Source organism: Veillonella caviae (assembly GCF_003992125.1).
In the GTDB taxonomy this organism is placed as follows: Bacteria; Bacillota; Negativicutes; order Veillonellales; family Veillonellaceae; genus Veillonella; species Veillonella caviae.
Genome location: NZ_RQUY01000001.1, coordinates 1 through 56663 on the forward strand (window position 1 = coordinate 1; position 56663 = coordinate 56663).

A 56663-nucleotide genomic window follows, 5' to 3' on the forward strand; every position below is an offset into this window, starting at 1 on the left:
GATAGAACCATATACATTTATAAAGTTAATTCCGCTATCATATTTACTCGTTGATTTCATGACAGCTTCTAATTTGCTTTCACTAACTTTAGATTCATATTCTTCACGCCAATTTTTATAATCTGAATTTCCAATAAGGTAATCTGTACTTACATTGAAATGTTTGGATAATTGTATTTTAATATCATCATTTGGCGTACTATTACCGTTTTCATACATTGAGATTGTTGTTTTACCAACTCCCAAAAGTTTTGCTAAAGTTTCTTGAGTCATATTTCTTTCTGCCCGTAGTTTCTTTATCCGTTGTCCTATTTTACTCATAAGTTCACCTTGTTCAAAAAAATTGTACTTTATAACTATATAATATAGTGAAAGTTCAAAAAAAACAAACTTATTATTGACAAGTTCAAAAATCTTGTATAAACTATGAAATATAAAGTTCAAGAAACTTGCACTTTAAAGGAGGTGATTTATTGAAGTCTTTGAAAGAGCTTCGAGAGGAGCGCGGTATTACTCAACAGCATATGGCTGATATATTGGGGTATTCTAGCAAGAGCGGTTATTTCATGTTGGAAAATGGAAATCCTCAAAACATTTCTTTAGGAAAACTTACAATTATCGCTAAAGAGTTTAATTTGACTGTTGAAGAGTTAAAAAATTTTTTAATTAATTAGTTCAAGAAACTTGAATAAAATAGAGTTAACGAGGAGGTTATGAGATGTGTCGAAGAATAAAAATCGTAAATCTAGATGAGTGGGAAGACTCTATATACATTAGAGCAAAGTGAGGATGGGAATAATTTAGGAGGAGATACCCCATGACAAATTACAGAAGTTTTATGCCAATGCAAAGTGTGGATGAAGTTTTAGACATATACCAAACATACGGAGATATCGTTATAAACCGTTTGGCGTATAGCGTCGAAGAATTCATGGAAACTATCCAAAGGCAGGAGCTAATTGTTTTAAAAGCTGAAGAAAAAAGAGGAGCATCTTCTATGGAAGTACGGGCTAGACGTGAGTACTTGCATTATTTATACAGTGTGCAGTTTGCATTAGGTGTTTAAGGAGGTATATATGGACAATATGATGCCGCTTGTAGTTGATAGATTTGAAGCGGCGAAGTTATTAAATTGCAGCGTACAGTCTATAGATAATCTGAAAAAAGAAGGTAAATTGAAGCCTTTACCAGATGTCCCTGGTATAAGATTTGCACTCAAGGACATTGAGGCATTGGCAGGTATTGAAAGTGAGTACAGTCCCTTTCAGTATCGTTGCTTAAAAGAAGAAAACGAGCAGTTAAAAGCTCGTATAAAGCAATATAAAAAAGCACTATCCAAAGTACGGATAGCGCTAGAGGTAAATGCAATTAGAGAGGTGGACGATGAACAGCAATTTATTTAGACCCATCGATGAAGTCGTGGCGATTTTCAATCGATATGGTTGGGTCGCATATGAATATGGCGGACATGTTACGCCCTCTGAGTTTTTAGCATCTATAAAAAAATATGAGGAAATGCTAAAGAATCCAATAGAAAGTGTGCCCCAATTTTTACCAAAGACACCTGAGAATATACAGGATTGGGAAATGCGGATTCGTAAAACATTACGTCAAATGTATTTGGTCCGTGGCGCTATAGGAGCATCAAAGGAGGTGTAATCATGAAATGGATAGCGGGCATAGCACTGTTTGCTGTATTTGGGTTGTTAGAAGGTAGTGATGTACAAGGTTTTGAAATTACATCCGCCATGTGGTTATTGATGTTACTAACAACCATTATGGCAGGGGCTATTCTTTTGAAGGGGGATGAATAATGAAAAATGCTTTTGAGTGGATTTGCATGGTATTCCTAGGCTCAGTAACATTTTATATCTTGTTTTTAACTGTATTTTGTTTGTTGGTGGAGTGATGCATATAAAACATAGAATTAGAACGCATCATTGTAGTAGATGCAATAAAAAATTAAAAGGTAGCTATCACTATTATGTGGTAGATCCGATTTTAAATCGGTGTATCAAGGTATGCAAATCATGCCATGAGATACACATTAGGGCAAAAAGAAAAGGACGTCCTGCACTAACAGAAACGTCCACAAACAATATGACAAATTAATTATACCATAAGGAGCAAGTAATATGACAGAAAACGAAATAAAAAAGGCTAAAAAAATTACCAAATCGCTACTACTAATTAATATAGCGTTTGGTTACAGTGTTTTTGACGATGAACGAATTCGATTGGTTGTTAGGATGTTACTACAAAAAAATATGACACTCCGTAGTGTGGATATAGAGAATTGGCTTTGGTCGCGTAAAAGTCCACCAACATTTCACGATATTTTAGATATGGCTGTAGAGTGTCATATTGAGTAAATTATTCGTTATCTAACTTTGATAGTTCGAGAATCTTTAATAAAAAATATCGTTTTTGCAATGTTGGCTGAGTACAAACGTCAGATGGAAAGGGTGAGAATATGAAAAAATACCACGTGGGCAACTGTCATAAGTGTGGGCATAAAGAAATAATCCCACACGATGAGCAATATATCAAAAATCCTAAATACTGCACACAGTGTGGGGTGAGAATTAACTATTCTATTGAATACTATGAAAATTTAAAAACAAGATGGGATGTCGTTATTCTTCGTTACAAGAGGAGAAATAACCTAGTTGGTTAAATATGGTAATACCTCCACAATCTGGGCAAGCCTTGCAATACGGCTCTAGGTCGATTTTTCTTCCGTTATTGTTTTCACAATATGGATTAGTGCAATAGTTTTTTGCTTCTGCACCGCAGTTTACACAGTACGCTGCATTTGTATAAATGTACTCTACATGTCCACAAACAATACATTCTTTTGATTCTAGTTCGTCCATTATAATCACCTCCTTTCAAGGTGATTATATCAAAAGGAGTAAACAATATGACAAATAAAAACATTCCATCTGATATGGATTTCAAATTTTTTAAAGAGGGCGCTAATAATGTACCTGCACTATTAGTACACGTAAAAGCCGTAATGTTAAACGCATCAGCATATAGGCTTATTGGGAAACCGCCAGGCCTGAAGATTGGCATTAGTGATGCTGAAAGAGTTATTTATGTTTGGCCTGTAAACGATAAAGGGGACGATGATGCAATCTATCTGTCTGATTATTGCATGAGTGTTGAAAAGGCCATGATTAGTACCAAATGCAACGTAAGGGATACGCTTGTACGGATGGGGTTAGAAAAGAATAACCCTGGTACCTATGATGGCGAGAAATTGATTTTTAAATTCTAGGAGGTACGACATGCTATATGGTCCAACTATTGGTATTTATAATGGCAGGCATTATCAAATACGGTTCAATGCGTTTAAGCACCCCTGCGGATATGTTCGTATTGAAGATGAAGATATCGATATATTGCGAAACTTAGCCGAGTATGACTGGGATACCGTAAATGAATATATCGCCATGCACGGAGGATGTACTTTCGTAGGCCAACTATCAGATGAAAAAGGCATGTGGATTGGTTTTGATACGAAGCATTGCTTTGATAATAAAGCAACACGAACAATCGAGTTTGTAAAAAACGAATGTATGTATATTATTGACCAATTAAAGGAGAAATAACTATGAACCAATTTACAATCGAATTTAAAGATGCAAAAGATTTATCTAAGAAAATTGCGGAATATAACGCATTGATGAACTCTGTTAATGAAGCGGTAGAAGTATCTACTGTAAAAGAAAAGGTAAAAAAAGCATTTAAAGAGCAAACGGCAAGTGTTGAATCGCCAAAAGAGAAACCTCAAATGGTTGTAGAATCCCCAGTAAAAGAAGTGCAGGAATCGGAAATAGTAAAAACTGAAACAGAACCAACACCAGTTGGAGTAGTAGATACTGAAAAAGTAGAAGAACCTACTGCAGAACCTGCGCCACCTGCGGAAGAGACAACCGAACCTCCTGTTACAGATTTTGACGGCAATCCCGTAGAGCCTAAACCTGTAGAAGAACCTACACCAGCGGTCGAAGAAGCGAATGAGCCAATCGACAAAAAAGCATACTGGGCTAAATTCAAAGCCTGGATGGGAGAAGATAAAGAACGTGGAGTTAAAGCGTTCAAAGTATTTGTCGGTCATGGTTTGACTAAAGCAACAAGCGACTCGTTAACCGATGAAATCATGGCAGAACTTGATGAGTTGATGGCGTAGTAATAGACAGGAGCAAAAATAATGGCAAATATTAATCAATACAAATCAATTATAGAGGAATTAGAAGGTCGTATAGACCTTCTAAAGAGTGCGCTTGAGTTAGACCCTGATGAAACGGAAGGATATCTAAGCGCTATCAAGTACTGCGAAGAACAAATTGATGCGGCGAGGTGGATTATACACGCCGACAAAATCGTATCTAAACACCTCAAGAAAGAAGAGCCTACAAAAGAGAATAAGCCGAAAAAATCTACTAAGAAAAAGGCAGAACCAAAAGCCGAAACTAAACCTGTAGAAGAACCTACACCAGCGGTCGAAGAACAAACAGACATCTTTGATATGTTCGGTGATTAAGGCGGTGCTACATGGAGATATTGGCAAGCGTTCATATTCCTAAGATGTTTGAAAGCATCATCCTTGAAAGTCGTTATAGTGCTGATTATACAACTATTTACCACGATTCATGTGGTATGGTTTTTGGCGGTAAATGGGAACGTAAATATAATGGGTGGAATGGCTATTTTACAGCCGCTAAACATTATGTATGTCCCAAATGTGGTCGATATTCAGACACTTACGTAGACGCTATTTATCGATACGACGATGAAGAAGCGATTGTTCCTACATCATTAGTTATGGACGTTGTAAGTTTTAAAAATTACCTGGATTTGCGAGTTAGGTATACAGGCATAGAGCTGTATTACGATGGTACAGCCAAAAAGATTAAAAATGTAAAGCAAGTTCTTCGGTTTGATTTTAAAAGAAAGCGATGTTTATTAATCGATAGCATCGAAGGTAAGAAGGTATTAACACATCACGATATTGATGATGGTGCGCCGTTACCAATCCTTACAGTATTTGGTGATTCAATAGCGATGATGCGATGCAATAAAAAAGCAATTAACCATCTTTATAAGGTATTTCGATTGGAATTTGTGAAGCGGTGTTCGGAATTGTATGGATTTGATGTTAAGGATACATACATTTCACATTCTAGTGTTGGCCGACAAGGGTATGGTGGCACAATGCTATGTAATTTAATTTGTAAGTTAATAGCGCCTGATATGCCCAATATAGTTACGTTAGCAAAGAGTGCTAATCGATGGATAAGTTATCTTGCCAGCATTGATTGTGTACCTGATGATGTATTTAATTTAACAAAAACTGGTGTATCTTTCATTGATGCTTTGTGCGCTGTATATTTGGCACCTAATAATCGGAAATTACGACGGGTTATGATTAGTGATCCGATGATAGTAACTACATCTTCATTTATCCGTAAATTCAAAGATGTGAATGCAGTAAACACTCTATTAGATGACTTCGTTAAACGACCAGATAGAGCTTTTATGTTAAAAGATTATCGATATATTAATGAAGTGCTTGATATTCTTTTTAGCAAATTTCAAGAAATGCAAATTGCTAAGTTTTTAATTAAAGAGGATATAACCTCTATTAGAGACATCATCGTTATGGTTCATGAGCTAAAACCTGAAAACGTTAAAAAACTACAAGAAATGCGTTTTAAGCTGAAAAATTTCCATGATGTAGTTATGGAGATTCATGATAAACAGGAATTTGGACACATTCAATTGCCTGTTGTTCAAACGTTAAATGCAGATGTAAAAGGTATGCACTTTATAACACCGACTACTGCATTTGATTTAAAGCATATCGGACGAAAACTAAACAATTGCGTTGGAAGCTACACAAAACGTGTATTGGATAATGAATCCGCCATTGTAGTAGTAACAGACGATTCCATGAATCCGGTGGCATGTTTAGAGTTACGGAATACATCGATTGGTGCCAATCCTAAATTCAATAAGTTAGTCCAAGCAAGAATGTTTGGTAATACACCAACATGGAAAAATGAAAACGTAAATTCCGCTGTGCTGACATGGGCAAAGCAATTAAAAATAAAGCCTACCACAATTGACGTCGAGGCACAAGTGAGTTAGAAAGGAGCAAAATATGATAGCAAGGGATGTAATAAGTGAAATATATATTGTGTTAGATACGGAGGCATATTATGAGGCTGATTAAATTAGAGCTTTTAAATTTCAAAGGATTAGAACAATTTGAATTTGAGTTTGACGGACTATCCGCAACCATTCGTGGCGATAATGCTACTGGCAAAACTACACTATTTGATGCCATGTGTTGGTTGCTCTTTGGCAAAGATAGTTTAGATAGGGCAGACTTTCAACTCAAGACATTACGCAATGGCGAACCAATTCACAAGGTCAACCATGAAGTGACAGGTACATTTAAATTGGATGACGGACGGACGGTTGAGCTAAAGCGTGTGTTCCGTGAAAAGTATTCAAGTCCTCGTGGTGGTGATGTGCAACTCACAGGCCATACAACGGATTATTTTATTGATGGTGTGCCATCGAAAGAAAAGGAATATAAGGCATTCATCAATTCCTTGATTAGCGAAGATGTATTCAAGTTAATTACGAACCCGTTATATTTCAATGAGCAATACAGCTGGCAAAATCGCCGTAAATTGCTGTTAGAGATGTGCGGTGATATAGATGACCAAGACGTCATTAAAAGTCGTTCAGACCTAAATAAATTAACTCAAATATTGAATGGTCGAAACGTAGAAGACCATCGTAAAGTGGTTGCAGCGAAAAAAACGGCAATCAATAAAGAATTGGACATGATCCCTATTCGTATTGATGAAGCTATTCGTAATAAGCCTGAAATTTTGTGTGATAAAGCTAAATTGGAAATTGATATAAAAAATATCGAAAATGGAATTAAAGACCTGGAAGAACAAAAGGCATTAATTGAACATAATCTTGCGAATGTGGAACGTGAAAGTCAAATAAAAGCACTTAAACGAACCATTAAAGCGCGAGAAGGTGAGTTGAGGGGTGAACATATTAGAGTGCATCAATACCTCCATACAGAGCGAAATAATCTATTTAATGAACTTCAAATGTTACGTCATGATTGTGATAGGCATGCAAAACGAATCGATGAGCTTATTAAGGATATTGCACAATGCGATGCTAGAATTGAGCGTTTGAAAACTCAGTTTGATACGGTTAATAGTCGAGAATTCAATTCTGAATTATGTCCTACATGTTATCAGCCGTTACCTGAAGATAAGCAAAAAGAGTTAGAAGTGCAGTTCAATATGAATAAATCACGAGAGCTAGACGAGATTCAAATGTTGCTGAAATCTCAACAAAACTTGAAATCGGATTATTTACAACAACAAGATTTGATATCCACTCAATATGACAATGCGAATACTGAACTTATGCAATGGGAAGTGAAGTATAACGATGCTATGAAAGCATATGCTGAGCATCAAGAGCCTAACATAGATGAAGATGCTGTATATATTGATTTACAAGCTCAATTATTCATGCTCGAATCCGCTATGGATGATAATAACGGCGATGAGTTGGTACTGGCTAAAATTGATGGCGATATTGTTGAAATGAAGGACAAGCGTAACCTGCTTGAGCGTGAACTTAATAAATATAAAATGCATGCCGATATTGACGCTCGTGTAGCTGAATTAGAAGCGGAACAGCAACGGCTTGTAAACGAAAAGAACGAGCTAGATGAAGCATCATTCTTGATGGATGAATTCGTCAAAGCAAAAGTAGAAATGTTGGAGCAATCCATCAATAGCCGATTTAAATTAGCTCGATTTAAAATGTTTAATACGCTTGTAAATGGCGGTATTGAGGAATGTTGCGAAACGACATATAACGGCGTGCCGTACAGAAGCATGAACAATGCAGCACGTATCAATGTTGGGTTAGATATTATCAATGCATTAACTGATTTTTACAAAGTATCCGCCCCTGTATTTGTAGACAATGCGGAAGCGGTTACCGAATTTACAGATGTTAACAGCCAAGTGATCTATTTAGTCGTAGATGGCAATTTTGAAGAATTAACTATTATTTAGGAGGTATAACATGGCTAATGAAGTAGCAGTAAAACAATCAGAAGTTGTAGTTGGGTTTAATTCCGCACAAGGTTTTGAATTATTACAACGGCAGGCAAAGATGTTTAATTCATCTACATTGGTTCCGCCTCAATATCAAGGTGAACAGAATTTTGGGAATGCTGTAATTGCATTAGAAATGGCGAGCCGTATGAATGCATCTCCTTTAATGGTCATGCAAAATTTGTACATCGTGTATGGTAATCCTGGTTGGTCATCTAAATTTCTAATCTCTATGTTTAATCAATGCGGTAGGTTTTCGGCAATTAAATACAAAGAAACTGGGGTGCGTGGTACTGACAGTCAAGGTATTGTAGCTTACACAACAGAATTGGCTACTGGCGAAATTATACTGGGTCCAGAAGTTACTATTTCGATTGCTAAGCAAGAAGGTTGGTATGACAAAAAAGGTTCAAAATGGAAGACAATGCCTGACCAAATGTTACGCTATAGAGCTGCAGCTTGGTTGATTAGAACTACAGCTCCTGAATTATCAATGGGGCTACAAACTGCCGATGAAGTCATCGATGTACAAGGAAAGGTGCACGACGAACTTATAACTAATGTTGCTCAAACTATCGAGAATAATGCTAATACAGAAGTGTTAGATATTCCGCAGGAAAAACATACTTTTGTAGATGTAGAAACAGGTGAGGTTATTGATGATGCTGCATTATTTGGTGATTAGATGATTAGCATAGAGACATTCGGTAGTAGCTCGGCAGGGAACTGCTACCGAATTAAATCAAGCGTGAATGGCGATGAATTACTACTTGATGTAGGATTACCATTCAAAAAAATTCAACAGTGCTGTAGATTTAATCTCTCGCATCTTGTGGGCGTATTAGTAACTCATGAACATGGGGACCATTCCGCTGGTGCAGGTGATATGGTACGGCTAGGACATCATGTATATATGCTAAAAGAATGCGCTCAGGCGCTTAATATGGATGGTAAACATACTTGCCATATAGTAACACCTAAGACGTCATTTAAAGTTGGTATATTCGTTATTATGCCGTTTGAATTGGAGCATGATGTGCCTAATGTGGGCTTTCTAATTTCCGATGGTGAGGAAAAGCTACTGTATATTACCGATACGTATTACTGTAAATACACATTTAAAGGGGTGCACCATATCCTTGTTGAGTGCAATCATTCGTACAGTATTTTAAATGCTAAAGTACAAGCAAATGAGCTTTCACAAAAGCGTATGGAGCGATTAATACAGTCGCATTTTTCCCTGGAAAACGTCATCAAATTTCTAAAGGCTATGGATTTATCCGAATGTAAAAGTATTCATTTAATCCATCTATCCGATGGCAATTCAAATGAAGAAGAGTTCAAAAGTGCTATTCAAGCAGTAACTGGTAAATATGTAGTTGTGGCTAGGAGGTGAGGCGATGGCCAGAGAAAAGGAGAAAGATGTTCCTAGGTATTTTAGTCACGATACCAATGCTAGTAGTGACCCTAAAATCATAGCTATGGAGTTACAATTCGGCGTCATTTCTTATGCCTGGTGGTGGAAAATAATCGAAAAATTGGCTGTTCAGAGTGAATATAAATTACCGTTAAAGAAGTATACTTTTATCGCTTTGGCCGATGATTTTAAAATCGAAAAAGATGATATTTTAACAAAATTGAACACGTGTTCAACAGGTGCTCAAACAAATTTAACACCCAATGAATTTGTTCGTTTGTTCATTTTTTGTTTAATTGACGATTTTGACCTGCTAGAAACAGATGGCGAATACTTTTGGTCTCCCAGTTTAACAAATCGAATGGAGCTAAGAAAATCAAAAGAGTTACAAACCTCGGAAAAACGTAGGCTTGCGGGCATCGCTAGTGGTGAAGCAAGGCGTAAAAAGAAACAAAATTTAACACTTGTTGAACAAAATCCAACACATGTTCAACAAAACGAACTAAGTAAAGTAAAGGAAAGGAAAGTAAATATAGAAGAAGAAGAAGAAGAGAGAACGCGCGCGACTGTAATTTCAAATTCAGAGGATAGACCAAAATTACAAACTGAATGGCCAAACAAAAAAGCGTACGATTTATACATAAAAAGAATCGGTGCAATGTCCCCTGTAATTAAGGAACGTTTGGATGATTTGGTTGAACTATACCAAATGGATGCCGTGATAGTTGCCATTAACACATCGGCTGACAATGGTGGCAATAGCATTGGGTATGTGGAACGGGTAGTCGTTGACAATTTAAAAAAGGAGGTGCAAAAAGCAAATGGAAGCAATCGACGTAGTGGGAGCAATCGAACAGATAAGGAAAAAACAGACGGAACGGATATCAACTGGGCGGAAGAACCCGACCACTTGTAAAGAAGCGTTCAAATTCATTACGCCAGTATATGATGATCCGATTGTAGTTGAACGCAAACCTGACTTATCGCATTACGGCATCAAAGATGGGTATGCACATATGACGTTTGATAAATTGAAAGCATGGGGGGCGCCACCTATTGATAGGGATGCTTACAACAATGCTTTCAAATACGGTGTACATATTCGAGAACATGTCGCTGCAGGTAGAGGGCTTATACTGCTCGGACCTGTAGGGACAGGCAAGACATCTCTGGCTATTAGCATATTACGTAAGGCGATTGACCAAGGATATAAGGGATGCTTCATTTCAATGGTGAGTTTGTTCGACACCATGCTCACCTTGATTGATGGATCCGCTGAACACCGATTGCGATTTGAAAATCGTATCAAAAATTCGCCGTTATTAGTCCTCGATGACTTTGGTGCAGAATACGACAATAAATTAGTCGTCCAAAAGGTGAACGCCATTATATCTGACCGCGTTGAAAGCAGGAGACCTACGATATTAACAACAAACTTATCTGTAAGCCAATTGCAAGCAAGGTATGATGCTAGAATTTATGACCGGTTAAAAGCGACATCCTTTGTATTGAAGTTTGAAGGACAATCAAAACGTGAAGCGCCAAATATTAGTGAAATTTAATTATTTGCGTTATACGGCGATTTTATATCTCTGACAATAAAATATACTTAAAGAGATTTAGACGTGCGTTTTTGGCGATAATAGACGCCTTAAATCGAAAAATAAAAACGAACATATATGTGAGGTGATACAAAAATTGAAACAACTTGTAATTTATGGCCGACCAACTACGAAAAAAAATTCCTCTAGGATTATCAAAATCGGACGTTATCCTAAAGTGTTACCATCAAAAGCATTTTGTCAGTATGAAGCTGACGCATTGAAACAGTTGCAATTCTTCAGAAAGCGTAGTTATACATCGGGCCCTGTACAGATTAGGTGCCGCTATTACATGCCTGATTTTCGCTGGTGGCCTGATTTGGTCGGCCTATTACAAGCGACATCAGACATTTTAACTACGGCAAACATAATTGATGATGACAAGTGGATTGTTAATTATGATGGTTCGGAGATTGTGGGAATTGATAAGCAAAACCCGAGGGTAGAAATTGATATTATCCCTTGTGTAGGTGAGCATATATTGCATGAATTGCACAAACGGAAGGAGCAGAAAAATAATTGAAAGTAGACATGATTTGGATATTCATATTAGGTGTTATGCTTGGCTCTTCGATAGGTGTAATGATAACTTGCTTATGCGTGCTTGCAAAGCGGGCAGATGAAAGGTCTGCACGAATGTTAAATAGGAGCAATGGAGATGACAGTACAGGAAGGTAAATATTGGCGCAAAGTACGAACTGGACATTCTATTTTCAAATTTCAAGATGGTTCATATGCAAGAATTGTATTAGAGGATGCAAAAGTCGAGCCAAAATTACATGAATTAGGGCAACAATGGCGAAGAATAGCTAATCACTTAAAAAATAGCTATGGATTGAAAGTATTCAAGTGTGATAGTACTGAATACTATGACAATATCGAGGATGATGTATAAAAGGTGTTAAATAATGAGTTTAGAATCGCAAATGTTTCTAGTCGGTATTGTACTTGGAGCTATAATGTGGAATCACATTAGGGATTTACGGCATACTTACGTATATGTAAAAACGATAGAAGGCGAATATCTAAAAGCCCAATTACACAGACAAAAATATGGTTATGTCGATGGTGAGATTAAAAAGGTGGCCGATGTGACAATAATGATCCGCGCGGATGTTGATATGGATACTATAGTTAGTATGGAAAGGGGAAAATAATGCTTTGGTTTTTATTTTTTTGCTTATTATTAGGTATAGGATGTGCAGAAGATACACATTCACCAATAGCTGTATCGCTGATATTTATAGCGTGGTGCGTATTGGTGTATTACCTAGCGGTAAACGGATACATCGATTAACTGAATATGCGTCAAAACTAATTAAAGATTTAAGAATTAGAGGGTAAAAAATGAGCAACAAGGTAAAAATTAATAAGCAGGTAGAGGATTACATGATGACAAGCCTTGCAATCAGACAACTAATAGATGCTATTAATGCAATCGAGGATTTACAGGAATCATCAACCAATCCTTTATTGCTTGAACTGACGAAGCATGTAGATAAAGAGTTGATTAAAGCTGCGAAGCTGTTAGCAGTTTATGTAAATGATAACTACGAGATTGAGGGGTGAATTATGAATAACATACCGCAATTTTTAGCCCACTTGCCGATTTGGAATGAAACCCCAATGAGTAAGGGGCAAAGTGCACCAGTTAAATATGTTAGTGAGTATTATCCGACATGTAGAGGTGATAAACGAGGTGGGCCAGGTGGTGGCAGACCTAGAAAAACACCCAAATATAAAGAGTGTGTCGTATGTGGCAAAACTTTTGAAGTTAAAAATGGATGCACAAAGCAACAAACATGTGGACGTGAATGTGGTTACAAATTAGCGAGTGCAGTCAAAAGAGGTGAAAAATTATGAAAAAGAGATTGGCTAAGAAAAAACTAGTGCAACGTGGCAAGCGAACTAAACGAGGTAATTAATATGACCGAAGAGGAAATTATAAAAGTAGCCACTAAAACTGCTATTGAAGTATACGAACAACGAATTGAACGCGAGCAAGAGGTACGCCGAAAGCGTGCTAGAGATAATACCAAGAAATTATTGAGAGGGTATAATGAGCTCAAAGAGCACTGCGAGCATGCAATAGCAAATACAGAAGACAGCGTACCAAGTGATCTACAATTAATATTGGCAGAAGTATTTGACCGGAAAGGTCTTTTAAAAGTTGAAGCAATCGCTGCATCTAAGCGACGAACTCAATTAATTATTGAACATATCGATTGCATGCTAGATGTGTATCGCAAACAATGTGCATATAGGAGCTCAGAAAACTTTTATGTATTGATGGCCTATTACGTACATGGAGATAATATCAAGATGATTGCCGATGATGTAGCTGTCAAAAAGGGGGTTAAGAGCCTTGATGAAAGGACGATTTATAGATATTTAGAACAAGCGGAAAGTGACTTAAGCCTGTTAATATGGGGGTTGCAAGCTGTTTAGTTTTATAAAATTGAAACTTGACAAGCGTGTCAGTAACCTGTCATTTTCACGTCAAAACAAACATGTTATAATAGTACTGTCAAAAATTGTTTTTGCTCCTTACATAAGCAATTTGGCAAAATTAGAAGACTCGACAAAACGTAAATCTTACTACGCAAAACAGCTCTATCACTAAATGTGGTAGGGCTTTTTTGTATGCAAAAAATCAGAAAAGAGGTGATACGATTGACAGATGTATGTTGTGATAAGAAAGCTTGTTTGAATAATGCAAAAGGTTGGTGCAAAGCTAAAGGCATTCACATAAATGGCATGTGTAAATCGTATGCACCTGCTGATACGTTAATTAAAACTAAGACCGCTAGAGTTGAAAAGCAGCGTGGTAAATAACAGAAAAATGGTTGTTTGAAGTAAAGGAGGTGATTATGTGACACCGAAGCAAGAGAAATTTTGTGTTGAGTACCTGGTGGACCTAAATGGTACTCAAGCGGCCATTAGGGCTGGATATAGTGAGAAAACGGCCAATAGGATAGCTAATCAGTTATTGTCAAAACTTGACATTAAAAACCGCATTAAAGAACTACGTGAAAGAGAATTTGATAACTCCATAGCGACCGCAAAAGAGGCGGAGGCGTTTTTAGCGAAAGCCATGCGCGGCGAGATTGAGGAAGAAGTGATTGTTACCGAAGGCGTAGGCGAAGGCTGTAGTGAGGCTCGCATCATCAAAAAAAGCATTTCTGCTAAGGACCGCATCAAGGCGGCGGAATTGATTGGTAAGCGTAATCAACTCTTTACTGATAAAGTTAAAATAGATAGTGCCGTTCCTATTGTGATTATAGGGGAAGGTGAAGTATATGATTGAAAAGTTATATCTACCTGACATAATCGGCAAAGGATATGGTGAATTTTGGCGCTTTAAAGGTCGGTACAAGGTCGTAAAGGGAAGCCGTGCGAGCAAAAAGTCATCTACACAGGCGCTGAAAGTAATTGTAGAGATGATTCAGAATCCTCATATCAATTGGTTAGTGGTTCGTAAGACTGAGCGAACGCTACGGGATAGTTGTTTTGCTCAACTAAAGTGGGCAATACGAAGATTGAAAGTAGAGCCGTATTTTAAGTGCACAACGTCACCACTAGAAATTATTTATGAGCCGACCGGTCAAAAGATATTGTTCCGTGGCCTTGATGATCCTTTAAAAGTAACATCAATCACTGTAGATGTTGGTGGACTTTGCCGTCTCTGGGTGGAGGAAGCATATGAGATAACATCGGAAGATGCATTCAACAGATTAGATGAATCTATTCGTGGTCAGTTGCCAGAGGGTATGTATCACCAAGTAGTGTTAACATTTAACCCTTGGAGTGATAGGCATTGGCTAAAGAAACGATTCTTTGATGAGCCGAGTCCTAATGTGTTAGCCATGACAACGAATTATTTATGTAATGAATTCCTCAGTGAATCCGACTTAGTCTTATTTGAAGAGATGAAGAAGAATCCTAGACGATATGCCGTGGCTGGAAAAGGTGAATGGGGTGTTGTAGATGGGCTGGTATACGACGATTGGGAAGAACGAGCTTTCGATTGGCGAGAGGTTACGAAAAAGCCTAGTGTACGTAGCGCATTTGGACTTGATTTCGGTTTTACTAACGATCCTAGTGCATTGTTTTGTGGTTTAGTCGATACAGAGGCTCGTGAAATTTATGTATTCGACGAAATGTACCAACGCGGTATGTCGAATGAGGATATTATCGAAAAGATAACCGAAATGGGATACAGTAAAGAACGAATTAAGGCCGATAGTGCTGACCCTAAATCTATTGCATATCTTCGTAAGAATGGCTTGCGTAATGTGCGTGGTGCTAAAAAAGGCCCTGACTCAGTACGCGCAGGCATATCTCTTATTCGTGGGTATAAAATTATCATCCATCCTCGGTGTGTGAAGTTCATTACTGAAATTAGTAATTATGTTTGGGACAAGGATAAGTTCGATAACATGATAAACAAGCCTATTGATGATTTTAACCATCTCATGGATGCTATGCGATATGCATTGGAAGAATTCGATGGGCGCAAAGGTGTTAGCGTATTAATGTAAGGAGGTGATCTATTGGAAATAGAATTAGTTAAAAAGTTAATCAAGAAACATACTATTGGTCATACAGCTGTTGTCAGTCAGGTGGAGCAATCAGACAGATACTACGCTGTTAAGAATGACATCATGCTGCAAAAGGCGAAGCCTAAAGACCTGAACGAAGCACAACAACAAGGTGATACGTTTAATCCGATGCATCAAGCGGATAATCGTATCGCCTATTCTTTTTATCCGTTGTTAGTTGACCAAAAAACGGCGTATATGTTTACAGCGCCTCCTGTGTTTGACGTAAAAAATGATACACTCAATACAATCATTCTTGATGCGTTAGGCGATGCGTATGAGAAGAAGTGCAAAGATTTATGCGTAAAAGCAACTAATGGAGGGATTGCGTGGGTACACTACTGGATGGATGACGTTGAAGGCTTTCAATGGGCGACTATGCCAGCTAGTGAAGTTATTCCGATTTGGAATAATCGTATCAATACAAAATTAGAAGGCGTATTACGTGTGTATGCCGATATTGACGAAGCAGGCGCTAGCATTACCGTGTACGAGTACTGGAACGATAAAGAGGTACAGGCCTTCTCATTGCGCACTGGTGAGATATTGGACACATTAGCACCGTATACAGCTTTCACAATGATAGACCCTAGCGGTACGAATATGAATGTGGATACCATTCCTCACGATATGGGGCGTGTACCATTTATACCATTTGCTAATAACGCATCTCACACATCGGATTTGGTACGTATTAAATCATTGATTGATACGTATGATACAACCTATAGCGGATTTCTAAACGATTTAGAGGATGTACAAGAGGTCATTTACGTACTAACCAATTACGGTGGTGAAAACCTTGCGGAATTTTTGGATGGCATGAAGAAGTACAAGGCTATTCAAATGGATTCTTCGGGACCCGATGACAGGTCAGGTATTTCCACACTAACGATTGATATACCTATCGAAGCTCGTAAGGAAATGCTAGACATTACGCGTAAGGCGATTTTTGACATGGGTCAAGGTGTAGACCCCCAACAACAAGGGTTAGATGGTACTAGCGGTGAAGCTATGAAATTCTTGTATACATTATTGGAGCTCAAAGCGGGCATGATGGAAACAGAATTTCAACTTGCATTCAATGAGTTAGTTCGTGCCATTTGTAGAGCACATGGCAATGAACATGTGACAATTACGCAAACATGGACGAGAACATCCGTGAAGAATGATAGTGATCTAGTTGCTATGTGTTCACAATCCATGGGTGTTGTATCACAGCGAACTATATTATCGCATCATCCGTTTGTGGAAAATGTTAATGAAGAATTGGAACAGTTAAAAGAAGAAGCGGAGACCAATTCTAATAACATGTATGACGATTGGAAATCTGATCATACGCATGACTCTATGAACGAGCATGACGAAAATGAGGATAACCAATAGTCATATATTTTTATACTCTTATCTCGAGGCAGGTGAACCTCGGTAAAAACCGGAAAGGGAGTTAACACATGACTATCACAGAATTACTTGCAAAACTTGGTATCGCTGATGACAAGCAGGCAGAAGCAACTAAGATTTTTAAAGAGTTTTTAGACGGTGAGTATGTGCCTAAGTCGCGTTTTAATGAGGTTAACGCGGAAAAGAAAAACCTCGAAAGTACTGTTGCTGATAGAGATAAGCAACTAAAAGAGTTAAAGAACGCGGAAGGTGATATCGAAGCTTTTAAACAGCAAATTGCTAAACTCCAAGCAGATAACAAAGTGGCCGCTGCAAAATCTGCAGAAGAAATTAAAAATCTTCGGTTATCTACTGCTATTCAATTGGCTATTGGTGATACAGCACAGGATGCTGAACTCGTTGCTAGTTTAGTTGATACATCTAAGTTAATTCTTGGCGATGATGGCAAAGTAACAGGATTGAATGAACAAATTAAAGCTTTGAAGGAAACAAAAGGCTTTTTGTTCAAACCTGAAGAAGAGACAAAGCCCCAATATAATCCGATTAAAGGGCAGGGTAATCCTAAAGTAAATCCATTTGCTAAGGAGTCGTTTAATTTAACTCAGCAAGCAGAACTTATTAAATCAAATCCAGCTGAAGCTAAAGTATTAGCTGCACAAGCTGGTGTTGAAGTTAATTTTTAATTTAAGGAGGTAACACATGCCAACAACATTAAAAGACGTCATTAATCCAACGCCGCTTTTTGAACAGTACGTTGTAAACCGTACGTCTGAACTATCTGCCATCTTCCAATCCGGTATTATTACTCGTGATAGCCGATTCGACAAATTGGCAAGTGAAGCAGCGCAAGTTCATAATATGCCATTCTTTACGGATTTATCCGGTGATTCTGAGGATGTTGTAGAAGGCGTTACATTAAAAGCGGATAAAATCAACTCTAAAATGGATACATCTACAACGATTCGTCGTGCTAAAATGTGGGCTGCTACTGATTTATCCGCACAATTAGCGGGCACAGACCCTATGGCGGCGATTGGTGATTTAGTAGCTGGGTTTTGGGCACGTGATCATCAAAAAGAATTATTGAATATTCTTAACGGCGTATTTGCTGCCCCATCTATGACTGACCACGTATTAGATATTAGTTCTAAATCAGGTAAGGCTGCTAATTTCTCCGGTGAAGCTTTTATCGATGCTATGCAGCTTATGGGTGATGCTCGTAACTCATTAACGGCTGTTGTCATGCACTCTGCTACTAAATCTTATTTAGATAAATTGAACTTGATTCAAACTATCCGCCAATCCGATGCCACTAGCTTTGATACGTATATGGGCCGTCGTGTTGTAATTGATGATGGTTGCCCTGTTGATACAGGTACTTACACAACGTATTTATTCGGTCAAGGAGCTATTGCATATGGTGTAGGTAATCCAACAGGATTTATTGGTACAGAAGTTGACCGCGATAAAAAGATGGGCTCTGGCGTAAACTATCTCATTTCTCGCAAAGCATTTATTATGCATCCTCGCGGGGTGGCTTGGACTAATACCACTAGAGCTAATTCAGAAAGCGTATCTCGTACTGAATTAGCGAATGCGGATAACTGGAAAATGGTATACGAACCAAAACAAATTCGTATTGTGAAATTTGTTCATAAATTAGGCTAAAGGGGGATAGCGTATGGGCGCCGATTCGTATTGGGCTAGACGTAGCGTAGAACGAGAGGAAGAATGGAACAGAAAAAGCCGTGAAACTATCGAGAAAGAACTAGCATCACATTATGAGCGGTCAGCCCAGCGCATTCAAGCTCAAATTGAACAGTTGTATGGTAAATTTGCCACCGACAATGGTGTGAGTATTACAGAGGCACGCAAGCTGATTAATGGTAATGAATTTAGGATATGGCGTAAGGATATTGAGGAATATATTGCGGAGTATAAGGAAACTGGAAATCCCAAAACTTTATTAGAACTCAATACATTAGCCATGCGGTCTCGCATATCTAGGCTTGATAAGCTGTACGGTGATACACTTATCGAACTAGATACGCTAGGACAAAAGACAGACGCAACGATTACAGGCTTCTTGAAAGATGCCTATAAAGATAATCGGCTGCACTCTGCGTATGAACTAGCTAAGCGAGGACAAGGCCCTTTATCTGTTGCTGTTGATAATAAGCAAGTGGAACATGTATTACGCACGCCATGGAGTGGCAAAAATTACAGTGAGCGCATATGGAAAAACTCCGATAAATTAGCTAGAACCATTCAGGATACTATTGTTAATGGAGTTCATCGTGGCGTATCGGTTAATAAGCTAGCCAAAGAGGTACAAGAACGGATGAATGTATCAAAGAATGATGCTGTTCGTTTGGTTCGTACTGAAATGAATTATGTTAATAATCAAGCTGCACTTGATTCAATCAAAGATGCTAAGATGAAATATTACCAATTCATAGCCACATTAGATAAGCGTACATCCTCTACATGCCGTGAACATGACGGTAAGATATATCTAGTTAGTGAAGCAGAGATAGGCAACAACGTACCGCCTTTGCATCCTCGTTGTAGATCTACTATAGCTGGTACATTAGGCCCTGCTAAGCCTACAAAAGGCTCTCGTATTGCTAAGGATGAACCACAAGCAAAAGGTGAAGCGGTAAGGTATAAGAAAGTTCCACGTAATATGGATTATGATGATTGGAAAGCTGTATATGTTGATAGGGTAAAAACGCTTGAAGATTGGCAGAAAGAGAGAAATCCGAATCCAAAACTTATGCCGAAGACAAATACTATTGTTACGCCAAACCCTATGTCTGTTGAGCAAATAAGAAATAAGATTATTGACATTAATTTACAAACAGCTACTCCTAAGGATATAATAGAAGTAGGTAAAATAGTTAATGATAAACATGATATTGTTTCTATTATTGGTGATAAAGAATCTTTGAAAAAAGTATTTTCTGAGTACCGAAATATTGGTGCTGAAATACCTAAAACTATGTGGGCTAAAGGGTCGAGTGAAGCCAATAAAGAACTTTTACAAGAAGCCTTTTCTGTGTACCCTAGTGATTGGTTACAATACTTAAAAGCTGCAGGGAAAGGTATTAGCACTAGAAAAATAAAACGTGGATATTTTTATGCTAATGGTGCAGTAACTGGTAGTGATAAGCTATATTATGTCAGTGGTATTGAAACATCGAAATTAACTAAATATATAACCATTAATATGAATGGCGTACGCAGAACTACACCATTTCATGAAATTGGGCATATGGTAGAATACTTCAATTATGATGCCTTGAGGTTATCGAGAGAGTTTGTAGAGCATCGAACCAAAGGGGAAGGGTTTACAAAGCTTAAGGATTTATTCCCAAGTTCAGGATATAGAGCTGATGAAGTAGTAAAAGCGGATAATTTTATTACCCCATACATTGGTAAAGATTATGGCAATAATGGTACAGAAGTATTAAGTGTGGGTCTAGAATCTCTTTTTGAGCCTGACTCCGGTCAAGTTCAAAAAATTGAAAATGGTAAGTATATTTTAAAAACAATTACAGACGATGAAGAATATTTGAACTTTATTATAGGCATGGTATTAACAGTGTGAGGTGATTTATATGAAGCTTAAAGATGCGCATAGGCTTTATGTGTACGCTTGCAATGCTTATGAAGCCATTAATGGTAAAAATTCATTAGAAGGCACACCGTATTTATTTGATCCATTACACCCAAATGTTGAGGATTTTCTTCATGCTGCTCAAGTGTATAATTACATGGTAAAAAGAAGATGGAAATTCACACAACATACTGGGCCTATAGTATTAGATGGTGAAGAAATTCAACTAATTTATTAACATAATATTATACAAAGCACCCAATAACGGGTGCTTTTTTAGTGCTCGGAAAGTGGTGAGGCGATGGGGAATGTACAATACATGGAGTTTGATACTGCAGTACAGGAAGTGGTAAGGCAAGCAGAACGATTAGCTGTGATTAAATCAGTCGGTAGTGATGGTGTAATAGATCATACTGAACTCGAATTATTCGCAGAAAAGTTTGTGCTTGATGTGATGGATTATTGTCATAGGAATGATTTCCCTAGAACATTAGCTTATACAGGGGCGGAATTGGCAATAAAGTATATTGCTGACTCTGCTAGTAATGGACAAGGACCTCTTAAATCACTAAAAGAAAACGATGTAGAATTTGAATGGGCTGTTGGGGAGGTATCGCCGATAGGATGTATTAGTGAACATGATTTTAATTCTATTCGCCCTAAGCTAAATCTTTATAGAAAAGTGGTATGGTCTAATGGCTAGTTACGGTGAAATCTTAGCAAAATTCATGTATAAGGATAGGTGTACTATATCACGGCAGATAGAGACTATCGATGATATAGGCGCTGATGTATTCGCAATGGTGGACGTATACAGCGACGTTCCGTGTAAGGTAGGTCAAATCGGGCAGACAAGTATGAGCGGAGTTGAAACGGATAGTGTATTTGCTTTGAAGAATCATTTGCGCTTATCTTTGCCTATTGAATACGATATTTTGCCAAACGATATAGTCACTATATATCACAAAGGGCAAACGTTTGTTATGCGAACGGATACGCCATTTAAATATATGAGCCATCAAGAGGTTAACCTTATTAAAGAAGGGGACGCTTAACATGGGGGCAAAAATTAATGGATTTGATTTGCTGAATCAAAAGTTCACAAGAATCTTGCGTCAATTTCCTGAACATGCGGATACATTAATTGCACAACAAGGCGAGCTACTTATTGCAGATGCAAAGGCGAATACACCAAGGGATACTGGAACATTGCAGGGGAATTGGAAACGAACACCCGTAGATAATATGTCAACAGAAGTATATAACAATACAGAATATGCTAATCATGTAGAATATGGGCATCGTACAGTAAAAGGCGGCTTTGTAAAAGGTAGAAAAATGCTACATCGTGCTGTTGTACATCGTAAAAGCGTATTTCTAAAGGATACACGTACAATTATAAGGAACTTGCTTGAAGATGATTAGGTTACGCTCTATACAGAAATCCATAGTGGATCTGTTGAAAAGTAAATATCCAAATTACAAGGTACATTTCGATAATGTGGAAAAATCGACTGTGCCTTATTTTTATGTAGAAATGTTTGTTCATACAGGGGTAGGTGATGATACCTACTTTGATAGGACTGTACAAGTAGACATTGCCTATAGGCCGATGAAAGATAGGAATGGACGTGTTAATCGCTCTGAACTATACGAAATGTCCGATAGTTTGGAGTGCATGTTTAGACCTGTTTTGCAGGTAGGCGATAGGCATATCACCATTAATGATTTTGAACACACATTCATCGATGAGGTGTTACATTTTATATTTAACCTCGAATTTAAAGATGCTTTCACAGATGAGGAAGTGGGATGTATTCGTGGTGAATTGATGCAACATCTATTGCTTAGAACGAATGCTATTGATGTAACAGAGGAGGCATAACATGGCAAATGAACAAGAAAAATTCGGTTTACCGCAGGTCTTTATCGACTTCAAAACGAAAGGTATTGAGGCCATTAAACGTTCCGCGCGCGGTGTGGTGGCGTTGATTTTAAAATGCGAAACAACGGACGTTACCAATTTTTATAGAATTTCTGATGTGTCTGAAATTCCTACCGGTGTATTTGATGAAACGTCTACCGATTTAATCAAAAAGTGCTTGGATGGCACACCTTTACGTGTATTGGTGTATACGCTGCCTAAAGCTAGCGTAGTAGCCGCTAAAAATACACAATCTACATTATTAAAGCAGTTGAAACATGTACGGTTTAACTATATTGCTGCGCCTACAGGTACAGAGCAAGACCAACAAGATTTAGCATCCTTTGTTAAGGCTGAACGCAACAATAGTTGTAAAACTGTGAAAGCCGTCGTATCTGGTGTAGCTTCTGACAATGAAGGGGTTATTAACTTCTGTACGGAAGATATCAAGGTCCCTAATGGTACGGACAAAAAAGGGGGTACTACATACCGTACCTACACACCTATTGAATATACAGCACGTATTGCTGGAATCTTAGCCGGTTTAGCATTAGACCGCTCAGCGACTTATTTCAAATTGACTGAAGTTGAATCTGTAAAAGTTTATGAAGACCTTACAGACCGTATTGACCATGGCGAACTACATTTATTCGATGAAGAAGACGGAGAAGGCGTAAAAATTGCGCGTGCCTGCAACTCGTTACAAACTTTTACAACCGATAAAGGGCAAGAGTTCCGAAAAATTAAAATTGTTGAAGGTATAGATATGGTTACCGATGATATTCGTGATACATTCAAGAAATATTACATCGGTAAATATATTAACGATTACGACCATAAAATGTTATTTATCGCAGCTATTATGGTGTACTTTGGACAGCTCGCAGGTAATGTATTAGACGCTAGAGCAGGTAATACGGTTGATATTGATGAGCAATTCCAAAAGGATTATGCCATCCTTAAAGGGGAAGATGTAAGTACCATGACATCTATGCAAATCAGACAATATAATACTGGATCACAAATCGCTTTAGCCGGCAAAGTTAAATTTGTGGACGCTATGGAAGATTTAACTATCACATTTACTATGTAATAGGAGGTATGAAACTAATGAATCGAAATCAATTTACTTTTGATTTACAAACCTTTGCACGTGCAGCAGAAGATGTTAAATATCGTGGTCGTAGACGGTGGAATGGTTCTCATGGCAAGGTGTGGCTCGATGGTGAGCTAGTGTTTGAAATTGAGAGCTTTGAAGCAACTATAGAAGCGCAACGCGAAGATGTGTTAATTGGCAATTCTGTTGATTCTAAAGTAACAAGTCTTAAAGGCGAAGGAACTATGAAAATCAAGAATGTAATTAATCGCAATTTCCGTAAGCTCGCTGAAGAATGGAATGCAGGGCATGACCCACGCTCTGTATTTACCGGGTTGCTTGATGATCCCGATGCAGTTGATGGGCAGAAAGAACGCATTTCTATCGATAATGTGTGGTTTAACAAAATTACACCTATGCAGTTTGAAAAAGGTAAAGTTGTAGAAACTGAAATTCCTTTTGGCTTTACGCCGGAAGATTTACAATACATTGAAAGCATTGATTAATAGAAAGGATTTAATAACATGGCTGTTTCAGTAAATGAATTAATTGCAAAACGTGAAGAATTAGCAGGTCGCAAAAAACAAAAGATCACAATCCAAACCTCATTAGGTGAAGTGGTAGCTAAGAAGCCTACCACTTTTTTATTAACAGAAGCAATGGGGCTTGAAGAAAACAATGATGCATACTTGGTGTATAACTGTGTCATTGAACCTAATTTAAAGGATAAATCGTTACAAGAAGCCTATGACTGTCATGAACCAATGGATATTGTGAACAAGCTATTTGACATTGGTGAAGTGAGAGCGATTTCATCTATTCTTGTGGAATCTGTAGGTGTTGGTAAAAAGCTCGACCATGCAATTCTTGAAGAGGTAAAAAAGTAATAGAAGAAGACTGGGAGGCGGCTACGGCCGCCTATCTAGTTTTAAAAGGTCATACTTTTGATTACTTTATGAATTTATCCATGACAGAAAAAATTATGTGTAAGGTCGCCGTGGATAAGGAGCGTCAAGATAAAATCGATATGGTGAGGATGGCTATAGGGGGTGTATTCGGTGGCAAATGAAGAACGTTTAGGCATTGAGCTGTATATGGCTGATGGTGGATTTACCAAAGGCATAAAAAAAGCTCAACAAGAAACATCTAGACTGACACAAGCTACATCATCCCTTGTTCCCGCTGTTGTATCTGCAGAAAAAGGTCTTGCATCGGCAACAAAATCTATTATAGGTGTTGCAGAAGCTACTAAAAAAACAGAAAGTGAACTTGTTAAGCTAAAACGAGCAGGTGATGGTGTGGCTATCACTATCAAAGCAGATGACAAGGCTACATCAAAAGTAAAGCAGGTAAAAGAGGAATTAAACGGCATAAAGGGTCGAGTATATACTGCTACTGTTAATGTTAAGCAAAATCTGTCGGGGATGGCTAGTGGTGCAGCTAATAAATTAAGCGGTGCTATGTTTGGTGCTACTGCACAGATGGCAGGCATGGCTGGTATAGGATTTGGTGTATTTGATGCTGTAAAAGGATATGCTGATTTTGAAGAAGAAATGTCTGCAGTAAAGGCTATTTCAGGCGCAACTGGTGATGAATTTGCAAGACTGAACGAAAAAGCAATTCAAATGGGTGCCGATACTAAATATAGCGCGCTAGAGTCGGCGCAAGCCTTTAGATACATGGGTATGGCTGGTTGGAAAAGTAGCGAAATGATTGATGGTATAGGCGGTATCATGAGTCTTGCAGCCGCATCCGGTGAAGATTTAGCCTCTGTATCGGATATTGTTACAGATAGTTTGACTGCCTTTAACTTAAAAGCCAAAGATTCCGCTATGTTTTCTGATGTGTTGGCTGCTGCAGCCACAAATTCTAATACATCTGTAGCGTTAATGGGGCAAACATTTAAATATGCTGCACCTGTAGCTGGAGCATTAGGGTATAGTGTGCAAGATGTGGCACAGGCTGTAGGGCTCATGGCCAATGCTGGTATTAAGGGCTCAGAAGCTGGTACATCTCTACGTGGATTATTAACAAGGTTAGTTAAGCCTACGAAAGAATCCGGTGAAGCAATGGATATACTCGGATTGAGTATTACCGATGCCAACGGCAAAATGAAGCCTTTTAACCAAGTTATCAAGGATATTAGGCAAGGCATGAGTCGATTAACGCCTGAAAGCAAAGCTTCATTGGCGGCCATGTTAGCAGGACAAGAGGGGATGTCTGGCCTATTAGCATTAGTTAACGCTTCCGATAGTGACTTTAATAAATTAGCAGATGCTATTGCTAACTCTAATGGCGCAGCTGAACACATGGCATCAATCCGAATGGATAATCTCAAAGGCGATTTAGAACAATTATCTGGTGATTGGGATTCATTTACTACTAAAATCATGGGTGGTAGCATTGGCGGATTCCGTGATATTGTACAAGGTGTAGATAATTGGTTTGCTGGATTTTCTGAAAATGTGGAAAAGAATGGCTTAAATGTGCACTCCATTCTTGATGGCACTACATCCGCTGTTAAAGAGCTTATTAAGCAGACATTAAAAATGGATGGCTTACCATCTATTCTTTCCGCTGCAGCACTTGCTGTAGGTGGTGTTGGACTGCTCAAGGGTGCCAAGAAAGCAAGAGGATTGTTAGGTAAATGGAAGAATCATAATGGTAATAGTCAGGAAAGTGGCATCGGTTATGATTCTACTGGTGAGATGACTGTTAATGCTATGACTGTAACGTTATATGCGTCACAGTTATTACCTGGTAACGGTGCTAGTATGGGGCCTACTACCGGGCGTGGTAAAGGTGGCGCAGTTGTACAAGGAGCCACTATTGATAGTCCTGTAAAAGGTGCAAAAGGTGGTAAATGGGGCGGTCGTATTGGCTCTATAGGACGTGGCATTGGTAAAGGTGTAGGCGGTTTAGGGCGTGGCCTTATGAAATTAGGCGGTAAAGCTGCAATTCCTGTATCCCTTGCCATGGGGGCGTATGATGTAGCTACCTCCGACAATAAGGGTCAAGCTGTATCTGGATTAGGCGGGAGCCTAGCCGGTGGTCTAGCTGGTGCTAAATTAGGGGCAATGGGCGGTGCTGCATTAGGTTCCGTCATTCCTGGTGTTGGTACTGCAGTAGGCGGTGCCGTAGGTGGCCTATTAGGAGGTATTGGTGGTGCCGTGTTTGGGGAAGAATTAGGTCAACAAATTTATGATGGCATCACTAGCAATCTTGATGGTTTAACCGCATGGTTTGGTGAAACATGGAATTCGATTAAAGAATATGCGTCAGATGCAATGGAGGAACTTCCAAGTGTATTCACTGGAGCTTGGCAAGCAGTAGTAGATACTTGTGCACCTATTATAAATACATTCGTTGGTATTTATACTCTTGTATGGGATGCAATAGCGACGATTTTTGAACCTGTTGCCCAATGGTTTGATACAACAGTATGGCAACCCACAAAAGAGTTTGCTAATACCGCAATTACAGCTGTTACTGGATTCTTTAATGGGTTGTGGAGTGATATACAAAGCGTTTGGAGTGGAGTTGCTAATTGGTTCGATGCTAATGTATGGCAACCCACAAAAGAGTTTGCTAATACCGCAATCAACTCTATAACTGACTTTTTCAGCAATGCATGGGAAAATATAAAATCTGTTTGGAGCGGGGTTGCTAATTGGTTTGATGCTAATGTATGGGGGCCTCTGAAAAAAACAGCTAGTAGTGTATTTGCTAGCATTGGCAATGCTCTTGGTGCCGCAGAGCGAAGAGGTGTACAAGTAACAGGTATAGGTGGTACGCATACAAAATCCATAGATGCAAATGCAACAGGTACCAATTATTTTGGTGGAGGCTGGACACAAATCAACGAACGAGGTGGCGAGATTGTAGATCTTCCTCAAGGTTCAAGAATTTATCCAGCTGCAACAACTCGAAAGATGATTGCTAACCAATTATCCGAGGGGGCTAGTGGCGGTAATAGTTATTCCATTAGTGGGAATACTTTTGTTGTTAGAGAAGAAGCCGATATGGACCGCATAGCGCATACTATATTCTCTCTGTTTAGAGATGCAGAAGTTAACTATGGGGGCGTATAAAAATGTCTAAATTTGTTAGTGGGTTAGGGCGTGCATTGTCGTTGTTGTCTAATGTTTTAGGGAATACACGAGAGCATCCTACCATCATTATTTCGCAAGGTGATGAACGCATCGTATTACCTGTTACCCCAAGTCAGTATAATGTGGGGATTGAACAAGGTAATACATCTGTTACTATCACACAAATCGGCGAAGCTCTTTTATTTGGTAATCCCCAATTGACTACCTTGTCATTTGATGGATTATTACCAGCAAAGGATTATTCTTTTATTGTTGGCGATAAAAGAAAGCCGATTGAATTAATTTCTATCATTCAAAAATGGATGCAGTCTAAGCAGCCTGTTAGGGTCATCATATCTGATGGCCCTATTAATCTTATGATGGCCATTATGTCGTTTCCATATAAGAAGCATGATAATACAGGTGATATATATTACTCCTTATTTTTCAAAGAATATAAAGACCTTAACACGTCTTCTGTTATTGATTATACAAAGTCGATTGATGCAGCAACGGGGTTAAAAGATAGACCTAATATAAATACAAAGCCAACGACGGCTACATTATTTAATCGTGGTTCTGATATATTAGATGCAGCCAAAAAAGCATATGGAAATTATCGTCATTATGAGCGGATTATTCAGTCGAATGACCTCAAGAATTTAGCTATTAACAATTTAAGTGAATTGCGGAGGTTAAAGGTATGATAATTAAACATATGGGTACTAAGACTGTTAAAGACGAACAAACAGGAGAAGACAAGCAAATATCAGTTGAAATTGATATATCGCACCTTGTTAATAAATCAGAATGGTCCGGGTCGCGTTTTCAAGCTGCTAGAAAGTTGAAATTTACATATACACAAGAACCACGAGATCCTAATTGGCCTATTTATGTTGTGGGCATTGGCGAAACTGTGAAAGGGTATTCAGAAGATGGTATTTTACAATTTATGGGTAACGTATATGCCGTTGAGCGTAAGACATCAGCCTCTACTATTGATGTAACATGCTACGACAATATGTTTATTCTTTCCAAGTCTAAGACGACACGTAAATTCACTAATATGACAGCAGAAGATATAACTAAATCAGTATGTGCAGAAATGGGCATTAAGGTTGGTAATTTAGCAGAGACAAAAGAAAAAATAACATTTATTGCTAATGAAAAATCAGGCTATCAAATCATTGTCATGGCATATACAGAAGCGGCAAAAAAAACAGGGAAGAAATATCAATCCATCATGAACGGTGATGAAGTATGCATCATTGAAAAAGGTTCGTTAATTGAAGGGCTTGTTATAGATCAATACAGAAATATTACAGACTCATCTTTTAAAGAATCCATTGAAAACATGATTAATAAGGTCATGATAGTAGATGATAAAGGCAATTTGATACGCTATGAATCTAATGACGAGCATATCAAAAAGTATTCGATGATACAGGCCGTATACAAGGAAGGAAAAAACAAGAATACGCAAGAAGAGGTTAAGAATATATTCAAAGGACCAGAACGAACTGGTGTTGTTGATTGCTTAGGTGATTATAAGGCATTATCTTCATACTCTGTTGAAATTAGAGATATAATTACTCAATTATCTGGTAAATTTTGGATAAAATCTGATACACATGCTTTCAAAGATGGTCAACATACGATGAAGCTAGAAATTGAGTTTGAAAACCTCATGACAAAAGAAACTGTTGAAAAAAATCAAGAAAGATAGGGGGAGATATAATGTCAATGAAAGATATACCTAGTGCAGAACACAGCATGGCAGCCTTAGTTCATACGATTCATACTATATCCAAAGATGAACGTCCTATGGGGCTTCGTATTGGTGTAGTAACATCACCCCTCCCTAATTTAGTAATACATGTGGATAACATCGATATTACCAATGAACAAATCTACCTTAACGATTATTGGAAACCTGGTCACTATCGAGAGGCGAAGGGACATATTATATCTGAAACGCAACCCAGAGCTGGTGGTGGTGGCTATGCTGAATATGCCAGCCATACTCATGATATCCATAATGATTATACAGACACCATTATTATGACCGATACGCTCCGAGTTGGTGATGAGGTGACCGTTGAGCCTATTTATCGGCAAAATGAACAACTCTATTACATCGGTCAAAAGGTGGTGAAATTATGAGTGATGAATTTCCATTTGTAACCATTTCTAGCACGGTTGATGATAGTATTCAAGCATTACCTTTATTCCGTGAGTATGATTGGGATTTTGATTCTGATACATTTGTATTTCACAATGGACAGCGTACCGAGCTAATAGGGGATGAAGCGTTGAAAGTTTGGATATATAAAGCGTTAAGAACTGAACGGAATCAATTTTTAGCATATTCGTCTAGGTATGGTATTGAATTGAAGCCATTTATTGGTAAGGTAATGGGGATAAATGAACGGTATAGCGAATTAAAACGAGTTATAACTGAATGCATTATGGTCAACCCTTATATTCGGTCGATAGATAGTATTGATTTTGAGTCAAATGGAGATAAAGTTAATTGTCGTATTGAATTAAGCACTATATATGGGGGGATAAATATTAATGTTTAGAATAGTAAACTCTGATGAGATATTGCAAAGCCTCCAATCACAAAGTAACTCACAAATGAGTAAATTTGAAGGTACATTCGAGTATGATATATTCTCGTCCAATGCTATTGAATTCATGAAAACATACGTTGAGCTTGGCGAATTATACAAAGTAGCTTTTGCAGATACATCTTATGGTGATTTTCTAACAGCACGAGCCAAAGAAGCTGGCATTATCCGTAAAGAAGCGACAAAGGCACACGGTACTGCTATCGTAAAAGGTAAAGGGGTACTCCCTAAAGGGAGCCAATTTGCGACTGTCGATGGCGTTTTGTTTGAAACGGTACAGCAGTACTCCGTAAATGGATCATTGCGAGTTGATATACAGGCCGTTGAAAGTGGGCCAGCTGGAAATGTAGGACCTAATACTATTACCTCGATACCTATGTCGATACCTGGAATTATCAGTATTAGTAATGATGTGAATACTACCGATGGTTTTAATAAAGAATCTGATGAAGCATTACGAAAACGATATTTGTTACATGTGAGAACACCTGGAACTAGTGGCAATAAATTTCATTACTATGAATGGGCAATGTCTGTGCCTGGCGTTGGTGCTGCCAAAGTAATTCCTGTGTGGGATGGGCCGGGTACGGTAAAGATCGTCATTGTTAATAGCGAATTCAAAACAGCTTCTAATGAATTGGTTGGAAAGGTTAAAAATTACATTGAAAGTGTTCGACCTATGGGGGCCATGGTAACTGTTGTAAGTGCAACTATTAAATTGATTAATATCAAGGCATATATCGAGGGTTCACAATTTGATATTGCGTTATTCAAACGATTAGTACATACATATTTCCTTGAATTAGAGCAGGCAGTCATTGCAAATGATAGCTCTGTGCGATTATCGCTTGCAAAAATCGGTAGTTTGTTGCTCGATGCGGGTGCTGTTGATTATAGAAATTTAACGCTTAATGATAAAAATGAAAGTATAGCACTTGAGGCTGATTCACTTCCAACATTAGGTGAGGTGATTCAACTATGAATTTTAATCTGTTAAGAACGCAAAAAGTCGATGTACTACGATATTTGCCAAAATTCTTGGCGAATGATACTACTTTTAAAGTTAGCCAAGATTCATTAAGCGAAGAGCATGAAAAATTACGTTTACTCATTATAGATTTGTGTCGGCAGATGTTTGTTGAAAGCGCTACATGGGGGCTTGATGATTGGGAACGTGTATATGGAATTACTCACAATTCCAATGCAACAGATGAAGAGCGTCGAAATATGCTTTTAATTAAAATGCAAGGGACTGCTACCATTTCTATCGCAAAGCTTAACGAGCTAGTCAATTTAGTTACTCCATCTAAGGATGTTATTGTTTTAGAAAATACAAAGCCAAATCAATTTAAGGTGCTAGTAAATACGCCTGTTTCAGTAAAAGATATTCGGGAAGTAGTAGAATTATACAAACCTGCCCACCTTGCTTACTTGGTGGCACATCAGTTTACGTGTCAATCGGCAGTAAATATATTAGGCGCTGTTAAGATTGCTAGATGTATCAGTATTAAACAGGCTGAAAATGATGGCATAATCAGAACTAAATTGCCAAATATATCTACAATTGGGGCTGTTTCAACATTACATACATTACATATTAATCAGGAGGATCTATGAGCGAATACGGAGCTATTACACCTACTATAAATGGGCTAACAATGATTACAGAATCTGTGGTGAAAAAGAAACCTATTGTATTTACTAAAATAGCCATTGGAGATGGTGCACTTACTAACCAAAATATAGAAACGTTAACAGCGTTAATTCGTCAAAAGCAAGAGGCCCCAATTCATATCGTGACTGATAAAGGTGCAGGACTTGCTGATGTATCGGCTGTTATCACAAATGCAGGACTATCAACAGGATATTATGCACGAGAACTAGGTGTGTTTGCGAAAGTAGGGGATACGGGGCAAGAAAAATTATTTGCCTACACCAATGCGGGTGCAAATGCTAGCTATTCACCTGCAGATGGATCGTTAGACGAAAAATTAATTACCGTAACATTTAAAATTGGTACTGGTGCCACTTTAAAAGTAGCATTAGATAGTCAAGTATATTTAACACTTGGAAACTTAGAAGAGCATAACACCTCAAGAAGTGCACATGCTGATATTAGGGCAAAAATCACTAGTGATATTAATGCGCATAACAGCTCAGGTACATCACATGCTGATATTAGGGCAAAAATTACTAGTGATATTAATGCGCATAACAGCTCAGGTACATCACATGCTGATATTAGGGCAAAAATTACTAGTGATATTAATGCGCATAACAGCTCAGGTACATCACATGCTGATATTAGGGCAAAAATTACTAGTGATATTAATGCGCATAACAGCTCAAATAGTGCACATGCTGATATCCGCAGAATGTTTAATAACTATTTACCATTAACAGGCGGTACAGTAAGTGGAAGAACACATATTGATTCAATGCTGAGTGTGGGGCAATCGAGTGAACAGGCTAGTAATATTCGTGTAGATGGTGCTGCCGGTAATGCGTATATAGCCTTATTAAACTATAATAACGTAGGTAATCTTTTAATTGATGGGTATTTTAACAACCCTGAGACAGCTGTGATAGATGTTACGAACCGTAGTATAAACGGAACAGTTCGGTATCGGTCGACATTAATGGATGGAGATGGTAACGCTAAGTTTGCTAATGACGTATATGCCAATAATAAATTATTGGCAACAAAAGAGTACGTTGATGGCAAAAAATGGAGCTCAACAAGTATTACCGATGGTGCTATAACACCGACTAAATTAGATAGAGCCTATTTGCCATTAACAGGCGGTACAATAACAGGTCGATTGCACGTAAATGACCTTGTTAGCACAGGTAGCGATACTATGCAATTCAGCAATTTCATTCAAACGAGTTTGGCCGGTAAAGCGTATCTTACAACAGGTAAAAATAATTCGGATAACTGGTTTAACGTCGACGGGTATTTCAACAATCCAGAGCAATCAAATATTGGTGTGTTGAAACGCAATGCAAATGGAGACGTTATCGCAAGAGCGTATTTATTGCATAACGACAACAAAACATACTTTCCTAACGAGGTATATGCAAATAATAAATTGCTAGCCACCAAGGAGTACGTGGATACCAAGGGGACTAATGACTTGAATGTGCACAATACATCTAGTAGTGCACATAAGCCAATTCTTGATGCGATAAAAGCAATTACGGGAACTAGCGCATTTAATACGGCACCTAGCAAAAAACTAACAGAAATTATAACATTGCTAGGTCAGGGTGGAATTGTTAGCTCAAAATTGGATGCTGCAGCAGGTTTTGTGAAATTTGCAAATGGATTTACCATTCAATGGGGAAAAACTCCAAGCACACAGACATCTAGTGTTATTGCAGGTAGAAACAATAAGTTCACATTGGATTTACCAATTAGATATGCAACACCTTTTATATCCATCGCAATTGATTTTGGCGATGGAGCTGTTGGGGTATCAACAACACTTACGAACACGCAAGTAAATGCTTTTGCAAACCAAACTACCTTATATTGGAGTTATATTGCAGTTGGCATTGCTTAGGTTGAAAGGATTAATAATATGAATCAATACGTATTCGTTTTAAATGAAAACGGCGAACGCATTACAGCGTTCTGCGATAATTTAATGATGAAAGAGGAATTGTTGCAGCATGTTAATAAGGAGTATCCAAACGATACAAAGTGGTACGTTGAGGACGGCGATGCAATCCTCGATAAATTTATAGAAGGCAAGCGATACCTCAATGGCGAGTGGTTAGATCCCATCGTAGTTGAAGTGTCTGCAGAAGAAATACAGGCCAAAGAAGCTGCACAAGTGGCAAGTGAATATGAAGCAAAATTTAAAGCTATTGATGACGAAATTATCAGGGCAGAAGTTATCGATAAAGATACTGAGTACGCTAATGAGTTACGCCAACAACGTGAAGCGTTACAAGTTGAATTTATGGAAAAACGAGGTGAATTATAATGACAAAACGATGCTTTTTATGTGGGCGTCCTATGGAACGTGTGGAAGGTCGGTTGTATGATACATGCACTAATCCAAAATGCATTAGACATCAACCTTTACGAGATGTAAGTAGTGATGACAATAAAAAATCGCCTACCGAAGACGGTAAGGCGTGAGTGGCTAGCATGCACCCAATAAGGGTGTTTTTTTATTGTCAAAATGAGGTTGTAAATGGAGTTAATTAATGAAGTCATAACAAAAATACTACTCGGTGTATCTCATGCACATCTAGTTGATATGGGGGTTGTAGTCATATTGACTACAACCCTTGTATTTATCGATGCTACCCAACGTGTGGCCATTGAGGTATTGCGGTATAACCTCGATAATGGACGTCAAAATACGGTCGTAAATTGCATAACTACATTGTTATGGTACGGTTGGGGTCGCGGTACCTATACAAATGAACATGGTGAAAGCAAGAGGTATTTAATGAGCGAACGCCTTCGAGGTGATTTACTCATTAAATTGTGTATACAATATCCTGCGTGGATGTTGTTATCGATTATATTTGTATCGTTGCCGGATATACCTATTCCGACAACGGAACTATTTGCCGACCAAGTATTTGCCTTTGTGTTCATGGCAATTCCGTTTTTGTCAGAATGTTGGTCAATTTTAGAGAATCTACGAGAAATTGTAGAAGATGATCTCATCGATTTTAGCAAATTGTACGCGATGGCTGTTGAATTAATTAGAGTATGGAGGGGCAATGGATAAGACTAAAATCATTAGTGCCATAAAAGGTGCGTTTCAATCTGTGCGTATTGCCCGCATCAAGCCGACAGGGGTCCTTGCAACGAGGGCGCTTACTATGGTTATATTTATACCAATACTACTGGTCATCGTTAAATATGCGATGGCCTTTTATATTGGTGTGGTTAGTGATGCCGATGCAAAATTAATCAATACAGGTATAAATATCATTGACCATATATTTATACCAAGCGTATTGACCGCTTTGATTGGGTTCCTCGCGCTATGGATTGATAAAGACCACAATGGAATCCCTGATAAATTAGAAGATGATAAGAAATAAGGAGAAACTAAAATGGAATTAAAAGAAGGTTTATTAGGTTTTGACACAGCTATTCAATTATTAAAAGACGGCTGCAAGGTTACGAGAGAAAAATGGATTGAACAAGGTAAATTCATTGTGTATCAGAAAGGATATCCGAAGGGCATCCCATGTAACAAAAATACGGCAGAAGCATGGGGGCTGAACGAGGGAGATTTGTTTATTTGTAATCCATACCTCCAAGTCCGAAATGAAGATGGAAGTCATAGTATGTATTCCCCAAGTTCTGATGACGTATTGGCAGAAGATTGGTGTTTATATTTAACTGATGATGAGTTATTCAATGGTTTAATTTAGGAGGACAAGGCATGAAAGTATTCATTAACCCAGGACATGATATTGATTTAGACAGCGGTGCTGTAAACCCTATTCACGGCACCCGTGAATGTGATATTGCTCGTGATGCAGGTAAAATGCTAGCACGGTATTTAAATACTGCAGGCTGTGAAGTGCGGACTGTACAATCCGATGACCTCGGATATGTATGCGAACAGTCCAACAAATGGGGCGCCGATGTATTTGTATCTTTGCATTGCAATTCTTTTAATACACAAGCTAAAGGCACAGAAACGTTATTCAAATCATTCAATGGTCAGAGATTGGCCAACGATATCCAAAGTCAAATTATTCGCTCTATTCAGACCACTGATAGAGGGGTAAAAAAGCGTGATGATCTTTGGGTGTTAAATGGTACCGATGCAGTAGCTGTACTGGTTGAAATGGCTTTCATCGATAATGAATACGACCATTCGCTATTGATGAATGACCTCGATACAATCGTGCGTGCGATTGCAAGAGGTGTAACGGATTATCAAGAGGGATACTAATGTATGAAAGAATTAAAATTATTATGGCCAAGTATCGTAGTTATTGCTATGTGCTCATTGGCGTTGTTGTTCTCACCTGTGCATGGTGCGTCGCCAACTGGAGAAGTAACGTTGACACAACAGGAATTCGCAACGCTGAAAAGCAACTTGAACGAGCTGGAGAGTACAATCAACAATCAATTGAATACAATCAACGAGCTAGAGATGCAATTACAAATAGTGAAGCTGTCAACGAGCAAATCGAATACGCAGTTGCTCGAAGCATTGAAGCTAATCAACGAACAGAAGAAGGAATTGCAACAAGCCAAGAACTCGCTGCAAGAGCAAGAGAGGATGCTAACCGAGCAAAGACTATCATTAGCGAAAGCCGAAGTATACTTGAACGAGCAGAAGAACGAACTCGCCAAAATGAAGGCCAAACAGCGGAATAGTACATTACTGAATATCGCCTTAGGGTTAGGGCTTGTATATGTGGCTGCCAAATAAGTTTTAAAAATCACGATTTTGAACAATAAATTTAGTTAAAGCTGTTTCATGCACAAAATCTCAAAATTTTGCACATGATTTATTTAACGCTGTACTCGAGATATTAGCACATTTAAAAATACTAAAAGCCTACAGACCTAGATAATATCTAAGTTTGTAGGCTCTTTTTTATTTGCATTTATTTAGCAGTTACTTGTAAACTTCTTTGATTGGATTGCAATTTTTTATTGACGATATACCGAATTTGGTATATAATAAATACATGAGGAGAAAGGAGGTGAGAAAGTGAAAGAGTTTCTAGATGCAATAAAAGAAGTCGCCTCACTCGTAACGCTTTTAGCAAGTACTGTGCTAGTGGTGCTAAAGCTAATTAATGAGTGGAACGACTTCTTCCGCAAAAAGTAGAGCCGAGGGGCTTAGGCCCCTCCCTCTCATCTAGAATTCTATCACGAATTATTATGATAAGAAAGAATTTAATACAAATAGCAGTAATAATTTTACTGCTATTTAATATGTATCTAAATGGATTTAATTGGATAATAGTAGTAGTAATATTAGCAATGCTTGCATTGCTTGAATGGAGTAAGTAATGAAATTTGAAGATGTAATGACATCAACAGAAGCTGCGGAGCGATGGAATATAAGCCCTGCTACAGTAAAACATGCTTGCACTGGTCAAAAGGGGTTACCACCACGGCTTACTGATGATGAGTGTAGAAAATCTAAAGGCACTTGGCTAGTTACACGCCAAGGAATGGAGCGTTTATATGGAGCAGAAAAGGAGTAAAGAAATGGAAATTAAACAAGTAGCAAAGAATGGTATAATCACACAGGCGGTTAAAACATATGATGAATTAACTCAAGAGGAATTAAATATATTGCGCATTCCTGCTACAACAGCAATTGAAGATTATGCGAATTTTAAATGTTATTGGAATAAACAAGGTGAGGTTATTCGTGTTGTAGTAGGCGAATTCGCCGAACTTAAACGTGAGGAAATCAAAGCACATGCGAATGAACCGACTTGGGTTGACGTTTTTAAGGTCGCACAAGGAAAACACGTTCGAGAAGGGCTTTTCACTAACAAAGAACGTGAAGCAATTAAAATTAAATACGGTGCAAAATCATGCTAGAAATAGGACAAACAATTGTTTTGGATACAGATTGGCTGTATGATAACAAGTACAGCCATGAAGACATCAAAACAGGAGATACTTGGATTTGGGCCATTAATCCAAATACGCTTGAGATTGTATATTTCGAAAAGGAAAATACCACCTTTTCAGATAATGATGACTATCCAACTGTAGATGATGCAATTTATAAAGTACTAATTCATAAGACATGGCCATTTGTTGAGATACGGATTGTTGAAGTACTTAATTTGCCTTAATATAAAGACCCCGAGCTATAAAAAAACTCGGGGTTCATTCCTTTATACGGCAAAAATTCGTCAAATAATATATATAACATTATATAATTTTATATATGTCGCTAATTATGGCCAAGAATGGCCAGTGCTGATTTATACTGCTTTTTATAATTTCTTATATATCTTTTTTTAAATTTGTTATAAAATATCAGTATAATTTGTAGGTTATATATATTTATTATAGAATTAAGGATTCCTATGTAAGTAAACACTATACCTTTAGATAATTTTGATGATAGTTGTAGTTATACAAGGAGGACATAATGATATTTGATAATCCTCAGTTAATAAAATATATTAAGGCTTGCACATCACCGTATCATACGGTTGATACTAGTTTACAAATGCTATTAGATAATGGTTTTGTAGAGCTTTCATTAGAGGAACCATGGGTACTCGGTACAGGTAATTACGTCGTCAATGTATATGGTACTACATTATTTGCCTTTCATATTGGTGATGATTATCGAGATTCTTTGCGTATTGCATCGGCACATACTGATTTTCCTGCCATCCGTGTGAAGCCCAATCCTATAACATCTGTAAAAGGATATACAAAATTAAATGTTGAGATGTATGGTGGTCTTATCCAACATACATGGTTAGATAGACCTCTTGGAGCAGCCGGCACGGTTGTATTAAAAGGGGATAATCCCTATGATGTTGAGTCTGTTTTAGTCGATACAAAACGACCGATAGCCATTATTCCTAATCTTGCAATTCACATGAACCGTAATGTAAATGATGGGGTAGCATTAAATCGACAAAAAGAGATGTTGCCTATTTTAATGATGGAACGTAAGGACTTGGTGAATGATGTAGGAAGTAGTGAAACTACCTATAAATGCGATGACAGTATATCGGATAGTGCACAATCTGTAGTGGATCAATGGACTTTATTTTTAGCTGATGAAATCAATTGCGATCCATCTGAAATTTTATCCTATGAAATTACATTGTATCCTGTTATAGATGGTGTATTAGTAGGAACGGAATTTGATTTTTTGACAGCCCCAAGACTTGATAATTTAACATCTTGCTTTGGTGCATTAGCAGGTATTATGGAATCAAAATTACAACATGCCGATGGCATTCGTTGTGCTATACTCTTTGATAATGAAGAGGTAGGAAGCCGTACTAAACAAGGTGGTGCAGGTATGTTACTACCTAACTTGTTAGAACGCGTGTACCGAGGTTTAGGTTTATCACATGAAGACTTAGACAGCGATGTGGCAAGAGGATTTATGATTTCTTCTGATGTGGCACATGGGTTACATCCAAATTATCCCGAGAAAAATGATATTACTAATTTCCCAGTTCTAAATGGTGGTATTGCACTTAAATTGGCTGCTAGTCAGTCCTATGCAGGCGATGCAGTAGCTTTAGCCATAGCAAAAGGTATTTGTGAAGAGGCAGGGGTAAACTATCAAATTTATGTGAATCGCTCTGATATTCCTGGTGGGTCTACAGTAGGTTCTATATCATCAGCTATGCTACCAATACGTACTATGGATATTGGATTGCCATTGCTTGCTATGCATTCTGCAGTAGAAACCATGGGGGCACAGGATCAAGAGCAATTGAATGCATTAATGAAACAATTCTTGGGACGATAGTATCATAGTGAATAGTTTTGTATTATGCATATTTTGGTAAATACGTTAATAGAACCTTATTGATATACTAATTCTCTCATTTATTGGGTTTTGAAATAATTCGATTTATTAAAATTACTGATTAAAGGATATTGAAAAGTATGTATACAATAGACATATGAATAATCAATATAGACAATTTTTATAAATTTGTAAGATAAATATAGTAAATTTTCCTTTAAATATCTGAAATATATTGTATAATAAAAGATAAGTTTTTGTGACTAGATAGTTATCAAAAATTTTGATATGTAATTCGGTATATCATATATTTCGATTTGTATCGAAGGTTATACATGTCAATACATGAATTCTATCCATTGATAGTACTCAGTAGGAGGCAACAATGAAAAAAATTAAATCCGTCTTGGTAGCCAATCGCGGTGAAATTGCAATTCGCGTATTCCGCGCTTGTAATGAAATGGGTATTAAGACAGTAGCAATTTACTCTAAAGAAGACACATTGTCCTTGCACCGCAACCAAGCTGATGAAGCGTATCTGGTTGGGGAAGGTAAAAAACCTGTTGACGCATATCTTGATATTGAAGATATTATTCGCATCGCTAAAGAACACGATATTGATGCTATCCATCCTGGTTATGGTTTCTTGTCTGAAAATGAAGAATTTGCTCGCCGTTGTGCAGAAGAAGGTATTATCTTCATAGGTCCACATATTGAACATCTCAACATGTTCGGCGACAAAGTAAATGCTCGAGAACAAGCTAAATTGGCAGAAATTCCAATGATTCCTGGTTCTGACGGAGCATTAAAAGATTATACACAATTAGAAGAATTTGCAAATACTCATGGCTTCCCATTGATGATTAAAGCCGTTAATGGTGGAGGCGGTCGTGGAATGCGTGAGGTTCATCGTAAAGAAGAACTTCGTGATGCATACGATCGGGCAAAATCCGAAGCAAAAGCTGCATTTGGTGATGACGATGTATACGTTGAAAAACTCATTGTTGAGCCTAAACATATTGAAGTACAAATCCTCGGTGACGAACATGGTAATGTAGTGCATCTACATGAACGGGATTGTTCTGTACAACGTCGACACCAAAAAGTTGTGGAAATGGCACCAGCCTTTGCTTTGCCATTAGAAACTCGTAAAGCAGTATGCGATGCAGCTGTTAAAATCATGAAAAACGTAAAATACGTGAATGCTGGTACTGTTGAATTCTTGGTAACTGCTGATGGTAGCTTCTATTTCATCGAAGTTAACCCTCGTATTCAAGTAGAACATACTGTAACAGAAATGATTACAGATATCGATATCGTTCACTCTCAAATTCGCATTGCTGAAGGGTATGATTTACATAGTCCTGAGGTTGGTATTCCAGCACAAGATGAAGTTCCTTGTAAAGGTACTGCCATTCAATGCCGTATCACTACGGAAGATCCTAAAAATGGCTTCATGCCTGATACTGGCAAAATTTTAGCATATCGTAGTTCCGGTGGCTTTGGCATCCGTCTTGACTCTGGTAATGCGTTTACCGGCGCTGTTGTAACACCATATTATGATTCTTTGTTGGTGAAAGCTACTGCATTCGGCCCTAACAACCAAGAAACAATTCGTAAAATGTTACGTTGCTTGAAAGAGTTCCGTATTCGTGGTGTTAAAACAAATATCCACTTCTTAATTAATGTTCTTGAACATCCACAATTCCAAAGTGGTGATTATAATGTAAACTTTATTGAAGAACATCAAGAATTGTTTGAGTTAAAACCTGATCGTGACCGTGGTACTAAATTGCTTCGATATATTGCGGACACAACAATTAATGGTTACGCTGGCGCAGGGCCTCAAGAAGTGCCTGATTTCGAACCAATTCAAATGCCAAGCACATTGGATATCACTCCTGCTGCTGGGACAAAACAAAAATTTGATGAACTTGGTCCAGATGGTTTCAGTAAATGGTTATCCGAACAAAATCAAGTATTTTTTACAGATACTACATGGCGTGATGCGCATCAATCTTTGTTTGCTACACGTTTGCGTACCATTGATATGGCACGCGTAGCTGGTCATGCAGCAAAAGGTGTTCCTAATTTATTCTCTTTAGAATGTTGGGGTGGTGCTACATTCGACGTATCCTACCGTTTCTTGAATGAAGATCCATGGGAACGACTTCGCATGTTCCGTCGTGAAGTGCCTAACACATTGTTACAAATGTTGTTACGCGGTGCTAATGCAGTAGGTTACACCTCTTATCCAGATAATGTAGTGCGTAACTTTATCCAATTAGCTGCTAAAAATGGTATCGATGTATTCCGCGTATTTGATAGCTTGAATAGCTTGGATAATATGAAAGTTGCTATCGATGAAGTGCGCAACCAAAATAAGATTGCGGAAGTCGCATTGTGCTATACTGGCGATATTCTTGATAGCTCTCGTCCAAAATATAATCTTGATTACTATGTAAATATGGCGAAAGAATTGCAAGGCGCTGGCGCCAATATCATTTGTATCAAAGATATGGCTGGTCTTTTAAAACCACAAGCGGCTTACAATTTAGTATCTGCATTGAAAGATGCGGTAACAGTACCAATTCATTTGCACACTCATGAAGGTTCTGGTAATGCTATTTATTCTTACGGTCGCGCTGTAGATGCTGGCGTAGATGTTATCGACTTGGCATACTCTGCTTTTGCAAATGGTACTAGCCAACCAAGTATGAATTCCATGTATTATGCATTAGCGGGTCATGACCGTCAACCTGAGATGAATATTGATTACATGGAAGAAATGTCTCATTATTTTGGTAGCATTCGTCCATACTATAGAGGTGTAGATAAAGCTGAGAAGTATCCAAATACTGAAGTGTACCAACATGAAATGCCTGGTGGACAATACTCCAATTTACAACAACAGGCTAAAATGGTAGGTCTTGGTGAACGTTGGACAGAAATCAAAACAATGTATCATCAAGTAAACATGATGTTTGGTGATATCATTAAAGTTACTCCTTCTTCTAAAGTAGTAGGGGATATGACTTTGTACATGGTGCAAAATAACTTGACTGAAAAAGACATCTACGAAAAAGGTGATACATTAGACTTCCCTCAATCTGTAGTTGAATTCTTTGAAGGTCGTCTCGGCACTCCTTATCAAGGATTCCCTGAAGAACTTCAAAAAATTATCTTGAAAGGTGCGCGTCCTATTACTGTTCGTCCTGGTGCTGTTTTACCACCAACAGATTTTGAACATGTGCGTCATGAATTAAGTGAAATGGGTGCATCTACTACTGATGAAGATATCAGTGCATATTGTTTATATCCTAAAGTATTCCAAGATTATACTAAATTTACAAAAGACTTTGGCGATGTATCTGTCCTTGATACACCAACATTCTTCTTTGGTATGAAACGTGGTGAAGAAATTCAAGTAACCATCGAAAAAGGTAAAACCTTGATTATTAAAATGAATGGTTACTCTGAACCAGATGAAGATGGTAACCGTGTCGTTCTCTTTGAGTTCAATGGTCAACCTCGTTCCATCAAAGTTCACGATAAACACGCTAAAACAACTGGTGTTGTACGTCGCAAAGCCGATGAATCTAACCCAGGTGAAATTGGTGCTACATTATCCGGTTCTGTTGTTAAGATTCTCGTTAAAAATGGTCAATCTGTAACAAAAGGTGAGCCATTGATTGTAACTGAAGCGATGAAGATGGAAACAACTATTACTGCGCCTATGGACGGTATCGTAGCAGAAATCCTTGTTCGTGAAGGTAGCCGTATCGAATCTGGTGACTGCTTGCTTCGAGTAGAAGATGCGCCAAAACGTTAATCATAGAATGTAGTAGAACTATTATTGTAAAAATAGTTGTCTATATCTAATTTGATAATGTAAGAACCCCTAGATTATCTAGGGGTTCTTTGTGTTTTTTGGGCTTTCATGATACTATATAGAGTATAAGAAAATGGGATTTTTATGCCCCATTTTAGTGATGATGAGATAAAGGAGGATCGTAACTTATGAGATGCCCTTATTGCCAACATACTGATACAAAGGTAACTGACTCGAGAACTACTGATGAGGGTAATAGTATCCGTCGTAGACGGGAATGTATAAATTGTGGTCGACGTTTTACTACTTATGAAATTATTGAAGAAGTACCTCTCATGGTAGCAAAGAAAAATGGTCGCCGTGAGTTATTCGACCGTGGCAAATTATTAAATGGCTTGCTCCGCTCTTGTGATAAAAGAACAGTTCCAATGTCTGTAATGGAACAAGTTGTAAATGATGTAGAACGAGAAATTCGTAATGAAGTGAATCAAGAAGTGACTACTGACCGTATTGGTGAACTAGTATTACAACAATTAAAAGACATTGACCAAGTTGCGTATGTTCGTTTCGCATCGGTATATCGTAAATTCGACAATATCGATAGCTTTATGGCAGAGTTAAAATCGTTGAAAAAATTAGATAAAAAAAAGTCTAAATCTAAACAAGAGGCATAATATAGTCGTTGTACATTAGGACTTTCATCGTTTCAAACAGTATTACATAAGTCTATAGGATTTATATATGATAGATTTGCATTGCGATACCATCATGAAATTAATCGACCATCCCAATAATGGTGATTTATTTAAAAATAGATGGAAAATTGATATAGAAAAATTACAAAAAGGTCGTAGTCGGCTGCAAGATTTTGCACTCTTTGTAGACCTAAAAGACCAGGACGATTCATATGGTCGTTATGAGTCTATGCGCCAGTTATTTGTTAGTGAAATTATTAAATATGGTGAATATATTTGTCATGTGAAGTCCTATTCTGATATTCAGCAATGTTATGTTGATAAAAAAATAGCTGCTTTATTATCTATTGAAGAGGGTGGCGTTCTTGGTGGTGATATCTCCAAATTAGATAAGGCGTACCGTGATGGTGTTCGTCTTATGACATTGACATGGAATTACCCTAATGAAATAGGTGAGCCGAATACAGGTGATGCATATAAAAAACTGACACCCAAAGGTGTAGAATTTGTGGAACGTATGCAAGAATTGGGGATGATTGTGGATTGTTCACACCTCAATGATGGAGGTACAGAGCAACTAGGGGATATATTGGATGTACCCTTTGTTGCATCGCATTCTAATGCTCGTGAAATTACACCTCATCGACGAAATTTGCCGGATCATTTGATTCGACTTATCGGTGAAAAGGGTGGCGTTATTGGGCTTAATTTTGCTCAAGCTTTCTTAGGAGACTCACCAGTGAGTCGTATAGAAGATATAGTTAAACACGGTTTACATATTATTAATAAAGGTGGCGAAGAGGTTATCGCACTAGGTACTGATTTTGATGGTATTAAACCACATACAGAAATAGAAGATATTTCGCAAATGCATCGTTTATATGATGCATTTCGAGAGGCAGGTTTATCAGAAGAACAAAGGGAAAAATTGTTCTGGAAAAATGCTGATCGCCTGTTAAAGGAGATTTTATAATGGTAGATTTAAACCCAATTATTGCAGAACGTTTTTCTGAACATCTTGATGTATTTGGAAAAACAATGGAACAAATGAGTACTATTCAAGAAATTGCTGAACGCTGCAAAATCGCATTGCATAGCGGCAATAAAATTTTATTCTGTGGCAATGGTGGATCCGCAGCGGATTCACAACATTTAGCAGCAGAGCTCATTGGTCGCTATAAAAAAGAACGCCGTTCCTTGGCGTCCATTGCGCTCACAACGGATACATCTATTTTAACGGCTGTCGCTAATGATTATGATTATGATGCAATTTTTGCACGCCAAGTAGAAGGCTTGGGACGTTCTGGTGATGTTCTCATAGGTATTTCTACATCTGGCAATTCTAAGAATGTGGTGAAAGCCATTGAAATGGCACGTTCCACAGGTATGCATACTATTGCTTTCACTGGTGAAGGTGGTGGCAAACTAGCTGAACTCTGTGATATTACACTGGCTATTCCTAGTACTGTTACGGCAAGAATACAAGAAATGCATATTCTTGCAGGACATATTATTTGTGAATTAATAGAAGAAGAGTACTAATATTTATATGATTACAAAAACAATCAATGAATTTTTAACAAATTCATTGCCGAATTTAAAAATTGCCGTCATTGGCGATATCATGGTAGATCGCTATGTATTTGGCGATGTGAACCGTATCTCACCAGAAGCACCGGTCCCTGTGAACAGAGTATCTTCCGTCAAAGAAGTCCTTGGTGGTGCCGGTAATGTGGCTTCAAATTTAGCTAATCTTGATTGCCATGTCTATTTAGGTGGCGTAGCAGGCGATGATGACCACGGTCGTATGTTACAGCAGTTATTAGATGAAGATGGCGTCAATACATCTGGTGTTTTATACGAAAAAAATCGGTCTACCATTACTAAAATGCGCATTCTTGGTGATAGACAACAAATGATGCGTCTCGATTTTGAAACCATCCGCCCTATAGATAGCGATGAAGAAAGCAAGTTGGTAAGTTGGTTAGAAACCTTGTGCAAAGATGGATTGCAAGGCATCGTCATATCAGATTATGGTAAAGGTGTATGCACAACTAGTCTATTGTTACATGTATTCCGTTTGGCAAAAGAGCATAATGTACAAACTATTGTAGATCCTAAAGGTTCTGACTGGTCTAAATATGATGGTGCTACTTGTATTACGCCAAATGTTAAGGAATTGGGGGAATCCGTTGGTTATGTAGTAGATAATACAGACGAAGCCATTATTACTGCTGCGAAGGACGTATTAACGAAGTTGGATATTGAATATATCGTCGCTACCCGTTCAGCAAAGGGGATTACAGTAGTAGCCAAGGATGGACGTACATGGCATAACCCAGCGACCCAACAAGAGGTGTTCGATGTTAGCGGTGCTGGTGATACTGTAGTATCGATGATGATTACATGCCTTACTAGTAAGTTGTCTATGCGTTTAGCACTACATATTGCTAATGGTGCTGCAGGCATTGTCGTATCTAAAGTGGGTACCTATCCAATTCATCGCCATGAACTCATTGAATTGTGGCAATCACTACAAAAAGGGGAACATACAAAACCTTTATATACAAAAGAAGAGATGAAATCCCTTATTGACCAATGGCAGGCTAATAATGAAGTAGTAGTCTTTACTAATGGCTGTTTTGATATTTTACATCGCGGTCATATTACATATTTACAAGAAGCCGCACAATTAGGGCGTCATCTCATTATTGGGCTTAATTCCGATGATTCTGTAAAACGTTTGAAAGGTGAAACACGGCCTATCGTATCTGAACAAGATCGCGCTGCATTACTAAGTGCATTAGGTTGCGTTGATGGGGTCGTACTTTTTGAAGAGGATACGCCAGCAGATTTATTAGCCTATTTGCGCCCTAATATTCTCGTTAAGGGTGGAGATTATAAAAAAGAAGATATTGTAGGTCGCGAGTCCGTAGATGAAGTAGAAGTGCTTTCATTTAAAGACGGCTATTCTACGTCAGATATTGTGAAAAAAATAGCTATTATGGCTAAGGAGGGGAAATTATGATTATCGTAACAGGCGGTGCCGGTTTTATTGGTAGCAATATTGTGAAAGCGTTAAATGAGAGAGGTCGTAATGATATCCTCATCGTCGATGATTTAACAGACGGTCGTAAAATTCGTAATATTCAAAATTTAGATTTTTTGGACTATATTGATTGTGATGATTTCGATGCGGCCATTGCAGACGGTACTTTTAATGTAGGCCCTATCGAAGTCGTATTTCATGAAGGCGCATGTGCAGATACCATGGAATATAATGGCAAATACATGATGAAGAACAATTATGAAGGTTCTAAAAATCTATTTCACTATTGCCAAGATCGGGCGATTCCATTTATCTATGCATCTTCTGCATCTACCTATGGAAATGGGACGAACGGTTTTGTGGAAAACCCAGAAGCAGAAGAAGCATTGAATCCTTATGCGTATTCAAAATTGTTATTCGACCGTTATGTACGTAAATTTGAAGGCGAATACACGGCACAAGTTGTAGGATTACGTTATTTCAATGTATTTGGCCCTAATGAAGCACATAAAGACAAAATGGCATCCCTTGTACGTCAAATGTTCTACAAAAATCAAGAAACTGGTGTTATCAACCTTTTTGAGGGGACTGATGGCTATGAAAATGGCGGTCAAACACGAGATTTTATTTATGTAAAAGACGTAGTGAACGTAAACTTCTATTTTTGGGAACATCCTGAAATCAGTGGCGTATTCAATTGTGGCACAGGTCATGCGCACAGTTTTAACGAATTTATGCAAGCTGTTATCGATTATAATGGAAAAGGTCGTATTGAATACGTACCATTCCCTGAGGTATTAAAAGGTAAATACCAAAGCTTTACCGAAGCAGATACGACTAAATTAATGGCTGCTGGTTATGATAAAGGTTTCACTGAATTATCTGAAGCTGTTAAAGAATATTGCGAATTATTAGATAATAATGAAGGATACTTGCGCTAATATCCTTCTAGAAAGGACGCATATGCGTAAGGTATTGTTTTTAGATAGAGATGGGGTCATTAATAAAGATGTATCCTATCTCTATAAAATTGAAGACTTACAATGGGTTGATGGTGCCAAAGAAGCATTAAAAATGGCGTATGATCATGGGTATGATTTAATCGTCGTAACCAATCAAAGTGGTGTGGCTAGAGGCTATTATAAAGAATCAGATGTACAAATCCTTCACGATTATATGGGCAATGAATTAGACAAAGCTGGTGCGCCTATTTTGCATTTTTACTATTGTCCTCATCATAAGGATGGTAGTATAGCGCAATACGCTGTAGATTGCCAATGTCGCAAGCCAAAACCGGGGATGCTATTACAAGCCATTAAAGATTACCAAGTAGATCCACATAAGAGCTTTCTTATTGGCGATAGTCAACGCGATGTAGAAGCTGCAGTAGCTGCTGGTGTAAAGGGGTATTTATTCCAAGGTGGTAATTTGTTGGATTATATGAAGTCAATACTATGCACTAAAGATTGATTCATTATGTGTATGTAACTATATATCATCGTTTCTAAGTCCGACCAATCAGTATTTGTATTGTAATGTATCTGTTCACAAAGGGGTAACTATGAAGGCCTACAAGAATATACTCATCATCAAAATGAGTTCCCTCGGCGATGTCATTCATGCATTGCCCACACTATATGCATTGCGTAAAAATTTACCGCATACAAAAATTACATGGGCTATTCATGAGCAATTTGCTAGTCTATTGCCCGGCACACCTTGGGTGGACGATGTCATTATTATCGATAAAAAACAATTGAAATCGCCATCTTATTTATGGCAATTACGCAAGGATTTGCACGCACGTCATTTTGATATGACCCTCGACTTGCAATGCATTGCTAAGAGTGCTATTGTATCTGCTTTGTCTGGAGCTCCTGAAAAATATGGTTATTGGGAATTGCGGGAAGGTAGCAATTTTATCAATAAACCGCTCATTGGGGAGCATCAATTTGACCATGTTATTGAACGATACCTCGATACGGTACGCGTTCTCGGTGGGGATGTGGATGGTGTGGAATTTCCTATGCCTAGCTACGGCGATGCAGAACAATCTATTCGTCATCGTTTAGCAGAATACGGTGTTCACGATGATTACATTGTCATTGTACCTGGTGCTCGGTGGATTGTAAAAGAATGGCCTCTCGTCAATTTTGGCGAACTTTGTATTCGTCTCTGTGAAAGCGGTCAAAAGGTTGTTATCGCTGGGGCTCCTGATGATAATGATAAAGGACAGTTTTTAGAAAACTATGTGAAACATAATAATCTTATCAACTTAGTAGGTAAAACATCTATGTCCGAACTGATTGAACTCATTAGGCATTGCCAAGTTTTTATCAGCGCTGATACAGGACCACTTCATATTGCTAATGCGTTGAAAAAACCTTTAATTGCCATGTTTGGTACTACTAGTCCTGATAGGACGGGACCTTATGGAGGAAGTCATGTACATGTAGTGATTTCTCCAACGTCTCAGGCAACTCCTAAAAAGCCATTGGTAGATGATCCGGAGTGTATGGCACAAATTCCAATAGATGCGGTGTGGAATGTATATCGTGATATAGTGAGAAAGGATGCATAATGGAACTTGATTATAAACGCATTGTTGTTACCTTTCTCATGCATTTAGGGGATGTGGTATTAACGACGCCATTTCTTGAGGTATTGCGCAAAGCGGCACCTCATAGTCATATCACCTATGTTATAGATGAAAAATTACAAGATGTGATGAAATATAATCCTTATATCAATGAACTCATCACAGTAGATAAAAAGGGGCGTCACAATAGCATACAAGGCCTTAATGAAGTAGCGCGGCAAATTAATGCTCATGGACGTCCTGATATTGTAATTAATTTACATCCTAATGAGCGCACATCATACTTAGCGTGGAAAATTCATGGCAAGATAACAACTGGGATGAGTCATTTTTTATTTCGCCCTTTTATGACGAAATACACGCGTCTCGATAGAAGAACGCGGCATGCTGCAGATATGTACATCAATGTATTAGAACAATTAGGCGTTACCGATACGGTGAATCATGGTTTATGTATCGAGTCCTGCCCTGCATGGAATGATGAAGTGACAACATTCTATACATCTCATGGTATTCAGCCTAATGACACACTTATCGGTTTTAATATTGGTAGTGCGGTGCCAGAAAAACGCTGGCCTGCAGAGCGCTTTGCAGATGTGGCTGATTATTTTGGCAACAAAGGGTATAAGACCATATTCTTTGGAGGTCCTATGGATCTAGAAATGGTTCAACCTGTAGTGGATAAGATGAAAACGACGCCTATCGTTGCCACAGGGGCTTTCACCATCGGCACTTTGGCGGCGGCTATGAAATGGTGTGATTTACTCATTACCAATGATTCGGGGCCTATGCATGTTGGCATCAGTCAAGGTGTACCTATTGTGGCATTGTATGGACCGTCGAATCCATTTTTTTATGGTCCATATCAGGCGAAATCTATTGTCCTCGAGTCGATGGACAATTATGAAATTGGTAAAAGTATGAAACAAGTCATCAAAGAAGGTAAGTATAAGGGCATATCCGTCATTACTACAGAACAAGTAATAAAAGCGGCAGAAACCTTATTAGATGAATATAAACGATAGACCGTCATGTATACGATGGATTATATTTGTTATTAAAATGCACTAAAACTATATTTTTACAGTGCTATGTGTTAAACATAACCATAATAGGAACTGTGAAAGTAGGATGCACCTATGAATTATATTATTTTTGATTTAGAGTGGAATCAACCTTATAGTAATGACATTAGTTTTATGAAACGAACGGGGATGCCTATTACGGGGGAGATTATCCAAATTGGAGCAGTCAAGCTCAATGAAAATATGGAAATAGTGGATACTTTCACTATGTTTGTGAAACCACAATTTCTCCATCATATGCATAAACATGTAAAGGAATTAACAGGTATTACTCAACGTGATTTGAGCCAAGGGGTACCTTTTAAATTGGCTTATACTCATTTTCAACATTGGTGTGGTTCTAATTATATGTTATTGTCTTGGGGCGCTGATGATATTTTGATGCTCCGTGAAAACCTATTGCTTCATACTATGAAATCTATTATTTATGAACAATGGGCAGATGCACAAATGATTTACAGCTATGAGCGATTTGGTACAACACAACAATATTCACTAGCTAATGCTATGAAAGACCTTGGCGTATCTAGCGAACAATTGTCGGCTCATAATGCATTACATGATGCTATATTTACGGCTCATGTGTGTCAAAAACTTGATTTACCACGGGCGCTTATGCATTATGATGTAATCCGTAAAGAGGCGCCAAATCCATTTTTATACCCACCAGGGTTAACGTTTTTTATGTATGAGAACTTTCAAGAAAAGAAACGTATTGTACACGATAGACGAGGGCGAATTTCTTTTTGTCCGTACTGCCAAACCAGATTGGAAACGACGAAACCAGAACGGCTGCAGGGCGATAAATACCTTGCCATTGGCGTATGTCCTAAACACGGAGATTTTGCCATTCAATTAAAAGTAGGAAAATACACTATCAAATCTGGAGAAACGAGATTCTATTTAACAAAGGTTTTGAGTCACAGCACAGATGAGATTAGTAAACTATATACAGAAAAATCTGTCATCAATAGAGAGAAAGAACGCCTCTATTTTGAGCGGCGACAAAAAGAACTATTAGAAAAAGGATTAGTAAAACACAGCGAATCAAAATAGATAAGATTCGTATATCTATAAATGATGGGTTGTTAAAGATTTTATCAGATATGGGGAAACCATAAAGGAGATATATATGGAACGTAAATATGCTTGGCATAATTATGATGAACAAACATTAGAACAAGTCTTTGCCCTTGGCGATAGTTATCGTCAATTTTTAGATAATGGCAAAACAGAACGGGAATGCGTGGTGCAATCTGTGGCCGCAGCAGAAGCTAAGGGGTATGTGAATCTTAAAGATTTAATTAAAAATAACACATCTATCAAAGCTGGGGATAAGATTTACTACACACATATGGATAAATCCATTGTATTATTCAATATTGGTACCGATGATTTAGACCTTGGTATGAATATCCTTGGTGCTCACATTGATTCTCCTCGTATTGATGTGAAACAAAATCCTCAATACGAAGATAGTAATTTATTATTCTGGGATACTCACTATTACGGTGGTATCAAAAAATACCATTGGGTGGCTATGCCTTTAGCTATTCATGGCGTAGTAGTAAAAACAGACGGTACACGTATCGAAGTAAATATCGGGGACAACGACAATGACCCTGTATTCTGTATTACCGATTTATTGCCTCACTTGGGGCAAGAACAAATGCAGAAAAAGGCGGCTACTGTTATCGAAGGAGAATCTTTGGATCTTCTAATTGGTAGCCAACCTGTAAAAGATGAAGAAAAAGAAGGGGTATCTAAATTTATTAATGCTCTTTTGGAAAAACAATATGGCTTTGTAGAAAAAGATTTATTGTCTGCAGAATTGGAAATTGTACCAGCTGGTAAAGCTCGTGACATGGGTTTTGATCGTTCCATGATTATTGCGTATGGTCAAGATGACCGCGTATGTGCCTATACTTCGTTAGTGGCTATGTTAGAAGTAGAAAAGGTAAAACGGACAACATGTTGCTTGTTAGTAGATAAAGAAGAAATCGGTTCTGTTGGTGCTACAGGTATGCAATCCCGTTTCTTTGAAAATGCGGTGGCAGAAATTCTTACTTTAATGGGAAAACCAAATTCTGTTAATGTACGTCGTACATTGGAAAATTCCCGTATGCTTTCCTCTGATGTAAGCGCTGGTTACGATCCTTTGTATGCGTCTGCTTTTGAAAAGAAGAATGCTTCCTTCCTTGGTATGGGCGTAGTATTTAATAAGTTTACAGGTTCTCGCGGCAAATCTGGGTCAAATGATGCAAATGCTGAATACATGGGATTCATCCGTCGCGTTATGGAATCTAACAATGTTACATACCAAACAGCAGAACTCGGTCGTGTTGACCTAGGAGGTGGCGGTACCATTGCGTACATCATGGCTCTTTACGGCATGAACGTTATCGACTGCGGTGTAGCAGTGCTCAGTATGCATGCTCCTTGGGAAGTAACATCCAAGGCTGATATTTACGAGGCTAAACGCTGCTATGTGGCGTTCCTAAATGCTGATGACGAAATGATTTAATAGGAGGCTATATGGAAACAACATTAGGGGCTGCTATTGCGGCTGCGAAAGACGAAGCTTCAGAAGTGAAAACCGTTAAGGTGGATATATTTGATATTCCTGAAACAAAAGCAGAAGAATACATTTCTAATCGCGAAGAGGTGGCTGTTGCTGCAGCGGACATAATGAAACCGTACTGTGTAACGGTGAAACGGGAAACTTTAGATCCTGATGAGGGGGAGGCTGTTGTAGGTTATTACATTAATGGACAAATTCTTATGTGTGTCATTCTTGATCCTTTTGAAGTGCCTGTTATGAAAGTAGCCCTTGATAAAGGAAACTTAAAGGAATATATTTTAGCAGCTAATGAATTAACAGAGGAGATGCTAGGTACATTGATGTAGTGAGATTTCTAGTATATAATGAATATATTATCAAATTTGCACTGATAGGAAGGAGTTTCCCCATGAAATTAAAAAAAGGCATAGCTTTAGGGCTAACTTGCCTTGCTTTACTAGGTTTAGCAGGGTGTGGATCGTCAAATACATCTAATAGTGGTGAATATAAGGTAGGTATTGTTCAGTTAGTCGAACATCCTGCTCTTGACGCAGCTAATAAAGGTTTTACTGATGCATTAAAAGAAAAAGGTTTGGCTGATAAAATTAATTTTGACCAACAAAATGCACAAGCAGATCAATCGAATTTGAACAGTATTGCGCAACGTTTTGTGTCAGACCGTAAAAATCTGATTTTAGCTATTGCTACACCGGCAGCTCAAACTATGGCAAATGCAACTCATGACATTCCTATTTTGGCTACTGCTGTTACAGATTATGAATCAGCTAAATTAGTTAAATCAAATGCACAGCCTGGTGGTAATGTATCGGGTACATCTGATATGAATCCTGTAGAACAGCAAGTGGATTTAATCTTACAAGTTATGCCTAATGTGAAAACGATTGGTACCATTTATAGCTCTAGCGAAGTAAATTCCCAATTACAAGTAGAAAAAATGAAAGCCTATGCGGCTACTAAAGGGATTACAGTAAAAGAAGTTACTGTATCTACAGTAAATGATATTCAACAAGCAGCACAAAGCCTTGTATCTGATGGTGTACAAGCCATTTATGTTCCTACAGATAATGTGGTGGCATCGGCTATTTCTAATTTAGTTTCTGTTACAGATGCTGCAAAAATACCTGTATTTGGTGGTGAAGATAATCAAGTTAAAGGTGGCGCTATGATGTCCTTATCTGTAGATTATTACAAACTTGGTTATCAAACAGGTTTAATGGCTGTTGATATTTTACAAGGAAAATCTAAAATCGAAGATATGCCTGTAGAAATGCAAAAAGAGTTTAAACTTGTTGTAAATAAAGAAAAATTAGAAAAATTGGGCATCACATTGCCTCAAGAATTGTTAGACAAAGCATCTATGATTTAATTTGAAACTATTAATATCTATAGAATGTTAATCCACATATTTTATAAAAATTGTGGCTAGTAATGTATGGAATAAAGAAAGGACCACCAATGAACTGGAAAAAAGGTATAGCATTAGCGCTAGCTGCTGTATCTATGGCGGCTGTTATGGCTGGCTGTGGTAATACGGCATCTGACAATCAAAAGAAAATCGGTATTATTCAATTAGTAGAACACCCATCCTTAGATGCGGCTAATAAAGGTTTTATTGACGGGTTAGCATCAAAAGGGTATAAGGATGGCGAGAATATTAAAATTGACTACCAAAATGCCCAAGCAGACCAATCGAATTTGAATAGCATTGCTCAACGTTTTGTATCAGATAAAAAGGATTTAATGTTGGCGATTGCTACGCCAGCGGCACAAACATTGGCCAATGCTACTCATGATATCCCTATTTTGGGGACTGCTATTACAGATTATGAAACAGCTAAACTGGTACAATCTAATTCGCATCCAGGTGGCAATGTGTCTGGTACATCTGATATGACACCAGTAGAACGAGAAGTAGATTTAATCATTGCTTTAGTACCTAATGTAAAACGCATTGGTGCGCTGTACACATCTTCAGAAATTAATTCCCAATTACAAGTGGAAAAAATGAAAGCCTACGCAGCTACTAAAGGTATTACCGTAGTAGAGGCTACAGTATCTAATGTAAATGATATCCAACAAGCAGCTAGTAATCTTGTAAATCAAGACGTTCAAGCTATTTATACACCAACAGATAATGTATTAGCATCCGCTATGGCAAACTTAGCACAAATTACAGACGTTGCTAAAATTCCTGTATTCGCTGCTGATGAAGGCATGACAATGACTGGTGGTGTAGCTACTTACTCTGTAGATTACTACAACTTAGGCTATCAAACAGGTTTAATGGCTGCAAAAGTGCTTTCAGGGGAAGCAAAAGTTGCCGATATGGCGATTGAAATGCAAAAAGATATTAAATTAACTGTCAATGAAGAACGTGCAAAAAAATTAGGTATCATCATTCCTGACGCACTTCGTAAAGATATGAAACAATAGGAGAAACTAATGTTAGATTTAGTAGTAGGCACCATTACACAGGGCCTATTGTGGTCGTTATTAGCGGTAGGTGTATTCATCACCTTCCGCGTCCTCGATGTAGCAGATTTAACTGTAGAAGGATCATTTCCTATGGGGGCAGCTATTTCTGCAATCTTAATCACCTCTGGGATGAATCCAGTGTTATCCATCGTCGTTGCTGGTATTGGCGGCATGATTGCCGGTGCTGTTACCGGTTGGATTCATACAAAATTAAAGATTCCAGCTCTATTAGCAGGGATTCTAACAATGATAGCCCTCTACTCTGTAAATCTCCATATTATGGGGAAAGCCAATGTGTCCTTGCTTAG

The 56663-nt window shown here is 38.0% G+C and carries 74 protein-coding genes and 1 pseudogene (1 of these 75 running past the window's edge); 73 read left to right on the forward strand and 2 right to left on the reverse strand.

Annotated elements, in window-relative coordinates; all coding sequences use genetic code 11:
• On the reverse strand, positions 1–321 hold a 321-nt coding region (locus tag EO120_RS00005), incomplete at its 3' end, for a helix-turn-helix domain-containing protein (RefSeq protein WP_164725703.1).
• 152 nt (positions 322–473) lie between these two features.
• On the opposite strand from EO120_RS00005, the gene EO120_RS00010 reads away from it, so the two are divergent.
• From EO120_RS00010 to EO120_RS00030, 6 genes are all read left to right on the forward strand, one after another.
• Complete coding sequence (locus tag EO120_RS00010) at positions 474–674, forward strand: helix-turn-helix transcriptional regulator (RefSeq protein WP_127133456.1); 201 nt, start codon at positions 474–476, stop codon at positions 672–674.
• A gap of 143 nt (positions 675–817) precedes the next feature.
• A complete protein-coding gene (locus EO120_RS00015) occupies positions 818–1066 on the forward strand; it encodes a hypothetical protein (protein ID WP_127133457.1) in 249 nt (82 codons plus the stop codon).
• Positions 1067–1076: 10 nt separating this feature from the next.
• A complete protein-coding gene (locus tag EO120_RS00020) occupies positions 1077–1403 on the forward strand; it encodes a DNA-binding protein (RefSeq protein WP_127133458.1) in 327 nt (108 codons plus the stop codon).
• Positions 1384–1659: a hypothetical protein gene (locus EO120_RS00025; RefSeq protein ID WP_127133459.1), complete on the forward strand. Its 276-nt coding sequence runs from the start codon at positions 1384–1386 to the stop codon at positions 1657–1659. Before EO120_RS00020 ends, EO120_RS00025 begins: the two co-directional genes overlap by 20 nt.
• A 2-nt stretch (positions 1660–1661) precedes the next feature.
• Positions 1662–1814, forward strand: a complete 153-nt coding sequence (locus tag EO120_RS09130) for a hypothetical protein (protein WP_164725704.1) — start codon at positions 1662–1664, stop codon at positions 1812–1814.
• Positions 1815–2135: 321 nt separating this feature from the next.
• Entirely contained in the window at positions 2136–2372 is a 237-nt protein-coding gene (locus EO120_RS00030; RefSeq protein ID WP_127133460.1) for a hypothetical protein, read from the forward strand.
• Between the two features lie 264 nt (positions 2373–2636).
• Here EO120_RS00030 and EO120_RS00035 read toward each other — a convergent pair whose 3' ends face one another.
• A complete protein-coding gene (locus tag EO120_RS00035) occupies positions 2637–2876 on the reverse strand; it encodes a hypothetical protein (protein WP_127133461.1) in 240 nt (79 codons plus the stop codon).
• Positions 2877–2923: 47 nt separating this feature from the next.
• Between EO120_RS00035 and EO120_RS00040 the strand changes: the two genes are divergently transcribed.
• From EO120_RS00040 to EO120_RS00360, 67 genes and pseudogenes are all read left to right on the forward strand, one after another.
• On the forward strand, positions 2924–3283 hold the full coding sequence (locus EO120_RS00040) for a hypothetical protein (RefSeq protein WP_127133462.1): 360 nt from the start codon (positions 2924–2926) through the stop codon (positions 3281–3283).
• A gap of 10 nt (positions 3284–3293) precedes the next feature.
• On the forward strand, positions 3294–3617 hold the full coding sequence (locus EO120_RS00045) for a hypothetical protein (RefSeq protein ID WP_127133463.1): 324 nt from the start codon (positions 3294–3296) through the stop codon (positions 3615–3617).
• Positions 3618–3619: 2 nt separating this feature from the next.
• The gene (locus EO120_RS00050; protein WP_127133464.1) at positions 3620–4198 is read left to right on the forward strand and encodes a hypothetical protein; all 579 of its coding nucleotides are present in this window, start codon (positions 3620–3622) and stop codon (positions 4196–4198) included.
• A gap of 21 nt (positions 4199–4219) precedes the next feature.
• Positions 4220–4552 carry a hypothetical protein gene (locus tag EO120_RS00055; RefSeq protein ID WP_127133465.1) on the forward strand — a complete coding sequence of 111 codons (333 nt, stop codon included), beginning with the start codon at positions 4220–4222 and terminating at the stop codon, positions 4550–4552.
• A gap of 11 nt (positions 4553–4563) precedes the next feature.
• Positions 4564–6159: a PcfJ domain-containing protein gene (locus EO120_RS00060; protein WP_127133466.1), complete on the forward strand. Its 1596-nt coding sequence runs from the start codon at positions 4564–4566 to the stop codon at positions 6157–6159.
• Positions 6160–6230: 71 nt separating this feature from the next.
• Complete coding sequence (locus tag EO120_RS00065; RefSeq protein ID WP_127133467.1) at positions 6231–8138, forward strand: AAA family ATPase; 1908 nt, start codon at positions 6231–6233, stop codon at positions 8136–8138.
• Positions 8139–8148: 10 nt separating this feature from the next.
• A complete protein-coding gene (locus EO120_RS00070; RefSeq protein ID WP_127133468.1) occupies positions 8149–8865 on the forward strand; it encodes a hypothetical protein in 717 nt (238 codons plus the stop codon).
• A complete protein-coding gene (locus EO120_RS00075; RefSeq protein ID WP_127133469.1) occupies positions 8866–9576 on the forward strand; it encodes an MBL fold metallo-hydrolase in 711 nt (236 codons plus the stop codon).
• A gap of 4 nt (positions 9577–9580) precedes the next feature.
• Positions 9581–10513: a Lin1244/Lin1753 domain-containing protein gene (locus EO120_RS00080; RefSeq protein ID WP_127133470.1), complete on the forward strand. Its 933-nt coding sequence runs from the start codon at positions 9581–9583 to the stop codon at positions 10511–10513.
• Positions 10419–11159 (forward strand): ATP-binding protein, encoded by a 741-nt coding sequence (locus EO120_RS00085; protein ID WP_127133471.1) that lies wholly within the window; start codon positions 10419–10421, stop codon positions 11157–11159. The genes EO120_RS00080 and EO120_RS00085 overlap by 95 nt, the downstream gene beginning before the upstream one ends.
• Positions 11160–11295: 136 nt before the next feature.
• Entirely contained in the window at positions 11296–11721 is a 426-nt protein-coding gene (locus tag EO120_RS00090) for a RusA family crossover junction endodeoxyribonuclease (protein ID WP_127133472.1), read from the forward strand.
• Positions 11722–11729: 8 nt separating this feature from the next.
• On the forward strand, positions 11730–11876 hold the full coding sequence (locus EO120_RS09350; RefSeq protein WP_420906945.1) for a DUF3789 domain-containing protein: 147 nt from the start codon (positions 11730–11732) through the stop codon (positions 11874–11876).
• The gene (locus tag EO120_RS00100) at positions 11857–12093 is read left to right on the forward strand and encodes a hypothetical protein (protein ID WP_127133473.1); all 237 of its coding nucleotides are present in this window, start codon (positions 11857–11859) and stop codon (positions 12091–12093) included. Before EO120_RS09350 ends, EO120_RS00100 begins: the two co-directional genes overlap by 20 nt.
• 13 nt (positions 12094–12106) lie before the next feature.
• A complete protein-coding gene (locus EO120_RS00105; protein ID WP_127133474.1) occupies positions 12107–12355 on the forward strand; it encodes a hypothetical protein in 249 nt (82 codons plus the stop codon).
• A gap of 190 nt (positions 12356–12545) precedes the next feature.
• On the forward strand, positions 12546–12767 hold the full coding sequence (locus EO120_RS00110; protein ID WP_127133475.1) for a hypothetical protein: 222 nt from the start codon (positions 12546–12548) through the stop codon (positions 12765–12767).
• A 3-nt stretch (positions 12768–12770) separates the two neighbouring features.
• On the forward strand, positions 12771–13061 hold the full coding sequence (locus tag EO120_RS00115; RefSeq protein WP_127133476.1) for a hypothetical protein: 291 nt from the start codon (positions 12771–12773) through the stop codon (positions 13059–13061).
• A 63-nt stretch (positions 13062–13124) separates the two neighbouring features.
• Positions 13125–13646 (forward strand): hypothetical protein, encoded by a 522-nt coding sequence (locus EO120_RS00120; protein ID WP_127133477.1) that lies wholly within the window; start codon positions 13125–13127, stop codon positions 13644–13646.
• A gap of 195 nt (positions 13647–13841) precedes the next feature.
• Positions 13842–14033: a hypothetical protein gene (locus EO120_RS00125; RefSeq protein ID WP_127133478.1), complete on the forward strand. Its 192-nt coding sequence runs from the start codon at positions 13842–13844 to the stop codon at positions 14031–14033.
• A gap of 37 nt (positions 14034–14070) precedes the next feature.
• Complete coding sequence (locus tag EO120_RS00130; RefSeq protein WP_127133479.1) at positions 14071–14505, forward strand: terminase small subunit; 435 nt, start codon at positions 14071–14073, stop codon at positions 14503–14505.
• Positions 14498–15739, forward strand: coding sequence for a PBSX family phage terminase large subunit (locus EO120_RS00135; RefSeq protein WP_127133480.1), 1242 nt, complete (start codon positions 14498–14500; stop codon positions 15737–15739). The genes EO120_RS00130 and EO120_RS00135 overlap by 8 nt, the downstream gene beginning before the upstream one ends.
• A 12-nt stretch (positions 15740–15751) precedes the next feature.
• On the forward strand, positions 15752–17185 hold the full coding sequence (locus EO120_RS00140) for a phage portal protein (protein ID WP_127133481.1): 1434 nt from the start codon (positions 15752–15754) through the stop codon (positions 17183–17185).
• A gap of 68 nt (positions 17186–17253) precedes the next feature.
• Complete coding sequence (locus EO120_RS00145; protein ID WP_127133482.1) at positions 17254–17886, forward strand: phage scaffolding protein; 633 nt, start codon at positions 17254–17256, stop codon at positions 17884–17886.
• Between the two features lie 16 nt (positions 17887–17902).
• The gene (locus EO120_RS00150) at positions 17903–18871 is read left to right on the forward strand and encodes a major capsid protein (RefSeq protein ID WP_127133483.1); all 969 of its coding nucleotides are present in this window, start codon (positions 17903–17905) and stop codon (positions 18869–18871) included.
• A 13-nt stretch (positions 18872–18884) separates the two neighbouring features.
• A complete protein-coding gene (locus EO120_RS00155; RefSeq protein ID WP_127133484.1) occupies positions 18885–20813 on the forward strand; it encodes a minor capsid protein in 1929 nt (642 codons plus the stop codon).
• 10 nt (positions 20814–20823) lie between these two features.
• Complete coding sequence (locus tag EO120_RS00160; RefSeq protein WP_127133485.1) at positions 20824–21060, forward strand: hypothetical protein; 237 nt, start codon at positions 20824–20826, stop codon at positions 21058–21060.
• Between the two features lie 63 nt (positions 21061–21123).
• A complete protein-coding gene (locus EO120_RS00165; protein WP_127133486.1) occupies positions 21124–21525 on the forward strand; it encodes a hypothetical protein in 402 nt (133 codons plus the stop codon).
• On the forward strand, positions 21518–21877 hold the full coding sequence (locus tag EO120_RS00170; RefSeq protein WP_127133487.1) for a hypothetical protein: 360 nt from the start codon (positions 21518–21520) through the stop codon (positions 21875–21877). Before EO120_RS00165 ends, EO120_RS00170 begins: the two co-directional genes overlap by 8 nt.
• 1 nt (position 21878) lies before the next feature.
• Positions 21879–22247, forward strand: coding sequence for an HK97 gp10 family phage protein (locus EO120_RS00175; RefSeq protein ID WP_127133488.1), 369 nt, complete (start codon positions 21879–21881; stop codon positions 22245–22247).
• On the forward strand, positions 22240–22707 hold the full coding sequence (locus tag EO120_RS00180) for a phage tail terminator family protein (protein WP_127133489.1): 468 nt from the start codon (positions 22240–22242) through the stop codon (positions 22705–22707). The genes EO120_RS00175 and EO120_RS00180 overlap by 8 nt, the downstream gene beginning before the upstream one ends.
• Before the next feature lies 1 nt (position 22708).
• On the forward strand, positions 22709–23839 hold the full coding sequence (locus EO120_RS00185; RefSeq protein WP_127133490.1) for a phage tail sheath C-terminal domain-containing protein: 1131 nt from the start codon (positions 22709–22711) through the stop codon (positions 23837–23839).
• Positions 23840–23856: 17 nt separating this feature from the next.
• Positions 23857–24348 carry a phage tail tube protein gene (locus tag EO120_RS00190; protein ID WP_127133491.1) on the forward strand — a complete coding sequence of 164 codons (492 nt, stop codon included), beginning with the start codon at positions 23857–23859 and terminating at the stop codon, positions 24346–24348.
• 18 nt (positions 24349–24366) lie between these two features.
• Positions 24367–24729: a phage tail assembly chaperone gene (locus EO120_RS00195; protein ID WP_127133492.1), complete on the forward strand. Its 363-nt coding sequence runs from the start codon at positions 24367–24369 to the stop codon at positions 24727–24729.
• A gap of 171 nt (positions 24730–24900) precedes the next feature.
• On the forward strand, positions 24901–27933 hold the full coding sequence (locus EO120_RS00200; RefSeq protein WP_206512450.1) for a phage tail tape measure protein: 3033 nt from the start codon (positions 24901–24903) through the stop codon (positions 27931–27933).
• Positions 27934–27935: 2 nt separating this feature from the next.
• Entirely contained in the window at positions 27936–28640 is a 705-nt protein-coding gene (locus EO120_RS00205; protein ID WP_127133493.1) for a hypothetical protein, read from the forward strand.
• Positions 28637–29659, forward strand: coding sequence for an XkdQ/YqbQ family protein (locus EO120_RS00210; protein WP_241234839.1), 1023 nt, complete (start codon positions 28637–28639; stop codon positions 29657–29659). The genes EO120_RS00205 and EO120_RS00210 overlap by 4 nt, the downstream gene beginning before the upstream one ends.
• Before the next feature lie 11 nt (positions 29660–29670).
• Entirely contained in the window at positions 29671–30096 is a 426-nt protein-coding gene (locus EO120_RS00215) for a DUF2577 family protein (protein ID WP_241234840.1), read from the forward strand.
• Positions 30093–30518: a DUF2634 domain-containing protein gene (locus EO120_RS00220; protein ID WP_127133494.1), complete on the forward strand. Its 426-nt coding sequence runs from the start codon at positions 30093–30095 to the stop codon at positions 30516–30518. The genes EO120_RS00215 and EO120_RS00220 overlap by 4 nt, the downstream gene beginning before the upstream one ends.
• Before the next feature lie 55 nt (positions 30519–30573).
• Positions 30574–31548 carry a baseplate J/gp47 family protein gene (locus EO120_RS00225; protein ID WP_241234841.1) on the forward strand — a complete coding sequence of 325 codons (975 nt, stop codon included), beginning with the start codon at positions 30574–30576 and terminating at the stop codon, positions 31546–31548.
• Entirely contained in the window at positions 31545–32183 is a 639-nt protein-coding gene (locus tag EO120_RS00230) for a putative phage tail protein (RefSeq protein ID WP_127133496.1), read from the forward strand. The genes EO120_RS00225 and EO120_RS00230 overlap by 4 nt, the downstream gene beginning before the upstream one ends.
• Positions 32180–34132, forward strand: a complete 1953-nt coding sequence (locus tag EO120_RS00235) for a phage tail protein (protein WP_127133497.1) — start codon at positions 32180–32182, stop codon at positions 34130–34132. Before EO120_RS00230 ends, EO120_RS00235 begins: the two co-directional genes overlap by 4 nt.
• Positions 34133–34150: 18 nt before the next feature.
• Complete coding sequence (locus EO120_RS00240; protein WP_127133498.1) at positions 34151–34558, forward strand: hypothetical protein; 408 nt, start codon at positions 34151–34153, stop codon at positions 34556–34558.
• Positions 34558–34716, forward strand: coding sequence for a hypothetical protein (locus tag EO120_RS09135; protein ID WP_164725705.1), 159 nt, complete (start codon positions 34558–34560; stop codon positions 34714–34716). The genes EO120_RS00240 and EO120_RS09135 overlap by 1 nt, the downstream gene beginning before the upstream one ends.
• Positions 34717–34771: 55 nt before the next feature.
• Complete coding sequence (locus tag EO120_RS00245; RefSeq protein WP_127133499.1) at positions 34772–35320, forward strand: hypothetical protein; 549 nt, start codon at positions 34772–34774, stop codon at positions 35318–35320.
• Positions 35313–35639, forward strand: a complete 327-nt coding sequence (locus EO120_RS00250) for a hypothetical protein (RefSeq protein ID WP_127133500.1) — start codon at positions 35313–35315, stop codon at positions 35637–35639. Before EO120_RS00245 ends, EO120_RS00250 begins: the two co-directional genes overlap by 8 nt.
• Positions 35640–35651: 12 nt before the next feature.
• The gene (locus tag EO120_RS00255) at positions 35652–35975 is read left to right on the forward strand and encodes a DUF2829 domain-containing protein (RefSeq protein ID WP_127133501.1); all 324 of its coding nucleotides are present in this window, start codon (positions 35652–35654) and stop codon (positions 35973–35975) included.
• A gap of 11 nt (positions 35976–35986) precedes the next feature.
• Positions 35987–36505 carry an N-acetylmuramoyl-L-alanine amidase family protein gene (locus tag EO120_RS00260; RefSeq protein WP_127133502.1) on the forward strand — a complete coding sequence of 173 codons (519 nt, stop codon included), beginning with the start codon at positions 35987–35989 and terminating at the stop codon, positions 36503–36505.
• Between the two features lie 3 nt (positions 36506–36508).
• Positions 36509–36991 (forward strand): coiled-coil domain-containing protein, encoded by a 483-nt coding sequence (locus EO120_RS00265; protein ID WP_127133503.1) that lies wholly within the window; start codon positions 36509–36511, stop codon positions 36989–36991.
• 589 nt (positions 36992–37580) lie between these two features.
• Positions 37581–37778, forward strand: coding sequence for a helix-turn-helix domain-containing protein (locus EO120_RS00270; protein WP_127133504.1), 198 nt, complete (start codon positions 37581–37583; stop codon positions 37776–37778).
• A gap of 4 nt (positions 37779–37782) precedes the next feature.
• A complete protein-coding gene (locus tag EO120_RS00275) occupies positions 37783–38124 on the forward strand; it encodes a hypothetical protein (protein ID WP_127133505.1) in 342 nt (113 codons plus the stop codon).
• Positions 38118–38384 (forward strand): hypothetical protein, encoded by a 267-nt coding sequence (locus EO120_RS00280; protein WP_127133506.1) that lies wholly within the window; start codon positions 38118–38120, stop codon positions 38382–38384. The genes EO120_RS00275 and EO120_RS00280 overlap by 7 nt, the downstream gene beginning before the upstream one ends.
• 302 nt (positions 38385–38686) lie before the next feature.
• Positions 38687–39970 (forward strand): annotated as a pseudogene (locus tag EO120_RS00285) (M18 family aminopeptidase); the annotation flags it as partial.
• The gene (locus tag EO120_RS09355; RefSeq protein ID WP_407834330.1) at positions 39949–40047 is read left to right on the forward strand and encodes a hypothetical protein; all 99 of its coding nucleotides are present in this window, start codon (positions 39949–39951) and stop codon (positions 40045–40047) included. The pseudogene EO120_RS00285 and the gene EO120_RS09355, both read left to right, overlap by 22 nt.
• Positions 40048–40424: 377 nt before the next feature.
• Positions 40425–43871, forward strand: coding sequence for a pyruvate carboxylase (locus EO120_RS00290; protein WP_127133508.1), 3447 nt, complete (start codon positions 40425–40427; stop codon positions 43869–43871).
• Between the two features lie 188 nt (positions 43872–44059).
• Positions 44060–44545 carry a transcriptional regulator NrdR gene (nrdR, locus tag EO120_RS00295; RefSeq protein WP_127133509.1) on the forward strand — a complete coding sequence of 162 codons (486 nt, stop codon included), beginning with the start codon at positions 44060–44062 and terminating at the stop codon, positions 44543–44545.
• Between the two features lie 67 nt (positions 44546–44612).
• Positions 44613–45539 carry a dipeptidase gene (locus EO120_RS00300; RefSeq protein WP_127133510.1) on the forward strand — a complete coding sequence of 309 codons (927 nt, stop codon included), beginning with the start codon at positions 44613–44615 and terminating at the stop codon, positions 45537–45539.
• The gene (gene gmhA, locus EO120_RS00305) at positions 45539–46108 is read left to right on the forward strand and encodes a D-sedoheptulose 7-phosphate isomerase (protein WP_127133511.1); all 570 of its coding nucleotides are present in this window, start codon (positions 45539–45541) and stop codon (positions 46106–46108) included. The genes EO120_RS00300 and gmhA overlap by 1 nt, the downstream gene beginning before the upstream one ends.
• 7 nt (positions 46109–46115) lie before the next feature.
• A complete protein-coding gene (gene rfaE1 / locus EO120_RS00310; protein WP_127133512.1) occupies positions 46116–47594 on the forward strand; it encodes a D-glycero-beta-D-manno-heptose-7-phosphate kinase in 1479 nt (492 codons plus the stop codon).
• Positions 47591–48556 (forward strand): ADP-glyceromanno-heptose 6-epimerase, encoded by a 966-nt coding sequence (rfaD, locus tag EO120_RS00315; RefSeq protein WP_127133513.1) that lies wholly within the window; start codon positions 47591–47593, stop codon positions 48554–48556. Before rfaE1 ends, rfaD begins: the two co-directional genes overlap by 4 nt.
• 22 nt (positions 48557–48578) lie before the next feature.
• The gene (locus tag EO120_RS00320; RefSeq protein ID WP_127133514.1) at positions 48579–49085 is read left to right on the forward strand and encodes a D-glycero-alpha-D-manno-heptose-1,7-bisphosphate 7-phosphatase; all 507 of its coding nucleotides are present in this window, start codon (positions 48579–48581) and stop codon (positions 49083–49085) included.
• A gap of 91 nt (positions 49086–49176) precedes the next feature.
• Positions 49177–50196 (forward strand): glycosyltransferase family 9 protein, encoded by a 1020-nt coding sequence (locus EO120_RS00325; RefSeq protein ID WP_127133515.1) that lies wholly within the window; start codon positions 49177–49179, stop codon positions 50194–50196.
• Positions 50196–51239, forward strand: a complete 1044-nt coding sequence (locus tag EO120_RS00330) for a glycosyltransferase family 9 protein (RefSeq protein ID WP_127133516.1) — start codon at positions 50196–50198, stop codon at positions 51237–51239. The genes EO120_RS00325 and EO120_RS00330 overlap by 1 nt, the downstream gene beginning before the upstream one ends.
• Before the next feature lie 114 nt (positions 51240–51353).
• The gene (locus EO120_RS00335; RefSeq protein WP_127133517.1) at positions 51354–52355 is read left to right on the forward strand and encodes a 3'-5' exonuclease; all 1002 of its coding nucleotides are present in this window, start codon (positions 51354–51356) and stop codon (positions 52353–52355) included.
• A gap of 76 nt (positions 52356–52431) precedes the next feature.
• On the forward strand, positions 52432–53823 hold the full coding sequence (locus EO120_RS00340) for an aminopeptidase (protein WP_127133518.1): 1392 nt from the start codon (positions 52432–52434) through the stop codon (positions 53821–53823).
• Positions 53824–53834: 11 nt separating this feature from the next.
• Positions 53835–54206, forward strand: a complete 372-nt coding sequence (locus EO120_RS00345) for a hypothetical protein (RefSeq protein ID WP_127133519.1) — start codon at positions 53835–53837, stop codon at positions 54204–54206.
• A 62-nt stretch (positions 54207–54268) separates the two neighbouring features.
• Positions 54269–55246 carry an ABC transporter substrate-binding protein gene (locus tag EO120_RS00350; protein WP_127133520.1) on the forward strand — a complete coding sequence of 326 codons (978 nt, stop codon included), beginning with the start codon at positions 54269–54271 and terminating at the stop codon, positions 55244–55246.
• 89 nt (positions 55247–55335) lie between these two features.
• A complete protein-coding gene (locus EO120_RS00355; protein WP_127133521.1) occupies positions 55336–56313 on the forward strand; it encodes an ABC transporter substrate-binding protein in 978 nt (325 codons plus the stop codon).
• A gap of 9 nt (positions 56314–56322) precedes the next feature.
• Positions 56323–56663 carry the beginning of an ABC transporter permease gene (locus tag EO120_RS00360; protein ID WP_127133522.1) on the forward strand. It continues 532 nt past the right edge of the window, so 341 of the gene's 873 nt are visible here — the first part of the coding sequence; the start codon lies at positions 56323–56325; its stop codon lies beyond the right edge, outside the window.

What these genes read in the sequence shown, in the direction of transcription:
- EO120_RS00145 (WP_127133482.1), top strand. Translation starts at nt 17,254, where the DNA reads ATGACTATCACAGAATTACTTGCAAAACTTGGTATCGCTGATGACAAG.
- EO120_RS00280 (WP_127133506.1), top strand. Translation starts at nt 38,118, where the DNA reads ATGCTAGAAATAGGACAAACAATTGTTTTGGATACAGATTGGCTGTAT.
- EO120_RS00175 (WP_127133488.1), top strand. Translation starts at nt 21,879, where the DNA reads ATGGGGGCAAAAATTAATGGATTTGATTTGCTGAATCAAAAGTTCACA.
- EO120_RS00275 (WP_127133505.1), top strand. Translation starts at nt 37,783, where the DNA reads ATGGAAATTAAACAAGTAGCAAAGAATGGTATAATCACACAGGCGGTT.
- EO120_RS00025 (WP_127133459.1), top strand. Translation starts at nt 1,384, where the DNA reads ATGAACAGCAATTTATTTAGACCCATCGATGAAGTCGTGGCGATTTTC.
- EO120_RS00100 (WP_127133473.1), top strand. Translation starts at nt 11,857, where the DNA reads ATGACAGTACAGGAAGGTAAATATTGGCGCAAAGTACGAACTGGACAT.
- EO120_RS09135 (WP_164725705.1), top strand. Translation starts at nt 34,558, where the DNA reads ATGACAAAACGATGCTTTTTATGTGGGCGTCCTATGGAACGTGTGGAA.
- rfaD (WP_127133513.1), top strand. Translation starts at nt 47,591, where the DNA reads ATGATTATCGTAACAGGCGGTGCCGGTTTTATTGGTAGCAATATTGTG.
- rfaE1 (WP_127133512.1), top strand. Translation starts at nt 46,116, where the DNA reads ATGATTACAAAAACAATCAATGAATTTTTAACAAATTCATTGCCGAAT.
- EO120_RS00210 (WP_241234839.1), top strand. Translation starts at nt 28,637, where the DNA reads ATGATAATTAAACATATGGGTACTAAGACTGTTAAAGACGAACAAACA.
- EO120_RS00330 (WP_127133516.1), top strand. Translation starts at nt 50,196, where the DNA reads ATGGAACTTGATTATAAACGCATTGTTGTTACCTTTCTCATGCATTTA.
- EO120_RS00065 (WP_127133467.1), top strand. Translation starts at nt 6,231, where the DNA reads ATGAGGCTGATTAAATTAGAGCTTTTAAATTTCAAAGGATTAGAACAA.
- EO120_RS00115 (WP_127133476.1), top strand. Translation starts at nt 12,771, where the DNA reads ATGAATAACATACCGCAATTTTTAGCCCACTTGCCGATTTGGAATGAA.
- EO120_RS09350 (WP_420906945.1), top strand. Translation starts at nt 11,730, where the DNA reads ATGATTTGGATATTCATATTAGGTGTTATGCTTGGCTCTTCGATAGGT.
- EO120_RS00335 (WP_127133517.1), top strand. Translation starts at nt 51,354, where the DNA reads ATGAATTATATTATTTTTGATTTAGAGTGGAATCAACCTTATAGTAAT.
- EO120_RS00350 (WP_127133520.1), top strand. Translation starts at nt 54,269, where the DNA reads ATGAAATTAAAAAAAGGCATAGCTTTAGGGCTAACTTGCCTTGCTTTA.
- EO120_RS00235 (WP_127133497.1), top strand. Translation starts at nt 32,180, where the DNA reads ATGAGCGAATACGGAGCTATTACACCTACTATAAATGGGCTAACAATG.
- EO120_RS00325 (WP_127133515.1), top strand. Translation starts at nt 49,177, where the DNA reads ATGAAGGCCTACAAGAATATACTCATCATCAAAATGAGTTCCCTCGGC.
- nrdR (WP_127133509.1), top strand. Translation starts at nt 44,060, where the DNA reads ATGAGATGCCCTTATTGCCAACATACTGATACAAAGGTAACTGACTCG.
- EO120_RS00195 (WP_127133492.1), top strand. Translation starts at nt 24,367, where the DNA reads ATGGCTGTTTCAGTAAATGAATTAATTGCAAAACGTGAAGAATTAGCA.
- EO120_RS00185 (WP_127133490.1), top strand. Translation starts at nt 22,709, where the DNA reads ATGGCAAATGAACAAGAAAAATTCGGTTTACCGCAGGTCTTTATCGAC.
- EO120_RS00125 (WP_127133478.1), top strand. Translation starts at nt 13,842, where the DNA reads ATGCAAAAAATCAGAAAAGAGGTGATACGATTGACAGATGTATGTTGT.
- EO120_RS00020 (WP_127133458.1), top strand. Translation starts at nt 1,077, where the DNA reads ATGGACAATATGATGCCGCTTGTAGTTGATAGATTTGAAGCGGCGAAG.
- EO120_RS00250 (WP_127133500.1), top strand. Translation starts at nt 35,313, where the DNA reads ATGGATAAGACTAAAATCATTAGTGCCATAAAAGGTGCGTTTCAATCT.
- EO120_RS00220 (WP_127133494.1), top strand. Translation starts at nt 30,093, where the DNA reads ATGAGTGATGAATTTCCATTTGTAACCATTTCTAGCACGGTTGATGAT.
- EO120_RS00240 (WP_127133498.1), top strand. Translation starts at nt 34,151, where the DNA reads ATGAATCAATACGTATTCGTTTTAAATGAAAACGGCGAACGCATTACA.
- EO120_RS00045 (WP_127133463.1), top strand. Translation starts at nt 3,294, where the DNA reads ATGCTATATGGTCCAACTATTGGTATTTATAATGGCAGGCATTATCAA.
- EO120_RS00270 (WP_127133504.1), top strand. Translation starts at nt 37,581, where the DNA reads ATGAAATTTGAAGATGTAATGACATCAACAGAAGCTGCGGAGCGATGG.
- EO120_RS00230 (WP_127133496.1), top strand. Translation starts at nt 31,545, where the DNA reads ATGAATTTTAATCTGTTAAGAACGCAAAAAGTCGATGTACTACGATAT.
- EO120_RS00260 (WP_127133502.1), top strand. Translation starts at nt 35,987, where the DNA reads ATGAAAGTATTCATTAACCCAGGACATGATATTGATTTAGACAGCGGT.
- EO120_RS00085 (WP_127133471.1), top strand. Translation starts at nt 10,419, where the DNA reads ATGGAAGCAATCGACGTAGTGGGAGCAATCGAACAGATAAGGAAAAAA.
- EO120_RS00015 (WP_127133457.1), top strand. Translation starts at nt 818, where the DNA reads ATGACAAATTACAGAAGTTTTATGCCAATGCAAAGTGTGGATGAAGTT.
- EO120_RS00265 (WP_127133503.1), top strand. Translation starts at nt 36,509, where the DNA reads ATGAAAGAATTAAAATTATTATGGCCAAGTATCGTAGTTATTGCTATG.
- EO120_RS00340 (WP_127133518.1), top strand. Translation starts at nt 52,432, where the DNA reads ATGGAACGTAAATATGCTTGGCATAATTATGATGAACAAACATTAGAA.
- EO120_RS00135 (WP_127133480.1), top strand. Translation starts at nt 14,498, where the DNA reads ATGATTGAAAAGTTATATCTACCTGACATAATCGGCAAAGGATATGGT.
- EO120_RS00110 (WP_127133475.1), top strand. Translation starts at nt 12,546, where the DNA reads ATGAGCAACAAGGTAAAAATTAATAAGCAGGTAGAGGATTACATGATG.
- EO120_RS00165 (WP_127133486.1), top strand. Translation starts at nt 21,124, where the DNA reads ATGGGGAATGTACAATACATGGAGTTTGATACTGCAGTACAGGAAGTG.
- EO120_RS00055 (WP_127133465.1), top strand. Translation starts at nt 4,220, where the DNA reads ATGGCAAATATTAATCAATACAAATCAATTATAGAGGAATTAGAAGGT.
- EO120_RS00190 (WP_127133491.1), top strand. Translation starts at nt 23,857, where the DNA reads ATGAATCGAAATCAATTTACTTTTGATTTACAAACCTTTGCACGTGCA.
- EO120_RS00050 (WP_127133464.1), top strand. Translation starts at nt 3,620, where the DNA reads ATGAACCAATTTACAATCGAATTTAAAGATGCAAAAGATTTATCTAAG.
- EO120_RS00225 (WP_241234841.1), top strand. Translation starts at nt 30,574, where the DNA reads ATGAGTAAATTTGAAGGTACATTCGAGTATGATATATTCTCGTCCAAT.
- EO120_RS00160 (WP_127133485.1), top strand. Translation starts at nt 20,824, where the DNA reads ATGAAGCTTAAAGATGCGCATAGGCTTTATGTGTACGCTTGCAATGCT.
- EO120_RS00060 (WP_127133466.1), top strand. Translation starts at nt 4,564, where the DNA reads ATGGAGATATTGGCAAGCGTTCATATTCCTAAGATGTTTGAAAGCATC.
- EO120_RS00205 (WP_127133493.1), top strand. Translation starts at nt 27,936, where the DNA reads ATGTCTAAATTTGTTAGTGGGTTAGGGCGTGCATTGTCGTTGTTGTCT.
- EO120_RS00030 (WP_127133460.1), top strand. Translation starts at nt 2,136, where the DNA reads ATGACAGAAAACGAAATAAAAAAGGCTAAAAAAATTACCAAATCGCTA.
- EO120_RS00290 (WP_127133508.1), top strand. Translation starts at nt 40,425, where the DNA reads ATGAAAAAAATTAAATCCGTCTTGGTAGCCAATCGCGGTGAAATTGCA.
- EO120_RS00040 (WP_127133462.1), top strand. Translation starts at nt 2,924, where the DNA reads ATGACAAATAAAAACATTCCATCTGATATGGATTTCAAATTTTTTAAA.
- EO120_RS00105 (WP_127133474.1), top strand. Translation starts at nt 12,107, where the DNA reads ATGAGTTTAGAATCGCAAATGTTTCTAGTCGGTATTGTACTTGGAGCT.
- EO120_RS00355 (WP_127133521.1), top strand. Translation starts at nt 55,336, where the DNA reads ATGAACTGGAAAAAAGGTATAGCATTAGCGCTAGCTGCTGTATCTATG.
- EO120_RS00255 (WP_127133501.1), top strand. Translation starts at nt 35,652, where the DNA reads ATGGAATTAAAAGAAGGTTTATTAGGTTTTGACACAGCTATTCAATTA.
- EO120_RS00035 (WP_127133461.1), bottom strand. Translation starts at nt 2,876, where the DNA reads ATGGACGAACTAGAATCAAAAGAATGTATTGTTTGTGGACATGTAGAG.
- EO120_RS00170 (WP_127133487.1), top strand. Translation starts at nt 21,518, where the DNA reads ATGGCTAGTTACGGTGAAATCTTAGCAAAATTCATGTATAAGGATAGG.
- EO120_RS00150 (WP_127133483.1), top strand. Translation starts at nt 17,903, where the DNA reads ATGCCAACAACATTAAAAGACGTCATTAATCCAACGCCGCTTTTTGAA.
- EO120_RS00120 (WP_127133477.1), top strand. Translation starts at nt 13,125, where the DNA reads ATGACCGAAGAGGAAATTATAAAAGTAGCCACTAAAACTGCTATTGAA.
- gmhA (WP_127133511.1), top strand. Translation starts at nt 45,539, where the DNA reads ATGGTAGATTTAAACCCAATTATTGCAGAACGTTTTTCTGAACATCTT.
- EO120_RS09130 (WP_164725704.1), top strand. Translation starts at nt 1,662, where the DNA reads ATGAAATGGATAGCGGGCATAGCACTGTTTGCTGTATTTGGGTTGTTA.
- EO120_RS00300 (WP_127133510.1), top strand. Translation starts at nt 44,613, where the DNA reads ATGATAGATTTGCATTGCGATACCATCATGAAATTAATCGACCATCCC.
- EO120_RS00070 (WP_127133468.1), top strand. Translation starts at nt 8,149, where the DNA reads ATGGCTAATGAAGTAGCAGTAAAACAATCAGAAGTTGTAGTTGGGTTT.
- EO120_RS00180 (WP_127133489.1), top strand. Translation starts at nt 22,240, where the DNA reads ATGATTAGGTTACGCTCTATACAGAAATCCATAGTGGATCTGTTGAAA.
- EO120_RS00245 (WP_127133499.1), top strand. Translation starts at nt 34,772, where the DNA reads ATGGAGTTAATTAATGAAGTCATAACAAAAATACTACTCGGTGTATCT.
- EO120_RS00215 (WP_241234840.1), top strand. Translation starts at nt 29,671, where the DNA reads ATGTCAATGAAAGATATACCTAGTGCAGAACACAGCATGGCAGCCTTA.
- EO120_RS00080 (WP_127133470.1), top strand. Translation starts at nt 9,581, where the DNA reads ATGGCCAGAGAAAAGGAGAAAGATGTTCCTAGGTATTTTAGTCACGAT.
- EO120_RS00345 (WP_127133519.1), top strand. Translation starts at nt 53,835, where the DNA reads ATGGAAACAACATTAGGGGCTGCTATTGCGGCTGCGAAAGACGAAGCT.
- EO120_RS00075 (WP_127133469.1), top strand. Translation starts at nt 8,866, where the DNA reads ATGATTAGCATAGAGACATTCGGTAGTAGCTCGGCAGGGAACTGCTAC.
- EO120_RS00320 (WP_127133514.1), top strand. Translation starts at nt 48,579, where the DNA reads ATGCGTAAGGTATTGTTTTTAGATAGAGATGGGGTCATTAATAAAGAT.
- EO120_RS00155 (WP_127133484.1), top strand. Translation starts at nt 18,885, where the DNA reads ATGGGCGCCGATTCGTATTGGGCTAGACGTAGCGTAGAACGAGAGGAA.